Below are 57,671 nucleotides of genomic sequence, written 5' to 3' on the forward strand. Positions count from 1 at the left end.
GACTGGGTCGGCGAAATCTTCCGGGAAGAATGGAAGAAGGGGGCTTTCGACGATTTGGCGGGCAAAGGCAAACCGATCGAAGTGCCGTCGGGCGACGTGACGAACAGCCTGCTTCGTCAGGCGAACTTTCTGCCGGGATGGCTGACGCTGCAGCACGACATCAGGGATCGTTTACGGCATTGGCTCCAACGGACCGGCAGCGACGGCGATCAAACGATCGAGCGCGAACTGCGCGAGATTAACGCGATGATCGTCAAGTACAACGCCATGGTGCCTCATGCGGCCTTGCAGAAGCCGACGGTCACGAAAGAGAACGCGAGCCGCCGGCTCGGGTATTGGGAGTAGGCCGGGGCTGCGCGAACGCATGCAGAAAGAAGCCGCCACAATTCGCCGGCGTTCCGTTATAATTGAAGTGAACCGTTTACAAATCGCAGCACAGCTTGATTACAAAGGAGGCTGTATCGATGACCAACGGCTTAAACTGGATTTCGGCCGGTAAATTGGAAGCGCTTCAACAGGAAGGCGCGAAGGTGATACGGGGCGGCATTGCCGTCTTTTATCACGAAGGGCAGGTACGCGCGGTGGACAACCGCTGCCCGCACCTGGGATTCCCCCTTCACATGGGGAGCTTGTGCGACGGGATCTTGACCTGTCATTGGCATCATGCCCGCTTCGATATTTGCAGCGGCGGCACGCTCGATCCGTGGGCGGACGACGTGCCGTCGCATGCCGTGCGAATCGACGACGGCGAAGTCCGGGTCAATCCGGTGTCCGCAAGCGCGAAGGACGCGAACAACTACATGCAAAAGCTTCAGGAAGGCCTTGAGCAAAACATCGGCATCGTCATCGCGAAAGCCGTCGTCGGCCTGATCGAGGCAGGCGTGTCCGAGCAGCGCATCGCCCGGATCGGCATTGCGTTCGGGACGACGCAAGGTACGGGCTGGAACGCCGGGCTCACCATCCTGACCGCGATGACGCGCATCGTCGGCAAGCTGGACAAGACCGGCAAGATCCTCGCCTTGTACCAAGGGCTCGTCCATGTCGCGCGAGCCAGCGCGGGCCGCGGAACCCGCCACTTGCTCTCGGCGCTGCCGTCCGCGGACGTTCCGGCCGAACGGTTGACCGAGTGGTATCGGACCTGCATCGAGGTACGGGATACGCAGGGCGCCGAGAAGGTGCTGAGCACGGCCGTGTCGGCGGGCATCGACGCGAAGCGGCTGGCCGACATGATGCTGATCGCCGCGACCGATCACTTCTACTTGGACGGCGGGCATGCGTTCGACTTCCATAACAAAGCGTTCGAAGCGCTGGAATGGGCGGAAGCCTCGCAGCGGGAGCGGATCCTAAGCTCGCTCGTCCCCCTGATGGCCCGGCCGACGCGGAGCGAGGAGCTTCATCAGTGGCAGGCGCCGCTGAACCTCGTCGAGCCGATTCTTAACGCCGTTAAGGATATCGCGCGGCAAGCGGAGCAGACGAAGCTCGACGGCCGGCCGGCGCCGGCGAATGCCGCGTTCTCCGCCGAGGCGAAAACGCGGCTGCTGCAGCTGCTGCTCGGCGATGCGCCGGAGCAGACGATCGCGGCGCTGCGCGACCAGCTCCTGGCGGGCACGGCTCCGGCGCAGCTGGCGCAGCTCGTGGCCTTGGCCGCCGCGGAACGGATCGTGCGCTTCCACACGCAAAACGATTTCGGCGATTGGGTCGCGGTGCTTCATACGTTCACGTACGCGCACGCCGTTCACGAACGGCTGCGGCAATCCGACGAGCCGCTCCTGCGGCGGGCGATATTCCACGGCGCCGCCAGCGTCTATCTGGACCGGTTCCTGAACGTGCCGGCCGCCGCGCGGCCCAAGCCGTCCGGAGCCGCCGCGCCGGCCGACCATCAAGAGCTGCTCGATCTGCTCGACCGGCGCCAGCAGGTCGGACCGGCCGCGCAATGGGTCGCGGACTACCTGCACGGCGGCGGCGAACCGAATCCGCTGCTCAATACGCTCGGCCATGCGCTGCTGCGGGAGGACGCGGAGTTTCATACGTTTCAGCTGTACGAGGCCGCGGTAGCCGAGTACGACCATTGGCGTGCCGCGGACGAACCGTTCGCGGAGAAGGCCCGCGAAACGATGCTGCTCGCCTGCACGCGCTACTTGGCGGCGCACGCGCCGACGGCGCGCGAGCTCCCGCAAACCGCCAAGATCGCCTGGAGGCTGCATAAAGGCGAACGGTTGTTTGAAGAAGAATAGCGCCCCGCACGAAAACTCCGCGGAAGAGGCGCGGAGTTTTTTGCGTGCCCGTAATACCGGCCGCCGTCAGCGGCGGGCCAATCGTATAGCCGGCCCGAATTCGTCAAACAATTACGGTGGCCACCTTCGGCGTCGAAATCGCGAGCTCCGTTTATTTTCCTTATTTCAACATGGTGCGGTTTTTCCATTTTCTCGAATTCATGCAGAACATGAACGTGTGGATCGTGGTGATTTGGATAGTCAGCGTGTTCGTGAAAATGTCCGTCTATCTGTTCATCAACAGCTACGGATGGAACGCATTCACGGGAAAATCCGGCCGTCCGTTTGACGGCGATGGGGAAGGGGCGGCACCCGCACGGCGAACGAACCGCAAAAAGCCCGGCGCTTGGACGAGCGCCGGGCTTTCGATTGTCCTCGCATGGCCGGCGCTCACGCCAACGGCACGTAAATGTCCGGCTCCGCGTTCGGATCGCCTTCCTTGTAGCGGCCGTCGTAGCGCTCGAAGTCGAACCCGCCCCCTTCCGGCAAGCCGCGGAGCCGCTCGCCCGAAGCCGGAAGTCAGCCGCGGTAGATGAAATCGAACGTCTCGCCGAGCAGCTCCGTCGAGCCGATATGCGTGAAGATCGCGTAGCGTCCGCCCGGAATCGCGCGGAAGACGATCCCGTCGACGCCCGCCGCGGGCGCGGCGGCTACTTCCACGCCGGCGAGGTAAGCGAAGCCGCCTTCGCGCCGTACGGCCGCCGGTTCATATAGCTCCAATCCATAGCAGACATGCTCGTTCGTCTTGTCCGGAATGCGCGGCCAGCGCGCGCCGAACGCGGTCCAGGCTTGGGCGATGTTGCGGTCCTGCGACGTATCGGTCAAGCAGACGACGCCGGCCACGGTGCGCGCGGCAAGCTCGGCGAATCGGGGTTGGTGCACGGTGCAATCCCTCCTCCTGAATTGGCGGGGGGAGGTGCCGAACATGCGCGCGAACGAACGAATGAACGACGGCTGGCTTCCGTAGCCGGCCTCCAGCGCGATCCGGGTCCCGTCCCGATCCGTGCGGCGCAGCTCGCGTGCGGCGCCGGCAAGCCGCCGGACGCGCACGTAGCGGCCGAACGTTTCCCCGGTCCAGGCGTGGAACAACCGGTGAAAATGAAACGGCGAATAGCCGGCGAAGCGCGCCGCGGCCTCCAGCGATAACCCCTCGTCGCGCAAATGGGCCGCGACATCGTCCATGGCGCGGCGCATCGCCCGCCGTTGCTCCTCGACCATCTCCTGATCGTCCGCCATCTCCTCGCCCCCTAAGCCTAAGATACCTGGTTTGCGGCGAGCGCGATTGCCTTTTCTTGCGAATCGTCTTGCGCTGGCCGGCATGCGCATGTCGGGAAAACTGCACGCCGAACCCTGTATGCTACGCCCAGTCGCGGACCCATTTTTTCATCTCGAGCAAGATGCCGCTGAACGCTTCGCCCTTCGCCGTCAAGCGGTACTCGACGGTCGGCGGGACCGTGGCGTGGATTTCGCGGATGACGACCTGATTGTCCTCCAAGTGGCGCAGCGTTTCCGTCAGCGACTTGGAGCTGATGCCGGCAATGGCGCCCTTAAGCTCGGTGAACCGCTTCATGCCGTGAAAGAAGAGTTCGCGAATGACGAGAAACGACCATTTGCCGCCGATGATGCGCAGGGATTGCTCGATCTCGCACTCGCGCCTTTCCGTATGTCCCATGGTTGCATGCCTCCTATGCAGTGGTGAACGATTACGTCTACAAGATTCGCAGGTTCAGGCCGATTTTCCTGCCAATAGTCACCCCAAGGTAACAAACTATGATAAAAGTGCGTACTTCCGGCAGCGGGAAAGATCGATTAAGATGAGGCAGACCGCTATTATGAGGAGGTGCGCCATGTATACGAGGAAGCTGGGCAAGACGGGAATCGACGTATCGGAAATCGGATTCGGCGCATGGGCGATCGGCGGCGACGCCTGGGGGCCGGTCGACGACGCGCAGTCCTTGCGGGCGATGGAAGCCGCGGTGGAGCTGGGCGTCAACTTCATCGATACGGCGGACGTGTACGGCAACGGCCGGAGCGAGACGCTCGTGGCCAAGCTGATCGAGGGCAGACGGGACAAGCTGATCGTCTCGACGAAGGGCGGCCTGATGGGCCATCACCGCGATCCGCGGGGGGAACCGGTATACGGACAGCCCGGCAACGTGATCGAGGCGTTCGAGAACAGCCTGCGGCGGCTCGGGACCGACTATATCGACGTCTACTTCTGCCATCTCTGGTGGGATAAGCCGGAAGAGACCGAGGCGTTCCTGGAAGCGTTCGCGCAACTGAAGCGCGACGGCAAGGTACGGGCGGTCGGCGTCTCGACGGAGAACTTCGACTACATCAAGCATTTCAACCGCGACGGCGGGTTGGATGCCGTTCAGCTCGACTACAGCATCCTGAACCGGTCCGTCGAGCGGGAGGTGCTCCCGTACCTGCAGGAGCAGGGCATCGGCGCCGTGGTCCGCGGCCCGCTCCGGATGGGGATGCTGACCGGGAAGTTCCAAGCCGCCACGACGTTCCCCGAAGGCGATATTCGGCGCAACTGGCCGAACGAAGCTTGGTTTGCCGAGAGTCTGTCCAAGGTCGAGGCGTTGAAAGAGCTGTCAAGCGAGGAGCGTACGCTGTCGCAGGCCGCGCTTCGCTTCGTGCTGAACCATCCGGCCGTCTCCGTCGCGATTCCCGGCGCCAAGACCGCCGAGCAAGCCGCGCAAAACGTCTCCGCTTCCGCGCGGCCGTTATTGTCGGAGGACGACGTGCGCATCATCGATCAGATCCAAACGCAATAACGACGGAGGTGGGATAACGATGAAAGTACTGGTAACCGGCGCATCCGGCAACGGGGGACAAGCGGTATGCCGAGCCCTGCTGCGGGCGGGCCATCAGGTCAGAATGGCGGACGTCATGCCCGCGAAAGCGGCGGAGCTGGCCTCGGCCGAGTTTGTCCGCTGCGACACGCGGACGGTCACGGACGTCCGGGAGGCCGTCCGGGGCATGGACGGCGTCATCCATTTGGCGGCCTGGCACTGCGCCCATCAACCGCCGGTCAGCGACGACACGATCTTCGCGGTCAACGTCGACGGGACGTACAACGTGCTGGAGGCGTGCAGGAAAGAAGGCATCCGCTCGATCGTCTACGCCTCTTCGATGGCCTACGGCTGGTGGTCGGTCTACGGCGTCAGCAAAGTCATCGGCGAAGACCTGTGCCGCGCTTATCACGAGATGACGGGCGCCTCGATCGCGATGCTCCGCTATCACGAATTCATCCCGCGGCCGTACCTGGAGTTCGGCGCGCGGCTCCTCCGCAACGGCGTGGACCGCAGGGACGTCGCGTCGGCTACGGTCCTGTCGCTGGAGGCCGCCGCGAGCGAAGCGTTCGGCCTGTTTCGGACGATCGTCCATACCGACCATGGCATGCCCGAGGACGTAAGGGCCGATTTCGCGCGGTTAGGACCCGAATGGTGCGAACGGCAGCTGCCGGGAGGGGCGGCGCTGCTGGAACGGTACGGCATCGAGCTGCCGAAGGAAGTCGAGCAGCATGATCTGTCCGAAGCGAGCCGGGTACTCGGCTGGCAGCCGCGGATCGGCTTCCTCGACTTCCTGCGGGACTTGAAGCGCCGGGAGGAGCAAGGGCTTGAGATCCGCGGGCTGTTCGTGCCTTCCGAGCTTCCCGTGGAGAACGCATAACGCAGGAAAGCCGCATGCTTTAAGCGCCGACATCGGCGCTTTTTTATTTTCCGAGCCCGAAGCAGTCTGGGTAGCCCCCGATGCTTGACAGCCGCCGCGGCAAACCTGTTGTAAGCTCGCCCATTCCAGGTCATATTACAAACGAGCGCGCAAGGACGGTTTCATTAGAGCAAGGGAGGGATCCGCGCGTGAACAAGCTCTTATTCCTATCGTTGACCTCCGCGTTCCTTCTGCTCGGGCTATTCCTCGCCTTGGCGGCTACGATCGGCAGGCATCATATCGCCGCCTTCGACAGCCGGGTGACGGAGGCGGTATCGCGCTTGGCTTCGCCGGCCATGACGGCCGTCATGATGGCCTTCACGGCTGCCGGATCCGGTCCGTGCGTCACGCTGCTGTCGCTGCTGGGCGTGCTCGTCTTGTTCGCGCTCGGTTACCGCCGCGAGTTGATCTTCTTCGTCAGCGTCATCGTTTGCTCCGGCTTGCTGAACGTCCTGCTGAAAGCCCTGTTCAGGCGGGCCCGGCCGGATTTGCACCGCATCATCGACGCGGCGGGGTACAGCTTTCCGAGCGGGCATTCGATGTCGGCGTTCACGCTGTACGGCGTCACGATTTATTTTCTGTGGAAGCACGCGCGCCATGCCGGGCTTCGAACGGCGCTGCTGCTTGGCGGGATCGCGATGACCGCGTGCATCGGCATCAGCCGGATTTATCTCGGGGTTCATTATCCAAGCGACGTCGCGGGCGGGTATATCATCAGCGCGTCGTGGCTCGCGGCAAGCATCGGCTCCTACGAACGGTTTCTGAAAGAACGGTGGCGGTCGAAGAAGCTTTCACGGCCAAGGACCGATGGTTGACCAAGGACGCGGGAAACGCTTATAAAGAGCCAGCTATCAGGAGCTTGCGTCCCTCGGGGCGCGCGAGCTCCTTTTCGTTTGCCATTCCAAAAAAAAAATTTGGAGGCGAATGAACAATCCGATTCCATCCGCGGTCCTTTCATTCATGGCCCGCTTCGATGCGAAGAAAGAGGGACGCGCCATGCGAGGCATGCCCGATTGGTCATCCTTCCTTGATTCGACAAGGATTGCCAATGAACAAACGTCCTGCATTCGAAGTCTTTTCATTACGAGACGAACAAGAGGAGAGGTTAGCCATGAAGAAACTGATTGAAGCCGTGATGCGGCGAGCAGGGATATTGACGATCGTCGTCCTGCTGCTGCTGGCTTGGGGTGCCGTTGCGGCCGTCCAAATGCAGCGCGATTATCTGCCCGGCATTAACAACACGACGCTCATGGTGTCGCTGCGCGCTTCGTCCTACCAGGCGGACCAAGTGAAGCGCGATCTTACGGCGCCGATCGAACAAGTCATTCGAAGGACCGACGGCATCGTCGATTTCGAGACGACGTCCTACGACGGCGGTCTGCTTCTGAATTTGTCTTATCCGATGAGCTATGACATGGACAAGGCCGAACGCGACATTCGAATGGCGCTGAACGACGCCGAGCTGCCGGACGGGGTCAATCCGCCGGCCGTCACGCGGCTCACGACCAGCACGTTTCCGATTCTGAGCTACAGCTTGACGGCGCAGAACGGGAAAGTGGATGACGATACGCTGCGCTCGACGGTGCAGACCGATATCGCGAACCAGCTGAGGACCGTGCCCGGCGTGTCGGACGTGCAGACCGTCGGCGGCGCCAAGAGCGGCTACGTGGTGCTCATCCGCACGAAGGAGCTGGCCGCGGCCGGCATGACGCTCGACGATTTCAACAAGTCCGTCGCGGCCGCCGTTCCCGCGCTGCAGGGCAACGTCCAGAACGTGAAGTCGCCGTTCCCGGTACGCGTGGAAGGCTGGGACATGACGGAGCAAGACATCAATGATATCGCGATCAAGAATAAGGACGGGGCAAGCGTGCCGTTGTCGGCGGTGGCTTCGGTCTCGCGGGCGCTCAACGACGTGCAAACCGTGTCGCGCACGAACGGCAATGCCAGCGTATTGATCAACGTCATCAAGACGCCGGGCGCCAACATTACGAAGGTCGCCGACCAGGTGCAGGCGCGCGTGGCCGCGCTGCCCGACGTTCATAACGGGGCGGTCAAGATGACGCTGACCGGAGACCGCGCGCATGACTTGAACGCCTCGCTGATGGGCTTGGTGCGCGAAGGGATCTTGGGCTGCGCGTTCTCGATGCTCTGCGTGCTGTTCTTCTTCCGCAACGTCCGTTCGACGCTGCTCATCGCCGTATCGCTTCCGATTTCGCTGCTTGCGACCACGGCCGTCTTGAAGAGCATGGGCGTGACGCTGAACATTTTGACCGTCTCCGGCCTGATCGTGGCCATGGGCCGCATCGTGGACGACGCGATCGTCATCTTGGACAACATGCATCGCCGGATGCAGGAGAAGCGCGAGCAGGGGGCGCTTCACGTCCTGTCGTCGTCCGTCGTCGAGATGCTGCCGGCCATCTTCGGTTCCACGGCGACGACGGTCGCCGTCTACGCGCCGATCGCGCTCGTCGGCGGCATCATCGGCGCTTCGTACTCCGGCTTCGCGTGGTCGGTCGTCATAGCGCTTGCCGTATCGTTCCTGGTGGCCATGCTGGTCATTCCGGCGTTCGCGTACATGGGCTGGCATAAGCCGGGCGGCAAAGCGGTAACGCTCGAACCGCTCATGAAGCCGTTCCTGACGGCGGCGCTCCGGCATCGCAAAACCGTGCTGGGCGCGTCGTTGATCGTCTTCCTGGCCGCGGGATGGTTTGCCGCGCAGCTGCCGTTCAGCCTGCTCCCCAGCACGGCAAGCGGCCAAGTCGCCGTTCAGCTGGAGCTGCCGAAAGGCACGCCGTTGTCGGAAGCGGACCAAGCGGTCCAAAGCGTGGAAACGGTGCTGGGGCAGGACCCGCAAGTCGAGTCGTATTCGGCCACGTTCGGTTCGTCGTTCACGCCGCAGGCGGATGACGTCTTCGACCAGGGCGGCGGCTACATTCAACAACCGAATATCGCCAATCTGTCCGTCGCGCTGAAGGATCAGAAGCAAGCGGAGGCTTACATCGGCTCCCTGCGGCAGCGCCTAGGCAATCAACGAGGCGCCGCCGCCGTGACGGTCACGAACCAGAATATCGCCGGGGATGACGCCACGATCAATATCATGCTGAGCGGCGCGGACGCCGGCACGCTCGACAAGGCGGCTGCCGCCGTGCGCGCCAAGCTGGCGGCGCTCGACGGACTCAGCGTCGTCGGCAAAACCGATCTCGCCAACGGCGTTCCGAAGTTTACGATTGCGCTGGACCGGGGAAAAGTGATAAAAGCGGGCGTTTCCAGAGACGCGATCAACAAAGTCCTGGCCCGTTACATGACCAAGGGGAAAGACTTCGACATCTCGGTCTCCGGCGGAACGGGGATCATCCCCGTCGACGTGTACCTCGACCCCCTCATGACGGGACAGCCGAAAGGGGACGGCGCGCTGCCCGTCTACGCCGCCGATCAGGTGCTGGCTTCGCTGCGAGCCGAGACGGTGAAAGGAACGGACGGTTCGGTCTATCGGCTGGATCAGCTCGGAACGGTCGGGAAGAGCGACGCGGTCTCCTCGATCCAGGAGCGAAACGGCAAGCCCGAGACGGTGGTTCAGGCGCGCATCGTCTCCAGCGATATCAGCGGCGTCTCGAAAGCCGTGAATAAGACGCTTCAGGCCATCCGTCTTCCGGCCGGCGTCACGTATTCGCTCGGGGGCATTACGCAGCAGGTGACGCAGATGATCGTCGAAATGACGATTGCCGTCGCGGTCTCGATCCTGCTCGTGCTGCTGATCACCAGCTTGATCTTCCGCGGCTGGCGCGCGCCGATCGCCGTGCTGATCAGCATTCCGCTCGCGCTCTCCGGCGTGGTGCTCGCGCTCTACGCCGCGCACGGACAGTGGAATCTCGCCGCGCTGATCGGAGGGCTGATGCTGACCGGCATCGTGGTGACCAACGGCATCGTGCTGATCGACAAAATCGAACGCAACCGCCGGGAAGGCATGGACCTGCGCGAAGCGGTCCTGCAGGGCAGCCTCTCCCGGGTTCGTCCGATCGCGATGACGGCGGCCACGACGGTCTTGACGCTCATCCCGCTGGCGCTGTCCGGGGACGACGGCACGGTCATCTCGAAGGTGCTGGGGGTTGTCGTCATCGGCGGCATGATCACCTCGACGCTGAACAGCTTCGTCGTCATTCCGATTTTGTACGAAGCCATGAACCGCAAGAAGCACCGGGACGCGGTCGCGAACGTCTCGGCCTAATCCAAGCGGAGCAAGGCGGATTGCGCATTCGCAATCCGTCTCGTTCTGCAATCGGGAGGCAATCACCATGGACTACTTGACGAATTTGCTGGCGCATTACGGGTACGGACTCGTCTTTCTCTTTCTCTGCCTCGAAATGCTGGCCTTGCCGCTTCCCGGCGAGATGATGATGAGCCTGGTCGGCCTCTCCGTGTACGAACAGAAGCTGAGCTGGTTCTTCAGCATCGCGTCGGCGAGCGCGGGCGTCTTGACCGGCGTGACGCTGTCGTATTGGCTCGGTTACCGGCTTGGAAGACCGTTTATCGCGCGGTACGGGCACCGCGTTCATCTGACGGAAGCCCGCATGGACAAGATGACGCAATGGTTCGGGAAGTACGGAGACAAGCTGCTTTTCGTCGCGTATTTCATTCCCGGCATCCGGCATATGACCGGTTATTTTTGCGGGATGACCCGGATGCCGTTCCGGCGTTACGCGCTCTTCGCTTACACCGGGGCCGTCTTTTGGGCCGGCTTGTTCATCACGCTGGGCAAGCTGCTCGGGCCGAAGTGGGAACAGTACCACGCGGTCATCAACCACGACCTGATACTGATCGGCGCCGCATCCGCGATTTTGGCCGTCATGTACTATCTTTATCGCAAATACAATAGACGGGTCGGCGAGCTGCTCATGCGGCTGCTGGCGCCGGCCGTTCGCCGGGTGCAGGGCTGCTGCAGCGTCAGGCTGCTGCTGCTCCTGACGTCCTGTGCCGCGTTCGAATGGCTGAGCGCGACGCTGCGGACGGCGTTGCATCGGCTTGGACCCGTCGCGTTCGGCGTTCAACGGTTTAATACGCTGCCAAGCGGGGCAACCTTAATTTCCTTAACGGTTTGCGGATGCTCGGCGTTGCTGCTCTTGCGGTCCTGCCGGCATATCCGCGTATGGGTCGGTCTGCATGCCATGCTGCCGGAGCTGCTGCGCAAATTCCGGTCCGTACGGGCATAAGCCATCATGAAAGGAGGCGTCGGCGATGTCGATGCTCCATAACTTCCCGCTCCTGTCCGCCCTCTGCGCGATCGTGGCCGCTCAAATCGTCAAAGTGCCGGTTTACCTGATTACGCACCGCACCTGGAACGTCGGGCTCGGCTTCAGCACGGGCGGGATGCCGAGCTCGCATTCCGCGGCGGTCACTTCGCTGGCGACGGCGATCGGAATGAAGGACGGCTTCGACTCCAGCGGGTTTGCCATCGCGGCGATCGTCAGCGCGATCACCATGTTCGACGCGGCCGGAATCCGGCGCCATGCGGGCATGCATGCCTCGATCTTGAATCAGTGGGCCAAATCCGTGCCCGGCCTCCTGCAGGATGGCAACTTGTGGCGCGAATTGAAGGAGCTGCTCGGTCACCGGCCGAGCGAAGTATACGCGGGCGCGTGCTTCGGCATCTTGGTCAGCTTGCTGCTCTATTACTCCTTTGCGGTTTAATTCGCAGCTTTATTTGCTGCCTTACTTTGAAGCTTTAACTTTGAAGATTTACTTTGATGCTTTACTTTGAAGCCTTACTTAGAAGCCTTAGTTAGAATCGGAAAGGCGGGATCGTCCAATGCGCAAGCAGCCGAAGATTCTGATTCTCTACGCCAGATTCGGCAACGGCCATTACCAGGCCGCCAAGGCGCTGCAGGAGCAATTCGCGGCGCGGGAAGAGGCCGACGTCCGCTTAGTGGACGCGTTGGAAGAAGCCCATCCGCGCTGGAACGCATGCTCGAAATTCGTCTACGACCGAATCATGGCGCGGTGTCCGCGCTTGTACGGCTGGAGCTATGACGCGACGAGGGGCATCCCGTCGGACGCGCCGCTGGGCCGATGGCTGTACGCTTCCGGCCATCGCCGGGTTCAAGCCATCTTGGAGGAACAGGCCCCCGATGCCGTCATCCAGACGTTTCCTTTCGCCGCCATGCGCTACGTACGGCGGACGCCGGGCAGGACGGTTCCAAGCTTTACGGTCATCACGGATTACGTCCTGCACGGCAGGTGGATTCACCGCGATACGGACGGTTACTTCGTGGCGACGGAAGCGCTGAAGCAAGAACTGTCGGCATCGGGCGTCGACGCGGCGCGGATTCGGGTTACGGGCATTCCCGTGCGGCCGGCGTTCCGCGAAGCGTCGGACCATGCGGACCGTTACAGCGACTTCGGGTTGGACGCAAACCGGCGCTACGTCTTGGCGATGGCGCAATCCGAGGAGCTGGTGAACGACATCGCGCGCTTGCTCGCCGAAGGGACGACGCGGCGGCATGCGCTGTCGTTCCTGCTCGTCTGCGGCGGCAACGGGAAGCTGTTCCGCAAAGCCGTGGCGCGATTCAAGGGAGAGCCCGACATCCGCGTATTCGGTTATGTCGAGCACATGGAACGGCTGATGTCGGCGTCGTCCTGCATCATTACGAAAGCCGGCGGCATTACCCTTACCGAAGCGCTGGCGTTGCGTCTCCCCGTCATCGTAACGCGGCCGCTCCCCGGACAGGAAAAAGGAAACGCCGACTATTGGGCCGCCCGGAACGCGATTCGCGTCGCCGGCGATCTCCCGTCGCTTCGGTCGGCTTTGCGGGACATCGCGGAGGGTCGCGTCCTTTCCGCGCGGCAGGCGCCCGACTCGCCTCCTAGCTTGCACGCTTCCCGAACGATCGCGCAAACGGTGTTGAACCGGTTGTCGGAAGCCGGGCAGGAGGGCGGCCGCGATCGCGGGCCTGACCGCGGCCGGCTGATCCTGCCGTCGAACGCTCCGGGCCGCGCGTTTACGGAAGGATAGGATTATGGCATGATGGGGAAAGCTTCCTTATCGGCAGGAGTTGAACGCATGTGGTGGATGAGGAGCTAAGTCGAATCATCGCGCGGGCAAGAGGAGGCGACCAGGACGCGTTCTCGGCGCTTGTCGCGCGTTATAAAGGCCATGTCTATCGGCATGCCTTCGGGATGCTGGGCGACCGGGGGGAGGCGGAAGACGCGGTCCAGGAGATCTTCATGAAAGCCTATCTGGCCCTGGGCAAACTGGACGACGTGCATGCCTTCTACAGCTGGCTCATGCGCATCGTCTCGAATCTATGCAAGGATAAGCTGAAACAGCGGGCCAGGACCGTCGAGATCGGCGAGATGCCCGATGACGCCGTTCCGGATCCGTCGGCCGGCGACCCGAATTTGAAGGTCTCGATGCAGGAAGCGCTCGGGCGTCTATCCGTCGATCACCGGGAAATCCTGCTCTTGCACGATATCCAAGGCTTTCGGTACGAAGAGATCGCCGCGCTCGCGGCCATACCGGTCGGGACGGTCAAGTCCCGGTTGTTCGCCGCAAGAATGGCGCTGCGGAAAATATGGAACCGGGGGGAGGAGGACTGACATGCACCCCGAAGAACAGTTGTCGGCTTATCTGGACGGCGAGCTGGAGGAAGACGCTCGGCTCGAAATCGAAGCGCACCTGGAACAGTGCCCGTCCTGCCGCATGCTGCTGAAGGAACTAACGGAAATGACCCAGAGCTTTACGGCCGAAATGCTTGCGCTAGCCGAGCCGGCCGGCTTGGAGAACCGCGTCATGCAGGCCGTCGCGCGCGAAAATCGCATCCGAAGTCTCGGAAGGCTCTGGTTCTTGGTGCCGCTGCTTGCCGCATTGGCGTTCGTCCTGCTAGCGGTCGTCGCCGGACCGGTCGCCGTTCACGTGATGCGCGGCGCATTGGCGGTTGGCAAGGCGCTGCTCTATACGACGTCGCACGCCGTGTCGGATATGCCGGTCGTGGCGGCCGTGGCGGCCGTGCTGTCGCTCAGCGTGCTCGCCGCTTCGATCCTGTCGCTTCGCAGGCTGCTCCGGTCGGCGGCCGTATGAAGGTGAATCGCATGATGAAGAAGCTGGTCGCCATGCTCGGACTCCTGGTCGCGGCCTTACTCCTTATCGCGCCCTCGGACGTCTCCGCCCGCAGTTTTTTCGCGCATTCGTCCACCTCGGTTCCCGAGGGCCAGACCGTGAACGACCTGTACGTGGTCGGGGGAGATGCCGACATTCGCGGACACGTGACGGGGGCGGTCGTCGTCGTGAACGGCGATCTGCACTTCGCGTCCACCGCGAAGGCGGACGGCGCCATCGTGGTCATCGGCGGGCGAATCACGCAGGACGAAGGCGCGCAAACCGGCGACGACATTCATAATCTGACCCTGGATACCGGCACGCAAAACAGCCTGCTCATCGGCGGCGGCATGGTCGCGGGCGTATGGACGCTTCAACTGGCCTGCAGCCTGCTGCTGATCGTCATTCCGGTCTCCGTCTATTTCATCGGCGGGCGGAGGGCATCCGAATGGGTGAAGCGGCATCCCGGCCTGTCGTGGAAACGACAACTGTATCTCGGCGGCATAAGCGGCGTCATGCTGCTTGCGTTCAGCGCGCTGTGCGTCGTGACGATCATCGGGATTCCCTTCCTGCTTCTGGTCCTCCTGATCTTGCTGGCCGCCTGCGTCGTCGGGATGACTTCCCTCAGTTATCAGATCGGCGGCTTCTTGCAGGAGAAATGGCTGCCGAACGACTGGGTTCGGCTGATCGTCGGCGCGACGCTCATCGCGGCCATCGCGAATATTCCGGTCATCGGGTGGCTGGCGGTTCTGTTCTTCACCTTGTTCTCGCTCGGGGCGTTCACGCAGTGGCTCGCTTCGCTGCGCAGGAAGAAGCCTCGCGCGTAACGTGCGGCTTATTATGCATGAAAAACGGTGCCCGGCGTTAATAATAGGCAAGACAGGATCGACAGCGACTTACGGACGAGGAAGTGAAGCGGGCATGACGACGAAATCGGCAGCAGGCCAAAAAACGGAACGCGAAGGGAACGCGCTGTTCCAGGCGATGAAAATCGCCGCATGGGCGGCGCTCATCATCGGCGCTGTTTTGTGTCTCACCAACTACAGCGACTTCAGCGACAGCAACAGGCGGTTGATGGCCGGAATCGGCTTTCTGGTGGGCAGCGTGTTCATCTACATGATCGGCACGGCCATCAACCTCGTGCACAAGCGCAAGACGGAATCGGAATAATCGGTTCGCGACGAAGGGCTGTTTCCCGCGAGGGGAACGGTCCTTTTTCCTTGTCATAACCTGCCGCTCGGGACGCTGTAATATTGAACCGCTATCCGGGGAAAAATAATGCAATCCAAGGCGAGGATTAGGAGATGAGGAACTCATGAATACGTCAAAGCTGATGCGGCGGTTGGCTGCCGGCGGCGTCTTGACAAGCACCGTTATGCTTGCATCGGGCTGCAAGTCGATGATTGTCTTCGATCCGAAAGGACCGATCGGCCTCCAGGAACGTGATTTGATCTATATCACAACACTGCTTTGCCTCATTATCGTGGTACCGGTGTTAGCGATTACGGCCTGGATCATCTGGCGATTCCGTGACAAGAAGAACAACAATGCGCCGTACCAGCCGATATGGTCGCACAGCACCAAACTGGAAATCCTTTGGTGGGGCATCTCGATCGCCATCATCTTGGCCGTGGCCATTGTGACCGCACGATACACGTACGCGCTGGATCCGGCTAAACCGCTTGCGTCCGACAAGAAGCCCGTCACCATCCAGGTCACGTCGCTGGACTGGAAATGGCTGTTCCTGTATCCGGAGCAAGGCATCGCAACCGTCAACTATCTGGTCATTCCGGAGCGAACGCCGATTAAGTTCGAGCTGACCTCGGACGGCCCGATGAACTCGTTCTGGGTGCCGCAGCTTGGAGGGATGATTTACACGATGTCCGGCATGGCAACAACGTTATATCTTCAAGCCGATGAACCTGGTAATTATATGGGGACCGGAGCCAATTTTACGGGCCGCGATTTCGCGAAAATGGGTTTTACCGCCAAAGCCACTTCAAAGACGGATTTCGATCAATGGGTAGCAAAGTCGAAGGCTGAAGGGAAAGCCCTATCTGAAGAGGGGTATCACCAGCTTGCGGCGCCAGGGACTTCGGACCGGATGACCTTCGCATCCATGCCGTCCGGTTTGTTCGAGCGAATCGTCAGCGAATATTCGACGAGCCGCGGAGCGCCTCCGGGATATACCCTTAAGGCCAGAACGCTTAGTGAAGAAAAGAAAGCCGAGCAAACGGAACATCCGAAAAACGGCCAGCTGCCGCCGGGAAATAACGCGCAGAAGGATGCTCCTGACGTCAGAAGCTACGGGCAATCCGATCATAAATCTCACAACATGCGCATGAATCATGGCAAATGAGAGGAGAGGCTTCCGTGATTGATTCGATAATGGATTTCGTCTCATGGTTCTTTGTCACAGGCGACCCGTTGATTTACGGGGCGGATGTGGCGATCGTGCTGACGACGGTGGCGATTATCTTCGTGCTCACCTATTTCAAAAAATGGGGCTGGCTCTGGCGTGAGTGGCTGACGACTGTCGATCATAAACGCGTCGGAATAATGTACATCATCGCATCGCTGCTTATGCTGTTCCGCGGCGGCGTCGATGCGCTGCTGATGCGGACCCAGCTTGCCTTTCCCGATCTGAAGTTTTTATCGCCGGAGCACTATAACGAGGTGTTCACGACGCATGGCGTCGAAATGATCCTCTTCATGGCGATGCCGCTCATGTTCGGCTTATTCAATATTGCCGTGCCGCTGCAGCTGGGCGCGCGCGACGTTGCGTTCCCGTTCCTCAACTCGCTTAGCTTCTGGCTGTTTTTCATGGGCGCGATGCTGTTTAACATGTCCTTCGTTATCGGCGGTTCGGCGAATGCCGGCTGGCTGTCGTATCCGCCGCTTTCGGAGCTGACGGGCAGCCCGGGCGTGGGTGAAGATTTCTACATCTGGGGCGTTCAAATTTCCGGGATCGGGTCTCTAATGACGGGAATTAACTTTATTGTCACCATTGTCAAAATGCGCGCCCCCGGGATGACTTGGTCCAAGGTGCCGATATTTTCGTGGTCCGTGCTCTCAAGCTGCATTGCGATTATTGTCGCGTTCCCGGTCCTGACGGTCACGCTTGCACTGCTGTTCCTGGACCGCTTTCTGGGCGCGCACTTCTTTACGACGGACGGCGGCGGCAACGCCATGATGTACGTCAACCTGATCTGGATGTGGGGCCACCCGGAAGTGTACATCATCGTTCTGCCCGCCTTCGGAATTTTCTCGGAAGTCGTGGCGGCCTTCTCGAAGAAGCGCTTATTCGGTTACGGATCCATGGTGTTTGCGATGCTAAGCATCAGTCTCTTGGCGTATTTCACCTGGCTCCACCACTTTTTTACGATGGGTTCAGGAGCCGACGTCAATCTCTTCTTTGCGATTACAACCATGATTATTGCGATTCCGACAGGCGTGAAAATTTTCAACTGGCTGTTTACGATGTACCGTGGGCGGATATCGTTCGAAACGCCGATGCTTTGGACGCTCGGATTCATTCCGTGTTTCGTCGTCGGCGGCATGACCGGCGTGATGCTCTCGGCGGCGCCGGCGGATTTCCAGTTCCATAACAGCTACTTTCTCATTGCCCACTTCCATCAGGTTCTCATCGGCGGGGCCGTATTCGGCTACTTTGCGGGCTTGTACTACTGGTGGCCGAAAATATTCGGCTTCAAGTTGAATGAACCCATTGGCAAATGGGCGTTCTGGATATGGAATATCGGTTTCTATGTTTGCTTCATGCCTCAGTATTTTGTCGGTCTCGACGGCATGACCCGCCGGCTTAGCTCGTACGGCTGGGACAGAGGCTGGTGGGCGATGAATTTCACGTCAACCATCGGCGGCTTCCTCATGGGACTCGGCTTCCTGTTCCAAGTATGGCAGATCGCGCACAGCATTAAATTCATGGAAAAGGATACCACTGGCGATCCATGGGGCGCCCGCACGCTGGAATGGTCCATTCCGTCGCCGGCGCCGCTCTATAACTTCGCGACCACGCCGATCGTGACGGACCGGGACGATTGGTGGGAGGAGAAGGAACGCATCGCCGCGGGCAAGGCGCCCAAGCCAAGGCCGAAGCTCGAGCCGATCCATATGCCGAAGAATTCGCCGATCCCGTTCATTCAATCGGTCTGCTGGTTCACGGTCGGCTTCGGGCTCGTGTTCCACTGGCTCTGGATCGCGATTCCCGGATTCGTCGGCATCGCGTTGACGATGCTGGCCCATTCGTTTAATTACGACACCGACTACTACATTCCCGTAGACGAAATTCGGCGTACGGAAGCCAAGGCAGGGAGGATTGTCTGATGGCGCACGCACACCATCAATCGCTCGGGCATCAAGGCGGCCACGAAGGCCATCACGATTTGGAGGAGCTTCGCAAATTCGGCTTCTGGATCTTTCTGATCACCGACTGCATCTTGTTCGCGACGCTGTTCGCCACCTTCCTCGTGGTTCACGAGAATACGGCCGGCGGCCCCGGGGCGAAGGAGCTCTTCGAATTGCCCGGCGTCATCGTCGAAACGTTCATCCTGCTGACGAGCAGCTTCACCAGCGGGCTCGCCGTGCTGGCGATGAACGCGGGCAGCCGGAACGGGCTGCTGGGCTGGCTGATCGTGACGATTCTGCTCGGGGCTTGCTTTATCGGCATGGAAGTGGCGGAATTCCTGAAGCTCGTGCACGAGGGGCATACGATTCACTCCAGCGCGTTCCTCTCCGGCTTCTTCACGCTGGTCGGCACGCACGGGATGCACGTATCGCTCGGGGTCTGTTGGATCACCGCGCTGATCGTCCAGCTGAGCCGGCACGGCCTGACGCCGGTCACGCGGCGGAAGGTGCAGATTACGAGCCTGTATTGGCACTTCCTGGACGCCGTGTGGATCTTCGTCTTCACGTTCGTTTATCTGATGGGGGTGATGTGACGTGGCGCGGCATAACGCGATCGGACGCGGCGGCCATGAAGGGCGCGGCGGACACCATGGTTCGCTGAAGGAATATGTAATCGGATTCGGACTGTCCATCGTCCTGACCATCATTCCGATTCTGGCCGTCATCGACCACTGGTTCGGGAAGACGGCCACGATCGTCGTGCTGCTGATTACGGCGGTGCTGCAGTTCGCCGTTCAGCTGCTGTTTTTCATGCATCTACGGGAAGAAGAAGGGCCGCGCTACAACCTCATCACGCTCATACTCGGCCTGATCATCGTCGTCGTCGTCGTCTACGGGTCCATTTGGATCATGGACCATAATGCGATGTATTAGCTGCGATAAGACGAGAGGAAGCGGCAGCGAGGGAGCCGGGTTGAGTCCGCCCTCGCTATTCATGACGCAAAAAGTGTGCCTGTACCCTGGAATCGGAGCATAGATTTAACTTGAAAGGAGGTGAGGCGCGATGTTGTTCGATATCCAGGCCTTCATGCATTCCCTCTCCAAATGGCTCATAATCCTCGGCTACGGCGCGTAGGTTGACATGGATGAGCAACCGGCATAAGAAGCTTGCGATTGTAAAGATCAAGTTGAACGATTTCAAGTTAAATAAGTTTGACGCAAAGCCCCGTTGGCGAATGTGCTGACGGGGCTTTGCGTCACGGTTGGGCGAATGCGGCTGGATCTGCCGACGGGGAATCCAGCCCGCCGGCCGACGGCTTGCGCTCCGTCCGTTTGCATCGCCGAGCGCCCGATGCGCCACCCCCCGCCAATGGCGGTAAAATGTCCGATTTCCCCATATTGAAAGTCCCGTTCGCCCAAACATGGAGACTTGCATCCGGCTTATACTGAGTGCAAGAACGGAACAAAGCGACATGGAATGGAGCGTGGGATGGGATGAGTTTGATTGTGGAATCGCTTACATGCGAATATCGTACGCATGTGCTTGGCACGGACGTCAAAGTGCCGCGTTTCGGATGGAAGCTGCGGTCCGACCGCCGAGGCACGCTTCAAACCGCGTACCGGCTGCAGGTTGCGGGGGCGGACGGTGATTTCGCGGCACCGCTCTGGGATTCCGGCCGCATTGCTTCGGATGCGTCGATACAGGTCGCGTATGCCGGGCCAGAGCTGCGGTCGCGCACGCGCTACCGGGCGAGAGCGATGGCGTGGGACGGCTTCGGCCGCGAATCGGCGTGGAGCGAGCCCGTCTGGTGGGAGACGGCGTTCTTCTCGCCGGCGGATTGGCAGGCGAAGTGGATTACGCCGTCCGAGGCGGCGATCGATCCGAAGGCGGAGCCGGCCTTCCTGCTGGCGAAGCGTTTCGCCGTCAAGGCAGGCATCGTGTCCGCCCGCGTCTACGCGACGGCCGCGGGCGTGTACGAGCTGTACGTGAACGGCGAGAAGGTCGGCGACGAGCTGCTCGCGCCGGGCTGGACCAGCTATCGCAAACGCCAGCAGTATCAGACGTACGACGTAACAGACCGGCTCGCCGCAGGCGGCTTGAACGGCATCGGCGCCATGCTCGCCAACGGCTGGTACAAGGGCCGTCTCGGCTGGGCGACGACCTCCAGTTTGTACGGCGATCGCCGGGCGCTGCTGCTGCAGCTGCATATCGTCTATGCCGACGGCACGGAGGAGATCGTATGCAGCGACGAGTCGTGGAAAGCGGCCGAAGGCGCGATCCGCCTGGCCGAGCTGTACGACGGCGAAACGTACGACGCGAACCTGGAGCAGCCCGGCTGGAGCACCGCGGCCTTCGACGATTCGGCGTGGAGCGGCGCGGAGAGCCTCGCGCTTCCCGTCAAGCATCTGGTCGCGCAGGAGCATCACCCGCTTCGCGTCATCGAGACGATCAAGCCGCGGCAGCTGATCCGTACGCCGAGAGGCGAAGTCGTGCTCGACATGGGCCAGAACATGGTCGGCCGCGTTCGGATGACGCTCGACGTGCCGGCCGGCACGACGATTACGCTGAAGCACGCGGAAGTGCTCGACAAGGACGGCAATTTCTACATCGGCAACCTGCGTTCCGCCAAGCAGTTGATCGTCTACACCGCTGCGGGCGTGCCGGGCGAGACGTACGCGCCGACGTTCACGTTCATGGGCTTCCGCTACTTGTGCGTCGAAGGATGGCCGGAAGCGCTGGAAGCGGGGCTGGTGGACGCCTTCAAAGGCGAAGTCATCCATACCGACATGGCGCCGACGGGCGAATTCGACTGCTCGAGCGACATGGTGAACCAGCTGCAGCGGAATATCCAATGGGGCCAGCGGGGCAATTTCGTCGACGTGCCGACGGACTGCCCGCAGCGCGACGAGCGGCTCGGGTGGACGGGGGACGCGCAGGTATTCGTGCGAACGGCCGCGTTCAATTACGACGTGGCGGCGTTCTTCGCGAAGTGGCTGCGCGACCTGAAGGCCGATCAGAATCCGAACGGCGGCGTGCCGTTCGTCATTCCGAACGCGCTGAACGAGACGGACCCGCCGACGCCGCAGGAGAAGATCCCGTCTTCGGCCGCCTGGGGCGACGCCGCCGTTATCGTGCCATGGACGATGTACCTCTGCTACGGCGACGTAAGGCTGTTATCGGAGCAGTACGAAAGCATGCGCGCATGGGTGTCGTACATCCGCAGCCAAGGCGACAACGAGTATTTGTGGAACACCGGCTTCCATTTCGGGGACTGGCTCGGCTTGGACGCCAAGGAAAACAGCTATGTCGGCGCAACGCCGCGCGACCTGATCGCCACGGCTTTCTACGCGTATTCGGCCCGGCTCGTCCGCGAGACGGCGGTCGTGCTCGGCAAGGCGGCGGACGTGCGCGCGTACGGCGAGCTGTACGACCGGATCAAAGCGGCGTTCAACCGGGAATTCGTGACGCCGAACGGACGCTTGGCCGCGCCGACGCAAACTGCGCACGTGCTCGCGCTCGTGTTCGATCTCGTTGAAGGCGACGCGAAGCAGCGGATCGCGCGCGAACTGAACGACCTGGTCGCGCAAAACGAGCACCATCTCACGACCGGCTTCGTCGGCACGCCGTACTTGTGCTTCGCCTTATCGGACAACGGCTATCACGCGACGGCCGTGAAGCTGCTGATGCAGGAGACGTATCCGTCCTGGCTCTACTCCGTCTCCAAAGGCGCGACGACGATTTGGGAGCATTGGGACGGCATCAAGCCGGACGGCTCGTTCTGGAGCGACGACATGAACTCGTATAACCACTATGCGTACGGCGCGATCGGCGAGTGGATGTACCGCTACGTGGCGGGTCTCGACATGGACGACGCCGAAGCGGCGTACAAGAAGCTTCGCATCCGTCCCCGATTCGCGGACGGCGCGCTGACGCATGCGCGCGCGGCGCTGGAATCGCCGTACGGCCGGATCGAAGCGGGCTGGGCGCAGGAAGCGGAGGAGACGATCGTGCGCATCGCGGTGCCCGCGAACGCGACGGCCGAACTCATTCTGGACGGCATCACGCTGGCTGAGCTGAAGGAGGACGGGCTCGCGGCCGAGCTGGCCGATGGCGTGACGGCGGCCGAAGAAACGGACGGAGGCGCGAGACTGACGCTCGGCTCGGGGAGCTACGCGTTCCGCTATCCGGCGAAGCAAGCGGCGGAGCAGGAGACGGTTACGGCTTAACGAAAGATTAATGGCGTAAAATATAAATCCGAAGCGGTCTTGTTAATGGCCGCTTCGGTTTTTTGCCATGTAGCGCGAGATGGGGAGAGATTCATATTAATCCCGTTAACTATCCAAGGCGCGTCTAGCATATGCCGCCGCGATCTCTCCGAAAAAAAGCAGCCGAACGGGCTATCTTTGTTTCGTGTTTCGTGAACGAAGGATCGTTTTAGTAAAAGCGTTTTTTCTTTACCTGCGAGTCGTGCGGTATGGTACGATGAAGGCGAGATGATGGCAGCGTTTACCAAACGCGGTCGAATTCGCATCGCTTGACCTATCGGTCATGGTGATTCTTGACGCTAGCGCTCGGCGAACGATCGACTGAAAAGGAGGCCCGGACATGGCTGATCCACTCTTCGAAGAGCCGCGGCTCGCGGACGTATACGATCTCTTCGATTCGCCCGACCGGCCGGATCTTGATCCTTATGTCGCGATGGCGGACGAGTTCGGCGCCCGCACGATCGTTGATCTTGGGTGCGGGACCGGCAACCTTGCCTGTCGCCTGGCTTCCTTGGGCAAGGAAGTCATCGGCGTCGATCCGGCGCTCGCTTCGCTTGCCGTCGCCCGCCGCAAGACGTGCGCGGAGCGGGTGAACTGGATCCATGGAACGGCGGACGCGCTGGTCGGCCTGCAAGCCGATCTCATTACGATGACCGGCAACGTCGCCCAAGTCTTCCTCGCGGACGAAGAGTGGTCTTCCGTGCTTCATGCGTGCCGGGCGGCGCTTCGGCCCGGCGGAAGGCTGGTATTCGAGGTCCGCGATCCTGCCAAGCAAGCCTGGCGGAACTGGGATCGGGCGCAGACCTATCAGGAGATTGATTCGCCTTCCGGCGGGCGCGTGGCGTCTTGGACCGATCTGCTGGATGTGCGGCTGCCCTTGGTATCGTTTCGGCATACCTTCGTGTTTCGCGGCGACGGCAACGTGCTGACGTCGGACTCGACCTTGAGGTTCCGAAGCAAGGGCGACATTATGGACGCCCTATCGGCTGCCGGCCTGAGCGTCGAAGACATTCGGGACGCGCCTGACCGCCCCGGACTGGAATTCGTCTTCATCGCCCGACGCCGCGAGTCTCCGTGATCATGTTCCGCAGAGACTCAAGCGTGATTAGCCTCAAGCCAACTCATTCGAGAAGGAGCCGATGACATGCTGGAAAGAATCAGCGAGCAGCTATATCTTCACGAGGACACCTGCAAGGTGTACGTGATTCGAAATGATCGCGAGGCGGTTCTGATCGATTTCGGATCCGGAGCCGTGCTGGAGGAGCTCCGTTCGATCGGCGTAGAGCGGGTGACGGACGTTTTGGTGACCCACCATCACCGGGATCAGGTCCAAGGACTGGAGAAGGCGGTCGCCGCCGGAGCGCGCATCTGGGTACCGCATCATGAGCAGGATTTATTTACGCATGTCGATCTCCGCTGGCTCGGACGCGAAATCTATAATAATTACGATGTCCGCCAGGATAAATTCTCCCTCTTGGAGCCGGTCGCGATTACGGGCACGCTGAAAGATTACGCGCGCCATACGTTCGGCGGACGAACCTATTCCATATTCCCGACGCCGGGTCATACCATCGGCTCGATTTCGATCCTCACCGAAGTGGATGGCCAACAAGCGGCGTTTACGGGCGACTTGATCGCCGCGCCCGGCAAGGTATGGTCGATGTCGGCGACGCAGTGGTCCTATAACGGTTGCGAAGGCGTGTTGAGCACCGTTTTGTCCGCGATGGATTTGCTGGGCATGCAGCTTCACCTGCTTCTGCCTTCACATGGCGAAATCATGCGAGAGCCCGCGTCGGCCCTTGAACTTCTCGCGGGGCGCATGAAGCGTCTATTGGAGCTGCGCGGGCAACAATCGGGCTTGGAGGACGTGTTGAATCCCGCTTTCGTGGAAATCACGCCGCATCTGATCTGGAACACCCGTTCCTTCGCCAATTCCTATGCGCTGCTGTCCAAGAGCGGCAAAGCCCTGCTGATCGACTTCGGCTATCCGAACATTCATCAAACCTTTTACGCGGGCGCCGACCGCTCCTCGCGCCGTCCGGGCTTGCGGCAGATCGACCAGTTGAAGCGGCGTTATAAGCTGACGGGGATCGACGTCGTCATTCCGACGCATTACCATGACGATCATGTTGCCGGCCTGAATCTGTTACGGGACGCGGAGGGCGCCAAGACGTGGGTCGCCGACAATTTTGCCGATCTGCTCGAACATCCGTCGCGCTACGACGTGCCGTGCATCTGGTACGATCCCATCCCGGTAGACCGCCGTCTGCCGCTGGAGCAGCCGATTCGGTGGGAGGAATACGAGCTTCAGCTGTATGAGCAGCCCGGCCATACGCTGTACGCGGTGGCGGTCGCGTTCGAGGTCGACGGGAAGAAGGTCGTCGCCATCGGCGATCAGCAGGGCACGGACGGCAAGCTCAATAATTATGTGTATAAAAACAAGTTTCGTTCGCAGGATTACACGCTGAGCGCCGAGCTGTACCGCAGGCTGAGTCCCGACGTGATTCTATCCGGACATTGGGATCCGCTTTCGGTCACGGCCGATTACTTGGACCGGCTTGCCCGGGACGGCGAGCAGTTGAAGGCGCTTCACGAGCTTCTGCTGCCGATCGACGAGATCGATATGGGGGCGGAGGGGTTCTGTGCCTGGATCAAGCCGTATCAGCTGGAGCTTCAGGACGGGAAAGCGGCCGAGATCACGGTCGAGGTCTTGAATCCGCTGGCCTCCCGGGAGACGGTAACGGTTACGTTGGCGGCACCGCACGGCTGGGACATCGAAGAAAACGACCGGCGGCTGGACATCGATCCGCGGACCGTCGAACAGGTACGGTTTCGAATAACCGCGCCATCCGGACAACACGTGAAACGGGCGCGGATCGCCGCCGACATTACGGTAGGCTCCCGCAGGCTGGGACAGCAAGCCGAAGCGCTCGTCACGGTGACCGCTCACGCACCGCATTGACGCTCATCTTGCCGAAAGCCGGAATAGCCGGATTAGCGGCATAATGGAGAGCCGCTCGGCCATACAATGATTACCAGTACGCACCTTACTCATGGGAGGACAGGCGAATCGCATGAAGATGAGCGGCAATACGGTTCTCATTACGGGCGGCACGTCCGGCATCGGCCTTGAATTGGCGGTTCAGCTGCTCGAGCTCGGGAATACCGTGCTGATTACGGGCCGGGATCAAGCGAAGCTGGACGCGGCGAAGCAGCGGCTGCCCGCGGTACATACGTTTCGAAGCGACGCGGGGGATCCGCAAGCGATGGCGGCCTTATTCGATACGGCGGTCAAGCAATTCCCGAGCCTGAACGTGCTGATTAACAACGCGGGCTTTATGCGCAGGCTGAATCTCCATGATCCGGGCATGGATCTGGAGGACCTCAATCGCGAGATCGTAACGAATTTGAGCGGTCCGATCCGGATGGTGGCGCAATTTCTCCCGCAGTTGAAAATGCAAGCGTCGGCCGCGATCCTGAACGTCTCGTCCGGACTTGCTTTCGTCCCGCTGCCGATCTCGCCGATCTATTGCGCCGCGAAGGCGGGGCTGCATTCGTATACCCAGTCGCTGCGGGCGCAGCTCAAAACGACGAACGTGCGCGTGTTCGAGCTCGCGCCTCCGTTGACGGAGACGCCGCTGGTGCATTCGTTCGACTCGGCGGAGCTGGCCGGCTCGAAGCCGATGGACGTGTCCAAAATGGTCCGGTTCGCAATACGGGGCATGGAGCGGGATCAATTCGAAATCCGGCCGGGGCAAAGCAATGCCTTGAAGCTTATGAACCGCGTCGCGCCGAATTTCATCCTCGGCCAGCTCAGCAAGTCCGTGGACCATATGCTGACGGAGTCGAAGTAATCGGTCGTCTGCCACAAGGATGGATGTACTAAAAAGCGCCTATTTGGCGCTTTTTTTGTCGGTATGGCCGTTACGTCATCGCATAAGCCGCTCCGCTGAACGCCCACGCCTTCCAAATCATGCGTTCCGTCCCAGATTGCGTCGTCATCCCGAATAAATGCGATTCAAATCGTCAATTAATCGTTGGAGGGATGCGCCGGACCTCAAGGGACAAGCGCATACCGGGCGGCCTGTTCTTCCGCAACTTTCGCCTGCACATCGGCGTTTATGTAGTTGTGATGGTTTATCGACGCCGTAAATAACCGTTCCGTTGTAGACAACGCTGTAAAAATGACCTGCGCGTTTGAAAATCGAAAGCAGCTCTAAGGAGGAAGCACGATGCAAAAAGCAGGCTTTTCCGCTGCGCGGCTTCGCCGTCTAAGCAGCACTTTGCAGGATTATGTGGATCGCGGCGAGCTTGCCGGGGCGGTCGCGATGATTCATCGCAAAGGCGAGGAAGCCTATGCCGAGGCGATCGGCTGGCAGGACCAAGAGGCACGTCTTCCCGTTCGGCGGGATACGCTCTTCCGCATCATGTCGATGACCAAGCCGATCACGGCCGCAGCCGCTTTGCTGTTGGTCGAAGAAGGCAAGCTTCGGCTGCACGACCCGGTGGATGCCTGGCTTCCGGAGCTGGCTAACCGCGTGGTGCTGCGCAAACCGCACGGAGAGCCCGACGACGTCGTGCCGGCGGCTCGCCCGATTACGCTCCATGACCTGCTGACTTCGCGCATCGGGATCGGCTGGGAGGATCATCGGCTGCAAGCCGACGTGATGAAGCTGCTGCCCGCGCCGGTGGCCAAGCAGCTGGGGGTACTGGATGCCGACGAGCAGCTCGATCCGGATGCCTGGATGAAACGACTGGGCAAGCTTCCGCTTATCGTTCAACCGGGCACGCGATTCCTCTACCACATTGCGCACGAAGTGCTTGGCGTATTGATTGCGCGGGTATCCGGCCAACCGCTGGATGCGTTCTTCCGCGAACGAATCTTCGGGCCTCTTGGGATGAAGGATACGAGTTTCACGATTTCGCGGGAGAAACAAAGCCGGCTGTCCGTCGCCTATGCGCCGAAGGCGGGAGGAGGACTCGTCGAGCTGGACCGGCCGGAATCGACGGAATGGGCGAAAACGCCCGTCTTCCTGTCCGGGGGAGCCGGCCTGCTCTCCACGGCGGACGATTACCAGCGGTTCGGTCGCATGCTGCTGGGCCTCGGTGAGCTGGACGGAGTGCGCCTGCTGGCGCGCAAATCCGTGGAGGCGATGATCTCTGACCACTTTACGCCCGAACAGCGCGCGCTGCCCTTCTTCGACGAAACCGATTACGACGGATCGCCGATGTGGACGAACAAGGGATACGGATACGGCGTCTCGGTCAGGACGAAGCAGATCGGCATCGGACCAAGCGTGGGCTCGTTTTTCTGGCCGGGAGCGCTGGGGTCGACCTGGATCGCGGATCCGCGGGAAGCGCTCATGGCGACGCTGCTGATCCAGCGCAGCGGGGCGCAGCTGCCCAAGAACAGCCTGATCGCGTATGATTTCTGGACGATGATCTATCAGGCCATCAACGACTGACGTGCATGCGCACAGCAAGAGCCGCTAGGATACGATAGCGGGCGGCTTGCGAGCAGCTGCGCAAGTTGCCCGTGCATCGGGAGGCTGCTTGTCGCCGCCGGATTCGGTCCGAGCATGGTTTAATCGTACCGGCGGATGTGGTAAGTTGGAGGGGACACGAAGCCGACGAAGGAGCTGGGCCGCATGTATTTGAAAAGCATTTCGCTTGAGCGAAAGGAGGACATGAATCCGCGCGACTATCCGTTCTCCATTCCCGTCATTCGATCATTAACCACGTTAACCTTCAAGTCGAACGTCGCGTTCTTCGTCGGAGAGAACGGCTCCGGAAAGTCGACGCTCCTGGAATCGATCGCCTACCAATGCGGCTTCAACACGGCCGGAGGGGGGCGAAGCAACGCGTACGAGGTCGAAGCTTCCGCTTCCGCGCTCGGCAGCCATTTACGGCTATCTTGGATGCCGAAGATCACGAACGGTTTCTTTCTTCGGGCGGAGACGTTTTATAATTTCGCCAGCCATATCGATACCATGCCCGATTCGCTGCCCTATTACGGGGGCCGGTCGCTGCACGCGCAATCGCACGGCGAGGCGTTCCTGTCGTTGTTCAACCATCGGTTCGGGGGCCGGGCGATTTATCTGCTCGACGAGCCGGAGGCCGCGCTGTCGCCGGCCAGGCAGCTGGCGCTGTTGCGGATTATCCACGATCTCGAATCGGATGCGCAGTTCATCATCGCCACGCACTCGCCGATCTTGCTCGGCTACCCCGGCGCGCAAATTTTCGACTTCGACGCGGTTCCGGTGGGCGACATCAAGTACGAGGATACGCTGCATTATCTGCTAACGAGAAGGTTTCTGGACAACCGCGAGCGCGTGCTGAAAGAACTCTTCGAGGATAAGGAAGCCAACGAAGACGATTGACGTATGAACCCGACAAACCCCCATGTTCGGCGGTTACCCGCTGAACATGGGGGTTATTTGAGGCGTCGCATCGCAATGATTACCGGCCGGTCAAATTAGGCGTCCTTCGACATGCGGCCGACGAGCAGCAGCATGAGGAACGAGAGCGCGATCATCGCGCCGGCCCAAGCCCAGGCCATCGCCATGCTTCCGCCGTCCGACGCGACGTAGATCGCGGTCGGGATCGTCTGCGTCCGGCCGGGGATGTTGCCCGCGACCATTAGCGTCGCGCCGAATTCGCCGAGGCCCCGGCAGAAGCCGAGAAGGTACCCCGATACAAGCGAACGCGCGGCGAGCGGAACGGTGATATGGCGAAATACCTGCCATTCGTTCGCGCCCATCGCCCTGGCGGCATTTTCCAAATCGGCGTCGACGCCCTGCAGACCGGTCTTGATCGTCCGGTAAGCCAGCGGGAACGCGACGACCGCCGCCGCGATGACGGCGGCCCCCCACGTGAACAGGATCGGGCCGCCGAAGAGCGACTCGTACGCTTGGCCGATCCAGCCGCGCCGTCCGATGACCACGAGCAGAACGAAGCCGACGACGGTCGGCGGCAGCACGAGAGGGAGGAGCAGGATCGTTTCCAGCACGCTCTTGCCGAAAAAACGGGCTCTCGCCATCGGCCAGGCGATGAACAGCGAAGCCGCGAATACGAGGACGCTGGCAACGACGGAGATTTGAACGGATAACCCGATCGGGTCCCAGAAGGTAGACCAATCCATGGCTGAACTCCTTGATGGAAGTAGGATAGCGGCGATTACAGCTTAAAGCCGTATTTGACGAAGACGGCGTCCGCCTCGCTCGATTGCAGATACGTATAGAAGGCTTTGGCTTCGGCCGCGTGTTTCGTTTCCTTCACGATGCCGGCCGGATACAGGATCGGGCTGTGCACGCTCGGCAATATGTTCAAGGCGATGCGGACCTTGCTCGAGGTCAGCGCGTCGGTCTTGTACACGAAGCCGGCGTCGACGTTGCCGGTTTCGACGTACGTCAGCACTTGACGGACGTCTTTGGCGTAAACGAGCTTCGATTGCAGCGAATTCCACACGCCGCGCGCGTTCAGCGTTTCTTGCGCGTACTGCCCGGCAGGAACGGATTCCGGCTGCCCGACGGCGATTTTTTTGACGGATTTAGCGATGAGTTCTTTGACGGTCGTGTATTTCGTTTTCACGTTGGACGGTACGACCATGACGAGGTCGTTATTCAGAAGCGTGGCATGGTCGGAAATCAGATTCTCTTTGACCAGCGCGTCCATCTGCTTCTGGCCGGCCGAGAAGAACAGATCCGCCGGCGCGCCTTGCTCGATCTGCTTCTGCAGCGTGCCCGACGAGCCATAGTTGAAGACGAGGTCGATGTCCGGGTGCTTCTTCTCGTAACTCTTCTCGATGACGTCAAGGCTGTCCTTCAAGCTCGCGGCCGCGGAGACGAGGAGCTCCGTTTTTCGGGATGCCGCGATAGACGGTTGGGCGGAGAGCGTCAACGCAGCAGACAACAAAGTCGCACCGAGCGCAAAATGCTTCTTCATCGTATCGAATCCCTCCTGGATACCTTATGTATGGAAGTAATCGTAACATATCTCTTCAAAGATGAGTAGTATTTAGATTGATTTAGACCTATTTAGACATAATTAGTAGGTGGACATAAACATGAAAAACATCCGCCAAGCAGGACGGCGGGGAGGGGACCGTCGGCTTGCTTGGCGGATGTTCGGGCGGGCGAGGAAACAAATTTAGTTTACATAATAATAATTATGTTCGTTTCAGTAAAGCTACGTTTGAAGTCGTTTTCTCGACGCTTCACAAGGCTCGATATGAATATGCACATGCGAGATCTGATGCAGCTCGTACATCTGGCGCTCGACCTGTTCGGTGATTTCGTGGCTTTGCTCGACGTTGAGCCAGCGATCGACGCCGATCGTTACGTCGACGAGCTTGTTATTTCCATGAACCCGCGCTTTGATATCGATGATCTTCTCGACGCCGGGTACGCTTCGGATCGTCTGCTGCATGATTTGAAGCTCGCCATCGTCGAAGCCGTCCGTGAGCGCATGCGTCGCGTCGCGGAATATGCACCATGCGGTTCGGCATATGATTAGGCCGACGATTCCCGCCGTGAGCGGGTCCAGCCAAGGCACGCCCCAACCGGCGCCAATGATGCCGACGAACGCGCCGGCGCTCACGAACGCGTCCGAGCGATTATCCTGCGCCGCGGCCATGAGCGCCTGGCTGTTAATGCGCTTCGCGAGCCTGAGATTGTACAGATAGACGAGATAGATCGCGCCAGCCGAGAACAGCGCCGTCCACGCCGCGATCCCGCCTTCCGAAGCGATGTTCGGTTCGCGGAAGGAGCCGGCCGCCTGAACCAGAACCTGTATGCCGACCGCGAACATAATGAATGAGGCGACAAGCGCCGATACCGTTTCCGCCCGGAAATGCCCGTAGCGATGATCGGCGTCCGGCGGCTTGCGCGAGATGCGCAACCCGATCAAGACCGCCAGCGACGCGACGATATCCGTCGAGTTGTTGAGTCCGTCCGCCGACAGCGCTTCCGACCCCGTCCAGAGCCCGATCGTGAGCTTCAGCGCCGCAAGGCAGAGATAAGCGGCGATGCTGACCCATGCGCCTTTTTCGCCTTTCTTCATATCTTCGTAGATGCTTTCCATCCCCAACCTCCATCGATAAGTGCTTCGTTCGTAATGATAAAGGACGGTGACCGTGTGGGTCTAGAGAAACAGTGTTGTCGGCGACCTCAAAAATGAGCGGACATCAACAAAGTTGCGCCTGTCCAAAACAAAACTGGTTAACGTAATATTTATTATGTTATTTAATGAAATAAATTCTAATTCGGCTCACCATATCATTAGCAGTCTTCCCCGGAATGAAGCGATTTGCGCGGACGTTTTCTTAATATTTGCAAACTTAGGGCAATTGGGGGAAGAACGAGATCTTCCATGAGCATCATTAATGGTATTAAATAAATGAAAATCGGGCATGATTAACGATATTAATAAGATTGATCACTAGCTCCTGTTACGAACTCGCCCGATGCGGGTTATTAAGGGAAAAGGAGCTGATGGACCATGAACGCATCTCACCATACGCCGCAAGATAACGTAACGACGATACGAATCCCCGGCCTCGGACGCGAATTGACGATCTTGCACGTAACCGATTGCCATTTGACGGAATACGACGAGCGGGAACCGGAAGAGATTCGGGATACAGCGAGAAGCCGGGCAGAAGCGTTCAGGACTCAGCTAGCCGGCGAGGGGACGGCGCTCGGAAGCTTCCGCCGCTTGATCGAACGGGCAAGCGAGCAGGGCGAAGGTGAACGCGCAGGGAAGATCGATTTTACCGTGTTTACCGGCGATATTATCGATTTTCCGTCGCAAGCCAACCTGGAGACGCTGCGCGATGCTTTCAGCCGGCTGCCATCTCCATATCTATACACGCTCGGCAATCATGACTGGACCTTTGGCGCAGCCTGTACGGACGAGGATCGCCAAGCAGCCTATCCCTTGTTCCGCGAATGGTCGTCGGCCGTGCCAGGCTGCGAAGTCAGGGAACTGGACGGCGTGAAGCTGATCGCCATCGACAACGGCAATTATCAAGTGACGCAGGAACAGTTCGACGCCGTGAGCGAAGCGGCCGCGACCGGACAGCCGTATTTGCTGTTCATGCATATTCCGTTGTACGTTCAGGGTCTGGTAAAGGACGTTGTAAAAAAATGGGGCGCTCCGATCATGATGGGCGCCGCCGGTTGGGATCCGGATGTCCGCGAAGCGTGGCAGGTTCGGCATCAGGACGATAGCACCGGCGCGTTTTGCCGTTGGCTGGGAAGCCCGGACAGCGGCGACATCAGGGGTATATTTTGCGGTCATGTGCATCTGGATCATATCGATGCATTCCGCGAAGGCCGTTACCAATATGTTACGGCGCCTGGGTATACGAACCAAAGCCGGCTGATCCGACTGATCCCGGAGTGACTGATTTATATCGAGAGTTGGAAAAAATATCGGCTAAGAATGAAAAAAGAATCGATGCAACATCGATTCTTTTTTCATTGATTAAATTAACAGATGTTACGTAAACAACAAAAGTACCCATCATAACTAATTACTTTTTCACAAAACCCGTATTTTATACACATGTCACTATATTCATTTAATCCCTTGGTACAGGTGTCTCTTTCTTGTTTATGTACTTTGTAACACCGACCGTGCTATGTTGATAAAAAGAATCGCTTCCGGTTCGTTCAATAGGCTTTTGGCGCTGTTCTGCATAATATTCGTTGTCAACAGCGCAATAAATTAAAACACTGCGCAAAATTTTAGCTTGAGTTGGAGCATCCGCCGATGAAAGAATACTGATGAATCTCTGTCTCGTTGTTCCCTTATGTTGCTTAGGGTCAATATCAAGACCGCAGTACATTGGATAAAATTCTTCATGGCTATTATAAGAAAAGCCAATAAGGTATCCACCTTCTACCCCAATATATCCATTAACAACCTTCATTACATCAATATTGGATAACAAGTCCGTCGCCCCGTTCAACTTTAATCAACACTAATTTATATAATTGTCTCTTTATAGAATGTAATTCTGGATCTCCTTTTCACCTATGAAATACAACTTCCCCACTTCCTACCAGCATTATTTCCTTAATTTCATTAGGTATTTTACCATACCCATCAAATACCATACAGGACTATTTACGACAAATAGGACAGTGGATACCTGCCCTAGAATTCGATGTATAGGTTGTGTCACAATCCATGCAATCAATATAGATTACTGGTGATTCAAGCCTTTAATGTAAAGCTAGATTACATAGTATTTTATACATATGTAATATGGTCGGCTGCCGTTCTGCAGCCGTCGTCGGCTCCGCCCCTGCATCCCCTCACGTTAACATTACTTACTTCCGAAACCCTTAGATTGAACGGTAAACTAAAAAGAAACCCGCCGTTTTGAAAAACGTGGGTTTCACTACAATTTGAGGAGCTGAAGCGCAGCTCCTTTCAACGTCTTCGACAAAAAGGGGTAATGGATTTTGTGAAGGTTCAATCAGCCTTCAACAAAGACAGAGTAGCAAATTGGAAGATTAATTGCTACTGGTGCGAAATGACAAGAATTCCTCATTGGCCCGACCCAGCATCGACTCCCAGCTTTCAAAGTCGGTCTCCCGGTCGACATGACGATCGAACAGCTCTTCGGGGATGTTGTCGATGTCTTCCAAGGTATTAACGTCAAAGTTTCCCTTGCGGAGAAACTCGTTGAAACATTTGAAGGAAGAATACCGGCTCATGAAGGTCTCATGAAATAACATTTCCATTGTCGTGTGATTCTGGACGCCTTCATTGGATTTCGCGCCTTGAAGTTCTTTCAGCAATTCATCAAAGGAAATCGGCTTGTTTCTTTTCTTCAGACTTATCACTCCTTAATCATTTTATCCTTCATGATACCATAGTTATTGATTTGTGTATTGTGCTGTGGTACACGACCTCAAGCTGAGAACGTAGTTAAACTGTAATCAATTTCAAAAAAGCTGCACTTAACACCGAGTTAAGTGCAGCTTTTTAATTAAAAGGGGATTCATGTTGATTAAACGTGGCAAACCGTTAGAAAATCTTTCACATGAAGAAACTGTAATCATCTAGAGCTGTACGCCAGTACTCCGAAGAATCATTATCAAACCAGTGAAGGTATCTCCCGTATCCTTCCTTTTCTAGATCTTCCTTCGGAATTGATTCAAGAACGACTTTGCATGCCTATCCTCCATTGGATATCTCTTGAAGCAGGCGGACCTATGACTACTGACTAGTCGATAGGCTTGTGCACATCTGCTAGCTGGGCCGCATTCATGCCATAGATCATCTGGAACACCTCAGGAGTTGTCTTTCTAAGGATATCGGACCCGAATTCGATCTGCGTGGCATTATTGTCGAAAACAGCGACAAAATGGGTGTTATCCATCGTCGCGGTTTGCCAGTGCCACCAGCCCATCGGGATATAAACCGTCTGAGCGGGCTTGACGCGGGAAGCCATCGAACGTCAAACTCGTTCATTGGGCGAAGCGGATCATACAGTTGGCTACGCAAGCCCCGGATGCGGAAGTGGAAGTCGCCTACGCTTCCGCGGGCGGGCATATGAAGACCGCGATCGTCATGATTCGGGCGGCGGGAGTGGGCAAGCATGAAGCCCGATTCGTCGCGGCGCGATCGACCTTGCGGAGCGAGACGGAGGATCGACCTGCATGTGCGAATAGACGGGAGAGTTCTTCTTGGCAGGCGATCATTCGGATGAAAGTGGAGTCACAATGACGAGGTGCGAGGCGGTTATTCGTTTAATCCGTTGATCTACCGTCACTCCGAAGCGCGATGGTATGATAGGCCCCCGGCCCCTCCATCGACCTGCTGCACCTCTTTGTCCGCAGCAAACGCTATGTTGGATATAGACATCAGACTAACAAGCAAGCCAAGGATCACCATGGCCATCGATCGTTGAGATTGGTTTAACATAAGCATCTCCTCCATTTTTTTGAGACGAAAGGAAATCAACCTTTCGAACAGAATTTGACTACCACCTCCGCCACGTATTTTGAACCTATTCTTACATTTTAATAGACCCGTTTCAATGTGCTAATGAGATGATTTTGCCGAGGATTATGTCTTTCAATCGATAGGCAATCAAGCACTTTTACTTATCATCAGGCTGATTAAATTGCAAGACTCCCCAGAGATTTCGTTCAGTATCATAAAATTTGAGGATCCACGCGAATCCATCGTTTTGATACAGTGCGCATTCGTCGAATCGTCGTCCGTTTGCCATAGCATAAGGAGCGGACGTTCCGGCAAAGTAAGGAATGCGATACGGTCTCCATCGCGGCTGCTTAGTCGAAACCCCAACCGATCGGTATACCATGAGATCGCCCGATCCATTTGCCTTACGGGAATTTGAACGTGTTCCAGTGATTCGAGCATGCATGTTCACCTCGCAATAATTGATTTAAGACATCCATAAATTCGACAGAACCAACGATTTTCCTTCCATTTCATTCCACTCCGATGCCCGGTCAATTAGGTAAAGCAGGACGGCCGTCACGTCGGCCGCGATCAGCATCGGCAGCAGCGTGCCCACGGCCTCCTTGGCGGAAAAAGCCTGCGACATCAGCATCGCGTTGAAGATGCCCAGCGTGGCGATGCCGGTTTTGGCGAAGCCGCAGCACAACGCGGCCGCAAGCACGATCAGCATCTGCAGTACGGTCAGTTCGGTCATCGTCCTCAAGAACCGATCCGCTTGAATTTGCGGACCTGCTCGGTGATCGCAATCTCCGTCGGAAGCCGTTCCACGCTTGAAGCGCCGAAGAAACCCGCGACGTTCTTGGTGCGGCTCAGCACGTAAGCCGCATCCTCCGGCTCGGAGATCGGGCCGCCGTGGCAGATGACGATGATGTCGGGATTGACGGCTTTGCCCGCATCGCAGATCCGCTGGACGACGTCCACGGATTCGTCCAGCGTGAGCGCCGTGGAAGCGCCGATGCTGCCCTTGGTCGTCAGCCCGACGTGGGCGACCAGCACGTCCGCGCCCGCGGCTGCCATCTTCCGCGCCTCTTCCTCGTTGAATACATACGGCGTCGTCAGCAGGTCCAGCTCGTGCGCCGTGCGGATCATCTCCACCTCGAGATCGTAGCCCATGCCCGTCTCCTCGAGATTCTGCCGGAACACCCCGTCGCAGAGGCCGACGGTGGGGAAATTTTGCACGCCGGCGAAGCCCATTTCCTTGAGCTGCTTCAGATAGACGTCCATGACGCGGAACGGGTCCGTCCCGCATACGCCCGCGAGAACGGGCGTGTTCTTAACGATCGGCAGCACCTCCGCCGCCATCTCGACGACGATTTTGTTGGCGTCGCCGTACGGCATCAGGCCGGCAAGCGAACCTCGGCCCGCCATCCGGTAGCGGCCGGAATTATAAATAATGATCAGATCGACGCCGCCCGCTTCCGCGCACTTGGCGGAGAGGCCCGTGCCCGCGCCGGCCCCGACGAGCGTCGCGCCATCCGCCAGCTGAGCCCTCAGCCGGCGGAGCGCTTCTGTTCTGGATATCGCCATGGTCTGCTCTCCTTTGTTATTCGCCGATCGTCTGCCGGTCCGGCGAGGAATACGCGATGATCATCCGGCATGGCTCCCAGCTCGTCACTCTGGCATTGTGCGGAACGCCGCGGGGAATCCGCAGCATCATGCCGGGCTTCAGGCGGAACGACTCGTCTCCGAGCGTATGATCGCATTCGCCGGAGAGGACGAAGATGACTTCCTCGCAGTTCGGATGATAGTGCCGGGTGTTCTCCTTGCCCGCATCGATGTACACCATGCCGAAGGTCATCTCCGCTTCGGGATCGATATCCTTGCCGCACAGCCACTGGATCTTGCCCCAGCCCATATCGAGCACCCTATGTGCCTCGTTCTCGTGAAGGTTCGTAATGGTCGCCATCTTGGTTCTCCTTTGCATGTTGGATTGTCTGCCCGAATTCGATTGGGTGCTTACTTGTTCTGCGCTGATACGCTTCGTTGATTTCCTTGGTGATCTGCACGTAGGTCGGGTCCTTCTGAATCGCGCCGATCAAGTTATCCCAGTCCTCGATCGTAGCCTTGCCCATGATGACCTGGGTCTTCATGTCGCTCATCTTCTTGGTGTAGTCCGCGCCCATCTTGATGTCCGTCTGCGAGACCAGTCGCGCCGGATATCGAGCCATAGCCGCCTGCTTCTCGCCCGGCTGCCCGGAAGCGCGGTCTGGTTCATCTTGACGGTCTGAGCGTTCATGCCTCCTACCTCCCGATCGCACGGTCATGACGCGCTTCCAAGCCGTCTCTCATAAAGGCCAGACATGCCTGCATCCCTTCCGCGATGCCGCCCCCGCTCTCTTCGTCGGCGGACACCCATCCGCTGTAGCGAATGTCGCCGATCGCCTTGAAGATGGGGGCGAAATCGATGGCGCCCTGGCCGAGCACCCGCCACTCGCCGCCGTCGAAGTCCTTCAGGTGGAAGTTGTCGATGAATGGCCCGAACGACGTAATGACCTCGGCTGCATCCGTGATGCCCGACTTCACCAGATGAGCGGTATCGACCGTCAGGCCGACCTCGCGCTCTTTGATGCGCTCGAAGAATACGTCGAAATCCTCGCGGTACATGACCGGCTGATCGTAATGATGATGCAGCGACAGGGCAATCCCCCGCTGCCTCGCCGACTTGCCGAGCTCCGAGAGAATGTCCGCGTAGCGCCGGATATCGGGGATCGTCACGTTTTTGCGGGAGACGCCGTGGCAGTATACGATCGTCCGGGTGCCGATCCGCTCGGCGAAAGCAAACAACTTCTCGAGTTGGCCCCGGCCGTCCTCGTCCAGCGTCCCGCCGGTGATCAGCGCCGAGCCGGCGCCGGGCAGCGAGCCCCACTTCTCTAAGAAGCGCTCCGGCTCGGCCATGTAGGACGCGTACTGCCCGTGCTTCAGCTGCAAACCGTCATAGCCGACGGACCGGTATGAGTTGAACAGCAGGTCGCGATCGTCATCGGTTGCGGTCGGCCGAGAGAAAGCGTACTTGATGCTCATACGGGCACACCGCGATCCAGCGTGATCGTCCGCCGCTGCTGTGCCGAACGGTAAGCGGCATCCAGAATCGCCACCGTCTTCAGATTGTCCCGCGCGCTGTTCGGCGCTTCGATCCCCGTCTCAAGCGAGGTCAACAGATGATTCAAGCCTTCGTACGTTGCGGTTTCGCGGGAGACGTCGTTGCTCCATGCCTTCTCCGGCGCCTTCTGCCCCGTGCGATACAGCTCGACGGAACGGTGGCCGCAGGCCAGCGTACCGGTCTCGCCGATGACAATCATCTCCGTGCGGTTATACGGGGACGAGAAGCTCTGCACATAGGTGGCGAACGCGCCGTTCCCGAATGCGACCTGCACGGTGGCATCCGTCTCGCCTGCGCATTCGATGGCCGAGGACGAGCTCATCAGGCTGGTCACCGATACCGCTTCCGAGCCGAGAATCTGACGGAACCCGTCGAACCAGTGGATGCCCATGACCGATAGCGCATGCCGCTCGCACTGCTGCCGCCAGCCGGCGTCCTGACGGAAGAACAGATTATTGAATATGATCTGCGTCACCCCGCCGATCCGTCCTTCGGCAACAATGCCTTTCACGACGTCGAAGGTGAAATGCCGACGAAAGTTCTGATTGACCGAGACCGGCACGTTCAATGCGGCCGCCTTCTCGGTAATGTCGACCGCGTCCTGCAGCGTATCGGAGAACGGCTTCTCGACGAAGAGCGGCAGACCGGCTTCCAACAGTGGGAACACCACTTGGGTGCGGATGGAAGTGGGCGTGGCCACGATGGCGGCATCGACGCCGCTCTCCCGGATGAAATCGTTCAGATTGGAAAAGCGCAGCGGGATGTTATACTGGTCCGCTTTGCGCGTCATCGCCTCCGCATTCGGATCGCAGATCGCCGCCACTTGGATTCGTTCGGGGTGTTCCTTATAACCTTCCAGATGAAGCTCGGTTACGCCGCCCGCGCCGATAAGACCTACTTTGTACTTCTTCATTATTCATGCCGCCTCCCGGATAAATGATCATAAGTACATGCCGTCTGCTCGTTCTTGGGTGATGTCTGCGGTGCATCCGATCCGTTCCCGCCTCGCCTTGCGTATGGGCCTACCGCGGCTGCCCGGACATCATGTCTAACAGCAGCTGCGCCACCCGGTCCGAGAATTCCGGATCGTTAATGTTGCAGGCCATCTCGTGGACCGGAATGCCGCTGCGGACATGCTGACGGATGGCATCGAAGCATGCGCGGTCGGCCTCCGAATCCCAGAACGGCCTACCCGGACTATCAAGCTGCGATACCCCGCCGATCGGAAGGACAAAGGCGACCGGTCCTGCGCTCGCATTCGCTTTCTCCGCCAATATGGCGCCGATCCGGGCGTTCTCCTCCGCGGTTGTCCGCATCAACGTAATGTTCGGATTCCACTCGTACAAATTCCGTCCCGCATAGCGGTCCGGCACGGTATCGCGGGCATGGAAGTTGACCATGTCGACGCAGCCCGGCACGATGACCTGAGGAATGCCCCTTCTGCCCGCGGCGTCCCCTCTGTCCGGTCCAGCCGCGAATACGCCGCCGGCGATCTCGTCGGCCCATTCGGTCGTCGTAATGTCGAGGACGGCGCCGATATAACCGCCGTCAATCAGACTTTCCATCGTCCGCCCGCCGACGCCGGTGCAGTGGAAGACGAGCACCTCGGTATCCTCCCGCTCCAGCCGCTCCCTCGCCCGTTCGACGCAGCTCGTCGTATTGCCGAACATGCTGGCCGCGATCAGCTTCCGGTCCTCCGCCGGCTCGATGTCCGCCAAGGCCATGCCGCAGATCGCCCCGGCTGCCCGGGTAAAGATCTGGCGGCTGATCCGGTTAATGCCCGCAACATCGACAACGGCCGGCATCATGACGATGTCCTTCATGCCGACGTAGCCGCGAGTGTCGCCGGCGGCGACGGTCGAGACGATCAGCTTGGGGAAGCCGACGGGAAGCGCGCGCATCGCGCTGCTCGCCACGGCCGTCCCGGCTGTTCCTCCCATCCCGATCAGCCCCTGGATGTCGCCCCGCAGCACCGACTCGCGCACGAGCTTGGTTACTCCCTCCGCCATCGCCGCCATCGCCTTGCCCCTGTCGGCCTGGGCGACGAGCTCGGCCAGAACGGCGCCGCCGGCCTCCGCGATCGCCTTGCGGCTCACGTCGGGCCGAAGCATCGGCTCGCCCATCACGCCGGTGTCAAAGACCAGGACGCCGAACCCTTTACGCTCGATCTCCCGCTTCAGAAAAGCAAACTCCGTCCCCTTCGTGTCCATGGCGCCGATCATTCCGATTGTCCGCTGCAAAAGAACCCTCCTTCCGGTTGGGAATGCCAGATGAAGCTTTATCAACTAAGTATAAATAGAGTTATTATCGCTAAATTATATTCAACTTAGTTGAATTATAATTATCCTACAATATCCATTTCGTTCCTGCAACCGCTTTCTAATCTGAATAAAAATCCTTCAGGTTCGATTTCAGCCGGATAACCGCTTGATTTGTTCGCTTTATATATGAATTCGTCCTTTTTTTGCAAATTCAACTTAGTTGAGTTATATTATACTTATTAACTTTTCTCGGTTAATAGAAAGAGGGGAATTATGGATCTGGACCTAGGCAAACGAATTCGGCTGATACGCAAAGAACAGAAGAGAACTCAGGAAGAGATTGCGAAGATATGTGGATTCACCAAGAGCATGCTCTCCAAAATCGAGAGCGGCGGGGCGATGCCGGCAGTCTCGACGTTGATGAAAATCGCGGACGCCCTCGGCGTCAAAGTATCGGATCTGCTCGAGGAGCAGTCCAGCAACGACACCGTCATGGTCTCGGCGAGTCAGTACGAGGATATATCCAAGTGGATCAAGACGAACAAAGGCTATTCGTTCTTCGCTTTCGCGTCCACGCGGCACAGCAAGATGATGCAGCCGTATATTTTCGTCGCGCGCCGCGGCGAGATAAACGAGCATACCTTCTCCCACAGCGGCGAGGAATTTATCTACGTCATCTCCGGAAAGATGCGATATAAGGTCGGAAACACGGACTACGAGATGAGCGCAGGCGATAGCCTCTACTTTAATTCCCTCCAGGAACATACCGTCGTCCCGCTCTCGGACGAGGTCAAATATTTGGCGGTATTTACCGAGCACCAATCCAAGCCGGGCGACGATCCATCCTGATCGTCCGCTCGCCGCCCGCCCGGCAGTTGAGCCGGCATACGGCATGGTTAGTCAAAGTACCTGCCCGATACGTGATACGGAATGGATTGAAGCGGGATTGTCGCGGCATTTAATGAGATAATGTTCTTGTCACCCGACAGTCGGATGACCAATAACATTATCCCATTTCAGATAAACGAAAACCCAACGCAATTGCATTGGGTTTCAAGCAATGTATTGCCGCGGTTTTCTTATTGGATAATAATATCCCCCTCAGCCATTACAGTTCTTTGCGCAACCTGCCCGTTAGCGCAACGACGGCAGCCGATAGTACTATGGCCGGCTGCCGTCGTGCATCATTGAGCTATTGTGTCCCAGAATCTCCATCAACAACACCCCGTCTAAAAGCACGCGCTCATCTATCCAGGCCCTGTACCAGCGCGAGCTTCTGACCTTCACCCCATTCATGATGAGGTCGTGGTTGTGCATGTCGAGGCAATAGGCGCTTGTCTATCTGAGAGACTCGCAGATAGACAAGCTCCACCAGTTCGCCAGGCAGACGACTCTGCATGACATAGCCATACACGCTACCGAGTGCCTTGGCCCCGTTGGGAGCGATCTTTGGTTCTAGTTGAGCCTTGGGCTCATCGTTCTGTTCCTTTCAATCTCATTCGACGGGAATGGTGAGTGGCTTGTCGTCGGAGTCGACAACGAAAACCGCTAGCAACTTTGCCGGCTTGGTCTTGCTCGCGTTGCGGCTGATTGGGTGGTTCGCGTTCGGCGGTTCGGTCCAAAACTCGCCGGTCTTGTAGACGCGGGTCTCGCCGTCGTTCACCTTCGACTCGATCTCACCCGAAAGCACGTAGGCGTAAATGAAGGCGGACTTAGCATGTCTGTGCGGATGGGCAGCCGCGCCTGGTGCATAGTCGACTTCGAGAACGTTGAGAGACTTGCCGGGGATGTTCGGAATCGCTTGATCGAATATAGGCGTGACTATAGACGGAACGTGTCCGCCCTGATCGGGAACCGATGTAGCAACTGCTTTAGTCTCATCCGCCATTGGAATCCTCGATTTTTCCATTTTTATTCCTCCATCTGTTTTTGTATTATTTTGTTACTATGAAATAGTCTATCCCAAAAAAAACTGGTAATCTAAAGCATGCCAAGCCTATCAACTCCCTTCCTCGTCTTTTCTTCCACCCCCAGTATAGTAGAGAAGCTTTATTTATTCGCTACAAAATATTAGCTCCTTGTAATAAAATATTGATTTGTTGAACTCGAAGATCAGCCAATAACGTCAGGAGGACGCAGTCTAAATTCACCTCTTTGGTTCGTGTAATCCGAATTCAATCGAGATTCGTACGTTACCGCCTATCGCGGCCATCAATCTCGGACATTACCAAGCTGTGTGATTGTCGCCGAGGTCACGGTCGTTAGCCGGCGCGCGCCTTCAAGCGCGAATTGCCGCGTCATGGCGATGACGTCTGTGTTCGCCGCGCCGTGCGCGACCATGGGCGGGGTCTCCCCCGCGATCATGCAATCTGCTCTAAGATGTCATGTTGCAGTTGGTTAACATGAGGCGCACCAAGAATTGAAATGCAGATCACCATAGACTACGAAAGCGACATTCGTTCTTGTTAACCGACACAGATTTAATCAGTCATACAGCCAAAAATAAAAAGCTGCATATCGAAGGTAAATGTCACATTGTTGCCATTCGGCTTTGTCATCCTCGTCAAACAATTCCGCTTACCGTATTTGTCGGGAATGTTATAAAGTTATTGTCATAGCACTTTGACAAGAACTTTATAACATAAAAACAAAAAGCCGCAATTTATGCGACTATGAATGTTACTATGTTCTTGTCACGTTGTCCAATTGCACCACTTGCACCAAAAATAGTGATATTCACATTTTTACCTCGATTAATTATATTTTGTCTTCTGTTATAAACTCTTCAACGCGATCTCTCTTGGAATACATGTCGTACCAAATATCAGCGATTTTATCCTGAACTCCTGAATTAGGTTGCATCCAAATTCCAATCGATAGATGACCAGCATAAATACCTTTGTCGGATAATTCGCTGTTCAAATTAAGATATAATTACGAAGTCCTGAAATTGCAATTCCGACATTACCCATCGTCGGTACTTGGTGGATTGCAGCGCCTCCAGTCGTAAATAATAGAGCACCGTTTGGCTTATCCAACATTTCCGCGGCTGAGGTTACCGATCAGTGTCGATTTGCCGGCCCGGGTAGGCCCGATGAGTACCGTCGTCAGGTTACGGAATTCCCGATCGTCAGAAAGATAAGCCAATTGTCCTTGGACTGTGAGGGATACCATGAGCGAAGAAAATAAGAAAGCCGTAGCGGCCGACGAGAGGGTTTATACCCTGCGTCGGCCTTTTACTTTTGATGGCGAGAAGGTCAAGACGCTTTTTCTCGATTTCGATAAACTGACCGGCGGAGACTTTCTATCGGCGGAACGACGCTTTTATCAAGATGGAGGCGTCGGGCCTGCCGATTCGGCCCGAAATTAAAATGACCGGAAACGAGTTCGCCTCCGGTCGTTTTTATATATGAAAGGTTATCTGAAACTGTGGGCACATTACTTCAGATTTGTAATCGCCTATGCTTCGAGTTGCCCTTAATCATGGTTATGAAGAGACAATGAAATAGCTCAATCGAGACTTCCCGCTGTTCAAAATGATGTGTACAAAATTGAGGAGCCAATTCATCAGGTTTCATTAAAGGATCAAGTACCCTTTTCCTTATAAAAAATAAGTTCAATCTTTCTTTGGATTCAAGAATAGTTGCCTTCAAGTGCCCAGCTGTTGCAAAACGGAATTGAAGATGGTTACAGATATTAAATTGTTTCCTCTAGACCAAGCTGTTGACCGACGGGAGCGCTATTCTGTGATACCTGTTTCCGTTTTAATGCAATTAATAACATACCTGCAATCGTCAAGACTCCCCCGAGTATCTGCGACATCTCCAAAGCATGCCCCAAGATAACCGAAATAATTGCTGTAAAGACAGGAATCAAATTCATCGTTATGCCGGCCTTGCTCGCACCTAGTATCTTAACTCCTTGATTCCAAAAAATAAACGAACCGACAGACGGAAACACCCCCATGTATAGTACCGCTACGATCCCCAAAGAAGTGATCTTGCCGGAGTGAATCGGATGTAAAAATAATAAAGGAATCATCAGAATAGCACCGACCAACGCAATCATCGCAACCAGTGTCACAGGCGGAATGCCTCTTGCTTTTTTTAGAAGCAATGAATAAGCAGCCCAACATAAGACAGCGAATAACATGATCGCATCGCCCTCGTTATACTGAGTGTGAAACAACTGTTGCAGGTTAGCTTTCGTTAACACAATCATAACCCCAATAAACGAGGAGATTAATCCAATGAACTGCAAGGTACTTACTTTTTCTCTCAGGAAAATCAACGAAAAGAGGACAATCAAGCCAGGTGCAAGGGTAGTAAATAGAGCGCTGTTGGTCGCAGATGTGAACTGCAATGAGGCATATGAGAGATAGGTGTAGAGCACAATGGATAAAATAGCTAGCAAAATGATCAACACCCAGTTATTCCTCCATATTTGACCCCATGAAGGCTTTTCAATAAATTGGGCAATGGGAATAAGAAAAATCAGTCCGACGACCCATCTTAGAAAGACTGTCCATTCAGCAGGGAATTCAGCAACAATCAATTTTCCAAAAATGATATTACCAGCCCAAAACAAATTAGCTCCGATCAAAAATGTCCAAGCCTTATATTTCACCATATTTCCACCTTCTCTTTTTTTTTAGGTTAATTTGTCGTTAGCTACACTATCTCTAAAATCGATCAATCAGAACGAGTGGTGCTGTCCGGTCACCCCCGCTCCAGATAGATATAAAATTCACGAAGAAAAGGTCGTAAACAAATCCCTTAATTCATGAAGAATAACATGCTGATAATCATTGCTAACTTGATAGAGCTCTCCGATCTCCCCATAGGTTTGGTTCAATTTCTCCTTGTAATCGGCTTCCTCCTTGTCAGGATTGTTCGTTTTAAAGCGATCCATCACAGCCTGGATATAAGCTGGGCGTGCTCCCCATCTGCCTAAAACATCTCCGGACGCATGCAAGAAAACCGCGATCGGCTGATTTCGCCCGCCATTTGTGAGAAAGAGATCCATGGTTTCCAGATGGACGAAATGCGTCGCTTTACCGCAGCTTTAACTTGATAGCATGATAATAATTCTAAAAAAATCGGAGTTCAGTAATATAGATGACAGATGCCGATTCTGTTGGATGTTAACCTTTAAACAAAGTATCAATAGTTGACTGGTATTCGAAGAAAAATACTGTACCGTATCCGTTTCGAAATCCGTTCATTTTTTCCTGAGTCGAAGAAAATTGTTCGGCAGGAACGAGTGCTTTTAGAATTTCGGTTGTAATATCCCATAACTTGTTATGTTCCTCACCTAAGAGCAGAAAATAACGCGAGTAGTTTGATTGTTAAACGCCGGTGGTCTATCTTTAACGGTTTCCTCGTTTCCGGGACAATTTCTGTCGAAGGATCTTGTACTGCTGGCCGTTTCGGTATTCACCCTCGGTGAATCGCTGAAGACGGCTCGCAGCACAACAATTCAATGAATCCGGACCCTACGGCAGCAAACAGGAGAAAAATAACGGATTCAATCGGTCTTCCGCGGCACTGAAAGCTGTCAAAGAGAGGATTGCAAGTATCGTTTGAACTATTGTTCCCCGTTAGCTCCACGTTTGAGCTCAAATCATTTTTCGAATAGGTTTATACTCTGAACATCATACTCCGTTTACGTATTTTGCTGGATTTCCGTAGAAAAACATCAAGCAAAAGGAAGGAACAACGAACCATGAGCTGCTGGCTGCTCCTTCCCTTACATTTTATTGAATATAAATATTACCACTCTCAATGCCAGCCCTATCTCGAATCGAAACGTACAATGCTCCTTGGCCATCGACTCCTGCATAGAACACTTCCTCGATGCTCTGTATTCCTTGCTCACGGAGCTTCTTTTGAAGCCAGCTATCGTTATATCCGGCATGGCGGAGGTTTTCAGTAATAATGTTACCGTCCTTGATCACATCGTTCATCATCCCCTTCTCCGGAGGCTTATGATTCAAATCGCCCAGAGTGAGTGGCATCTTGTCGGATTTAGGCAGGACGGATAGCTGTCCATCGGTCTCAAGTATGGCACAGTAGACATCGTCTGGATGAAATACATTTTTTTGGCGAAGAATTGTTAGCAGCTCATCAAGGGTCAACCTTGCTTTGCGCAACTGCTGGGAATCGATTTGCCCCTTGTATATGACCATTTTGGGCTTGGCATTTACGAAACCACGGAAACCTGGGGACTTCTGGATGAAGTAATCCAGCGTTAAGGTAAGTACGGTGAAAATGCCGAGTGCGACGACAGCCTTTTTCCACTCATTCGTTGGAATCGCTACTAGGGCTGTCAATGCGCCAATCGTAATAGCCGAAGCGAAATCAAAGAAATTGAACTGCGATAATACCTTGCGACCAAGGATTCGGCAAATCAGATGCAGATAAAGATAAGCCCCAACCGCCGATACGGCCGTCCACCACCATTCGATGTTCCTCACCTCTTTGATATGCTTGTTATGTCCAGCAATTATTGTAATCCGAATGTTCCAGATTATTCGTGTAGGTCAATGATCAGCGGAAGTCTATTTAGTTTTCATTTGTTGGATATTTAGCTTGCAAATGTGTTTCTTCATTCGTACATGACGAAGACCCACATAACGGAGGGCAACCACCATTTACGGAAGGCTAAACCGATAATTGCCGATCAAGGCGATGGTTTATTTCAAAACCCTCCTCAATTACATCGAGGAGGGTTTTTCAAAAGTGACTGGAGCTTTGATAAGCTTTCGAGATGAGATTTTGGTAGCCCATCTTTCTGTGTCAAACGGTGTTTACGCCGCTTCGAAATTAAAGGGTGATGATTTGGTAATCGTCCATTATCAATTTCGAAATGCTGAGGTGCCCTTCCACATCCGCGAATGTCGGGAGGCCGGCAGATTTGACATCCTCGGTGACACCGAATACGTTCGCGCAGAAATTGCAAACTCCGGCGATGAGTCCCAGCCCTTTCGCGGCTTTGTAAAGGGGATTGAACATGTGGGATGGATCCTCCAGCGTTTTGACCCAGGTCGTACCTTGGCCGTCGAAATAAATTTTCACATCGACATTGGCCTCGTGCAGCTCTTGTCCGTATAGCAGGGCATGAGACACTCTTCCCCCTTCATTCTCCGTGGCATGTACGATAATCGCTACTTTTTTCATGCTTGAACACTCCTTATTGTTTGTGATGGCAGCGAGATCGGCGCCGTCGTGCAAATCGGGGCATTTACCATTTCTCGTTCGAAAAATCCCTTCTGGCCGACGACGATCAGTGCCTCCGCACTCAGAAACAGCGTCACGAGCTTTGAATGCGGCCGGAGTATTTTGTTCTGACTCTCAGGCCTGCTTGATAGCCGCTTTCAATCGATCTTTCGGTTGCACCCCGACTAGTTGGTTCACGACTTGCCCGTTTTTGAATAGTAACAAGGTGGGGATACTCATGACGTTATACTTGGCTGCGGATTCCGGATTTTCGTCCACGTTGATTTTTATGATTTTGGCTTTATCGCCGATTTCGGTGGACAGTTCGTCCAGTACCGGAGCCATTATTTTACAAGGTCCGCACCAAGGCGCCCAGAAATCGACGAGCACAGTGCCCGTTTCGGTCTCATTTTGGAAAATAGCATCTGTTATCGGTTGAACTGACATGGCATTTGCCTCCTTTAGGAATGATTGATTGACTCGTTATTCGAAAATATTAAGCGTGCTGCTCGGACAAGAACCGTTCCGCATCCAGCGCGGCCATACAGCCGCTGCCTGCCGACGTAATGGCTTGGCGGTAAATCCGGTCCTGCACATCACCGCAGGCGAAAACGCCATGTATGGCGGTTTGGGATGTGCCCGCCATGACTTTCAGGTAACCGAGTTCATCGGTTGGAAGCTGCCCGCCCAAGAAGCCCGTATTCGGTGTGTGGCCGATCGCCAGGAATATCCCATCAGCTTCCAGCAGCTCTTCTTCGCCCGTTTCGTTATTACGCGCTTTCAGTCCGCTTACACCCATCGGACCCGCCGTTACTTCGAGCGGTGTCCGGTTCAGGCTCCAAGCGATCTTCTCGTTGCCGCGCGCGTGATCTTGCATGATTTTCGAAGCCTTCAGATCATTGCGGCGATGCACGATGCGAACTTCGGATGCGAAGCGGGTCAGGAATTGGGCCTCCTCCATCGCGGTATCTCCTCCGCCAATCACGATGATTCTCTTGTTGCGGAAGAAGAAGCCGTCGCAGGTCGCACAGGTACTGACACCTCTGCCGATATGCTCGGATTCGCCAGGAATGCCTAGCTTCTTGGCCGATGCGCCTGTCGAAATAATCAGCGAATCTGCCGTCAATTGACCTCCGTCCTCCAAGAACAGCGTGAACGGCCGCTTTGACATGTCCACTTCTGTCACTCGTCCCGGCTGAATCGTAGCGCCGAAGCGCAGCGCTTGCTTGCGCATGTTATCCATCAGCTCGGGACCCATTATCCCGTCTGGGAACCCAGGGAAGTTATCGACCTCGGTTGTTGTCGTCAATTGGCCACCGGGTTGAATTCCTTCAATGACAAGTGGAGCAACATTCGCTCTTGCCAGATAGATGGCCGCCGTTAGACCAGCCGGACCTGTACCGATAATAATCGCTTTGTAATTCATAGGAAGGCCTCCTCTTCTGTTACATCCATATCACGGAGCATTTAACTTGTTTGCAAAATTTGATGCAAACCTTATGAGGGTTTCCTCCAATGACCGATACGGTTATTCTAGATAAGGCTAATAAACTCATTTCCAAGCATCTCTGTTAATTTTCTCATTCCTATTTTATTTTACCAACCAACTCTTTTATTATCTGTAAACTAGATTACAATTGGGGAGCATGCCGGGAAGGTCGTCTGAATCCACATTGTCTCTGCGGCTCTTCCGGATCGCACATCTCAGCAGATCCATAAATACTCGCTTCATAATTTTGTCGGTTATATCAACACAAAGAGCTGTCTTCACGCATGTTGGTAAAATCCTCACCTAAGCGGTCCGCCGAGATCGGGGCAGAACACGTTCAGATAGGGAATCACTTGTTTTTGCAGCTCGTCCAATACCCTCCCTTTCGATCAACCTCTATTGTGCGGGCTACACCACGGCTAAAATCCCAGCGATTAGGGAATAATGAAGTTTGCGATTGCGACATGCAGAGTTGCGTCCACAACATCCGTTTATGACCGAGGTATGCCATGACTACAACACAAAATATAAGTTCTAGCGGCATCCTACTTGATGATGCCCTCCATGCTCCGATAAGTAAATCTTTGGATAAGAATGAACTCATGCTCAGAAATTTATTTCAAGGTTGTTATGATATTGTCTTTCGACGTATACAAATTTTCGGTCAAATCAATACTTTATTGGTTTATTTGGACGGTTTGGTGGATACCAAGGCATTGGATAACATTTTACTAAAACCTTGGATGTTAGAAACTCCCCGTCCTGGATGGGGGGAGTTATACTCTGTAGATTTGATTTTGGAACAACAGCTGGTCTCCATCGCAAAAACAAAAACAGCGGTGACAATTGATGATATTGTACAAAGTATTTTATCCGCTAATGTCGTTATCCTAACGGATGGATTAAACCATGCCGTTAGTGCCGAATTGAAAGGCTTCGAACAGCGAGCCGTTGAAGAGCCCGCCAATGAGATGACGATTCGGGGACCAAGAGAAGGTTTTACGGAAAACATAAATGTGAATACAAGTCTGGTTCGCAGGAAAATTCAGAGCACGAAACTTAAAATGGAGTCCATGACCGTCGGCAATCTTTCCAAGACGACTATTGTCATCGCCTACATTGAAGGTCTCGCAAAAGATTCGATCGTTAAAGAAGTTCGAAAACGAGTCCGTCAAATTCAAATCGATACCGTCCTTGGCGGTAATTTTATTGAGGAGTTCATAGAAGATCACCCGTTCACGTTATTCCCGCAAGTGCAGAACACCGAACGTCCGGATATTGTCGCCTCATGCCTTGCGGAAAGAAAAGTCGCGATTTTCATCGACGGCTCCCCTTTTACGCTAATCGTCCCCTGTTCCTTATGGAGCGTATTTCAGTCGGCTGATGATTATTACGAGCGGTTTTTATACGCTACCCTCATCCGTTGGTTGCGAATGCTATTGATTGTCACTTCGCTATTTTTGCCTTCTATCTATGTTGCAATTACGACGTTTCATCCGCAATTGTTGCCCACTAATTTTTTGCTCAGCATCACATCTGCTCGTGAAGGAATTCCCTTTCCGGCGGTCATTGAAGCCTTTATGATGGAATTTTTATTCGAGGGCTTGCGCGAGGCCGGCATACGATTGCCGAGGCCAACCGGATCGGCAGTAAGTATTGTAGGGGCTCTCGTTATTGGCCAAGCCGCCGTTCAGGCAGGGATCGTATCGGCTCCTACGGTCATCGTAGTTTCCCTTACAGGAATTGCGTCTCTCATGTCCCCCAGATACAGCATGGGAGTGCCATTTCGAATGCTCCGTTTTCCGATGCTCCTTTTTTCAGGGATGTTCGGGTTATATGGAGTAACGATGGCATCTATATTCATTCTCATTCACCTTACGAATCTGGAGTCATTCGGAGTCCCCTATTTAAGTCCGATAGCTCCATTATCAAGAACGGAATTAAAGGATGTATTGATTCGCGCGCCCAGATGGTATATGCATACCCTCCCGTTATCCGGTTCTGCCCAAAATCATTTGCGATTCCCCAAAGGTCAAAAACCAGGTGGGAACCAAGGAGACGAAGCATAATGAAACATCGCCCGGTAGCTTTCCTATTTCTGATACTCTGTTTCGCTTTAACCACAGGTTGTTGGGATAGTGAAGAGCTAACGGACAGAGTCTTTGATCTTGCCGCATCGGCTGATCTTAACAAGGATGGGACGTATTTAACTGCCGCTCAATTCATTATTCCCTCCAGAATTGAGCAAAGCTCAAAAGGAGGAATCGGCGGTGAAAAACCTTATTTTATCGGGACGGGCAGCGGTAAAAGTATTCTGGAAGCCATTCAGAAGTCACGACAAAAACTTTCTCGCATTATCAACCGAGGTCATCGACACAACTATTACATAGGAGAGGACCTGGCTAAACATGGAATCAAAGATTTGTTGGATGTGTTATCTCGAGATCCGGGCAATCGAATCCGAATGGATATTTTGGTGGTCAAGGGAAATACAGGCTTTGAAGCTTTGCAAGTTCCCTACCCTCTGGAGAAAATTCCTGCCATCGCACCAATCAAAATACATAAAGCGGTTGGAGGTATTACGGGCACATCCTATCTCGATTTTATGATAGCCTCCAGTAACGAAGGAAGCAGCCCGACTTTGCCTGTAATAGACCTTGTACAAGGCGACTCTTCGCAAAGAACGATCCGACTTTATGGTCGCGCTGTTTTTAACCACGATTATAAATTAGCCGGCTATATAAATTTTGTGGAAAGCGCTTATCGATCGTGGATTCTCAGATCAATATCTTACTTGGACGTAGAGGAAAATATTCCTGAAGCAGGCGGGAGCGTCGGCGTCGTCATTACGAATTTTGGAAGCAAGCTAAAAAGCAGCATATCCCCGGAAAATAAAGTGAAAATGGAGATTGAACTAAGCGGAGTGGGACATGTTTCAGAAAACAATACGAATTTGGATCTCAGACAGCAGAAAAATTTGAAACTTGTGCAGAACACGATCAATCAGAAAACGAGCGAGCATGTTCTTGAAATGGTCACTAAAGTTCAAAAACAATATGGCGTCGATGTACTTGGTTTCAATGAAACTCTGAATCGTCAGCATCCAAGAGAATGGAACAAAATAAAAGGACAGTGGGATACGATATTTCGGGACATAAAAGTCACGGTCCATGTAAAGGTGAATTTAAAAAGTGTCGGCCTGGTCGGGCCGCCGCTCCAATTTAAGGAAGGTGATATAAAAAAATGAAAATTTCCGGATATCAGCTGTTTTGGCTGATTTTCACGATGGAATTTGGGATGACGGCCATTTACAGCCTCTCGTCCGATGCTTTTGTTGCCAAACAAGACGCATGGCTTTCAATCATCGTGGCAGCCCTGATCTGCTTATTCACTACATTTGTCGCAGTTAGATTAAGCCTCCTTTACCCGGAGAAAACCTTTATTCAATACACTCAGTCAATTCTCGGAAAATGGCTGGGAAAAATCATATTGGTTCCTTACTTATTGATGTGGGTCTCCGTGACCGGAATCATTTTAAGGGAATATGCGGATTTTGTTTTCGCTGCTTTTTTTAGTTCGACGCCGCTTTGGATTGTCATTCTCATTATGTTAGTCGCTATCGTATATGTTACCTATTCCGGAGGTCTAAGAAGTATCAGCCGTTGCAGCGAAATCATCGGTCCTATTAGCGTTTTAAGCAGTATTCTCGTCATTTTATTAAGCGTGAAGGATTGGAACTGGCTTAGAATACTGCCGGTTTACTCCAACTCGGGATTGTTGACCATTGTTAAAGGAGGTTTATCTCCTGCCTCCTTCCTAGCCGAATCCTTTATGGTGGTCATGTTAATCGCTTTTATGACTAAACCCGAGCGAGCTCTAGTCTCTTCTTTAGTCGGGGTTGCAGTCGCTTCATTCGCCGTTTTGGCCATGACATTGATCATCATTATGGTCTTAGGGCCGAATTTGCCGGCAAAATTTATTTATCCGATGTACTCTGCTGCAACGTATATTTCTGTATTGGAATTTATCCAAAACGTTGATGTGTTGACTGTCTTGATTTGGATCATCGGCATATTTATTAAAGCATCCCTTTATTTCTTTATTACCAGTTACGGTACTGCGCAATTTTTTCACATAAAAAAATGGAAACACACCATTTGGTTGATAGCGCCTATTGTTTTTGTCATTTCACTGCTGCCGCGAAACACGAGCGATGTCATGAATTTCGCGAAGTTTTGGCTTGATGTGATATTTCCTATAAATCTCGTCGGCATTCCTTTACTATTGTGGATTATCGGTTCCATTCGGAAAAAATACATGTAACAGTACCTTTCCGAGGCGCAAAATCTCTTGCGATTCAATGGGCGGCATTTCCTTGAAGATATCGCTAACGGCGAAAGACACGCAAGGCAGGAAGACCGGCTTAATTCTGTAAATAAAACAGACAGTTTACCTTCGATCATTGAACGGGAATTGCTTGCCAACTGCGACATTTACATCGTACCGCTCAACTATCCGCCTAATAGTCGCAACTCGGGAATCACTAAACTGTCCTCCTCCGTACATCTTCGCCTTAATCATACCAAAGCAGAACCCACCACTTAATCCTGCCCGTTAGCACAACGACGGCAGCCGATCGTTATCAGGTCGGCTGCCGTCGCTCGTCAAACAATCCCGCTTACCGTATTTGTCGGGAATGTTATAAGGTTCTTGTCGCTCATCGGGAATGTTATAAAGTTTTTGTCATTGCACTTTGACAAGAACTTTATAACATAAAAACAAGAAGCCGCAATTTATGCGACTATGAATGTTACTATGTTCTTGTCACCCGACACCCATTGGGTCAAATTCATTAACTATTTGTCTGATAGCTAAGAAATATTAATAACTACCAGCCTCCTAAACAAAAACTATCCTGCCCGTTAGTTCAATTAATAGATCCTCGATTGAGAATGAATCAGGTAGCGCTCCATCCTCGGAATATTCAGTTCTCCATCAACCACCGCTAACTCGTACCGGTTCTGTTCCCCATTCTTATAATTCAGACTGATCCAATCATCCTCGATCAGGTAGGTCTTGCGAGGCTCTCTGCCATATATGCGGATTTCAAGATCAAATATGGTATCCTTCGTAATGCTTTGGTTGCTCGCTAACGGTAAAATCGTTCCCTCCCTGACAAAGAGAGGGATCCGGGTTGTCTCTACAACGATGTGCTGCTTGCCTATATACCGCGTACCACTCCAGAAATCATACCAATCGCCATCCGGCAAGTAGACCGATCTCCCGGTACCTTCATTCAAAATAGGAGCCACGAGCAGGTTGTCACCCATCATATACGCGTCATCGATGGTATGCACCTGCGAATCGTCGGGATAATCCAGCACTAGTGCCCGAAAAGGCGGGGTTCCATATCTCTCATAACGGGCATACGCCTCATACAAGTAAGGAACGAACGCATTTCGCAGTTGCAGCAGCTCACGGCATTGATCCTGCAGCGCATTGTTCTCAAGCAGAATTCCCTGTGCATTATGGTCAATGTCATACTGCTTCCAAGGCGGATTTGGCACCATCCAAGCATTAATGATGGAAAGCGGGGAAAACACGACGGTCTGCAACCTTCGGATAAATTCTTCCCCGCTGCCGCTTTGTCGAACCTCGGGAGACCACAGTAGCCCGGAGAATCCGGCGTTCAGAATACCGCGTACAAACTGCCCATGATCGTATAAATCACTATATAATACAAAACTCATTGGCGCCCCATAGCTCCACCCGGCTCGAACCTGGGAATATGTACGCAGATTCCGCTGTTCAAATTGTTGCTGGATCGTGCGTTGAACCATTGCGCCGAACAAGTTTTTAGCTTGTTCACCGTCCATTCCCGACGGAAACTGGGAGAAGTCGGGAAAGAACCAGCCCCCAGTAAAGTCCGACCCATCGCATTCATCCAATTTGACGGCACCGATTCCAGTATCAATCAGCTCGCCTTGCCGCTTCCCATATAGTTTCCTTGCCTCCGGTAGCGCAAAATCTGGGACAAGTCCTTCCCATACCTCATAGTCAGCAGAATACGAACGCAGTTCCTCATAGAAGTCGGCAGTCTTATGAACGTACGCCTGCTCCCAGAGGTTCAGCTCCAGACCTGCACGTTTAACCTTCCGTACTAGGCGCTCCGGGTCTGGGAAGCGATTCGAATCCCACTTAAATGAACACGAATATGCGTGGCTATGCCAGCCTGGTTCCAATCCTAACATAGAAAAAGGCATCTCTTCTTTCTGAATATCTTCCAGCAGACGTTCCACTTGACCTTGATCTGCCGGGCCATAGCTACGATATAAATTTCCTAGCCCCCATATCGGTGGCAGGACTCCACCGCCTGAAAATAAATTATAGCTTTCGACGACTTGCTTAATCGACTCGCCCGCAAAGATATAAATTTCCGCGCCTTCCACGCCTCGAATAAAAATGGATACTTGGCTTCCGCGTTTCTCTTCGTTGTATAACGACTCTGTCCGGATTGCAATCTCTTTCTCTTTACTTTCGTTGCTTTCCGAATAAACTCGTCTAGTGGCGCCACAATCGAATTCTACGCATCGACTCGTATCCACCAGAATCCCATAACCCTTTGTCGACACATAAAACGGCACAGGTGCGTGCGCATCGCCGGTATCATTTGTGGCATCTGCATTCGTACGCAGTCTCTTTCTTTTGCCATTCTGCACAAACGACTGCAATTGTAAGCCAAGTCCATAAAGCTTCTCATCTTCACCAAGCGGAAGGGTTATCAAAAACCCTTGCAAAGTCGATTTCGCCGAAAGCGCGTCTTCAGCAAACGGAAATGTCTGCTGCGCCATATTTTTCAGTCGTTCGTTTTCCTGTCCTCCAAAAAAATGATGAGGAGTTAGTCGCTCTGCCGTCCCAAGCTTCACTTTCCAGATTGTTGGAAAACATTGTATCTTCTCCATATTAAAAAGTCGCCGCCTTTAAAAATCATAGTTTGATCTGATTACTGCTGGCAATTGTCCGCAGCATGTCTATTACGTTCAAGTACGTTCTGGAATGTCCTAGCCAAAGCCGAGACCCAAAGGAAGTGTCCTGATTGGACTAACGTTTCCCGTTAGTTCAATAACAATAGTTCACGATAAATTCGTGATTCTGTATCATATCAATGTTATCCTCGAAGCTCTTGACCGTTTTCCCGCCCTCTAAGATCCATAGGAATGGTATTATACAAATAAAACACTTCTATAAGTAGAACTACAATCCAAGAAGAAAACATGACAAAACGAGCCATAGACATATCCCCTTGCAACTCACGTTAATATTACCCAATTTTGCAGACCATAGGAAGGGGAAATACTACTATCCTCCCGTTAGCTTAATGAAAACGGCTTTGTATCCGCGGTCAAATATCTTCAACGCAAAAAGCCAAACAACTTGTTACAGAAGTTGTTTGGCTCCGTCCAATTACCTTTATGCATTGTAAATTTAAAACTTTATTTGGTTAATTGTTCGATAAGTAAGGATGACCCCTCCTGAACTCAATGTTTTTGTATCAACGAGGCTCATATTAATTTTCTCGCTCCCTAGTCTAAACAATCGTTCTCCAGAACCCAACACAATGGGAAACATCCAAATTCGGAACTCATCTATAAGGCGATGCTTTATTAATGTTTGAATTAGGTTGCCGCTTCCTAATACTAATAAATCACGATCATGTTGCTGTTTGAGTTTTATAACCTCTTCCACTGCATCACCCGAGATAACTTTTGCATTCCACTCAGCCTGTTTCAATGTATTTGAAATTACATATTTTGGCATGATGTTCATTCGATCGGCTAATCCCATCATCCCCGTTGCAGAAGGCCATGCAGCAGCAAAACCTTCATAGG

General features: G+C 55.4%; 53 protein-coding genes and 2 pseudogenes (2 of these 55 running past the window's edge). 30 read left to right on the top strand and 25 right to left on the bottom strand.

Annotated elements, in window-relative coordinates; all coding sequences use genetic code 11:
• The 3 genes and pseudogenes from BMZ79_RS04495 to BMZ79_RS35565 form a co-directional block, all read left to right on the top strand.
• Nucleotides 1–345, top strand: partial view of a DnaJ family domain-containing protein gene (locus BMZ79_RS04495; protein ID WP_177222007.1) — the 3' portion only. Its footprint begins 117 nt before the window's first position; 345 of the gene's 462 nt are visible here — the last part of the coding sequence; its start codon lies beyond the left edge, outside the window; its stop codon occupies nt 343–345.
• Nucleotides 346–464: 119 nt separating this feature from the next.
• Nucleotides 465–2,234: a Rieske (2Fe-2S) protein gene (locus BMZ79_RS04500; RefSeq protein WP_090636905.1), complete on the top strand. Its 1,770-nt coding sequence runs from the start codon at nt 465–467 to the stop codon at nt 2,232–2,234.
• Between the two features lie 116 nt (nt 2,235–2,350).
• Nucleotides 2,351–2,518, top strand: a pseudogene (locus BMZ79_RS35565) (GerAB/ArcD/ProY family transporter); the annotation flags it as partial.
• 274 nt (nt 2,519–2,792) lie between these two features.
• Here the strand turns inward: BMZ79_RS35565 and BMZ79_RS04505 are convergent.
• Nucleotides 2,793–3,509 (bottom strand): helix-turn-helix domain-containing protein, encoded by a 717-nt coding sequence (locus BMZ79_RS04505; RefSeq protein ID WP_177222009.1) that lies wholly within the window; start codon nt 3,507–3,509, stop codon nt 2,793–2,795.
• Between the two features lie 121 nt (nt 3,510–3,630).
• Nucleotides 3,631–3,945, bottom strand: a complete 315-nt coding sequence (locus BMZ79_RS04510; protein WP_090636909.1) for a winged helix-turn-helix transcriptional regulator — start codon at nt 3,943–3,945, stop codon at nt 3,631–3,633.
• A gap of 175 nt (nt 3,946–4,120) precedes the next feature.
• Between BMZ79_RS04510 and BMZ79_RS04515 the strand changes: the two genes are divergently transcribed.
• The 21 genes from BMZ79_RS04515 to BMZ79_RS04620 all read left to right on the top strand — a co-directional run bounded on the left by BMZ79_RS04515 (nt 4,121) and on the right by BMZ79_RS04620 (nt 29,093).
• Nucleotides 4,121–5,056, top strand: coding sequence for an aldo/keto reductase (locus tag BMZ79_RS04515; protein ID WP_090636911.1), 936 nt, complete (start codon nt 4,121–4,123; stop codon nt 5,054–5,056).
• A gap of 19 nt (nt 5,057–5,075) precedes the next feature.
• Nucleotides 5,076–5,954: an NAD-dependent epimerase/dehydratase family protein gene (locus tag BMZ79_RS04520; protein ID WP_090636913.1), complete on the top strand. Its 879-nt coding sequence runs from the start codon at nt 5,076–5,078 to the stop codon at nt 5,952–5,954.
• Nucleotides 5,955–6,142: 188 nt separating this feature from the next.
• The gene (locus tag BMZ79_RS04525) at nt 6,143–6,808 is read left to right on the top strand and encodes a phosphatase PAP2 family protein (protein WP_177222010.1); all 666 of its coding nucleotides are present in this window, start codon (nt 6,143–6,145) and stop codon (nt 6,806–6,808) included.
• A gap of 296 nt (nt 6,809–7,104) precedes the next feature.
• Nucleotides 7,105–10,218, top strand: a complete 3,114-nt coding sequence (locus BMZ79_RS04535) for an efflux RND transporter permease subunit (RefSeq protein ID WP_090636919.1) — start codon at nt 7,105–7,107, stop codon at nt 10,216–10,218.
• Nucleotides 10,219–10,285: 67 nt separating this feature from the next.
• Nucleotides 10,286–11,200, top strand: a complete 915-nt coding sequence (locus BMZ79_RS04540) for a DedA family protein (RefSeq protein ID WP_090636921.1) — start codon at nt 10,286–10,288, stop codon at nt 11,198–11,200.
• A 25-nt stretch (nt 11,201–11,225) separates the two neighbouring features.
• Complete coding sequence (locus tag BMZ79_RS04545; RefSeq protein ID WP_090636923.1) at nt 11,226–11,678, top strand: divergent PAP2 family protein; 453 nt, start codon at nt 11,226–11,228, stop codon at nt 11,676–11,678.
• A gap of 118 nt (nt 11,679–11,796) precedes the next feature.
• The gene (locus BMZ79_RS04550; protein ID WP_090636925.1) at nt 11,797–12,999 is read left to right on the top strand and encodes an MGDG synthase family glycosyltransferase; all 1,203 of its coding nucleotides are present in this window, start codon (nt 11,797–11,799) and stop codon (nt 12,997–12,999) included.
• A gap of 50 nt (nt 13,000–13,049) precedes the next feature.
• The gene (locus BMZ79_RS04555) at nt 13,050–13,583 is read left to right on the top strand and encodes an RNA polymerase sigma factor (protein WP_090636927.1); all 534 of its coding nucleotides are present in this window, start codon (nt 13,050–13,052) and stop codon (nt 13,581–13,583) included.
• Between the two features lies 1 nt (nt 13,584).
• Complete coding sequence (locus BMZ79_RS04560) at nt 13,585–14,064, top strand: anti-sigma factor family protein (RefSeq protein ID WP_090636928.1); 480 nt, start codon at nt 13,585–13,587, stop codon at nt 14,062–14,064.
• Nucleotides 14,061–14,909, top strand: coding sequence for a hypothetical protein (locus tag BMZ79_RS04565; protein ID WP_218154649.1), 849 nt, complete (start codon nt 14,061–14,063; stop codon nt 14,907–14,909). Before BMZ79_RS04560 ends, BMZ79_RS04565 begins: the two co-directional genes overlap by 4 nt.
• A gap of 94 nt (nt 14,910–15,003) precedes the next feature.
• Entirely contained in the window at nt 15,004–15,252 is a 249-nt protein-coding gene (locus BMZ79_RS04570) for a hypothetical protein (RefSeq protein ID WP_090636932.1), read from the top strand.
• 145 nt (nt 15,253–15,397) lie between these two features.
• Nucleotides 15,398–16,441 (top strand): ubiquinol oxidase subunit II, encoded by a 1,044-nt coding sequence (gene cyoA / locus BMZ79_RS04575; protein ID WP_090636933.1) that lies wholly within the window; start codon nt 15,398–15,400, stop codon nt 16,439–16,441.
• Nucleotides 16,438–18,426 (top strand): cbb3-type cytochrome c oxidase subunit I, encoded by a 1,989-nt coding sequence (locus tag BMZ79_RS04580; RefSeq protein ID WP_371263625.1) that lies wholly within the window; start codon nt 16,438–16,440, stop codon nt 18,424–18,426. The genes cyoA and BMZ79_RS04580 overlap by 4 nt, the downstream gene beginning before the upstream one ends.
• Nucleotides 18,426–19,040, top strand: a complete 615-nt coding sequence (gene cyoC / locus BMZ79_RS04585) for a cytochrome o ubiquinol oxidase subunit III (protein ID WP_090636937.1) — start codon at nt 18,426–18,428, stop codon at nt 19,038–19,040. The genes BMZ79_RS04580 and cyoC overlap by 1 nt, the downstream gene beginning before the upstream one ends.
• Before the next feature lies 1 nt (nt 19,041).
• Nucleotides 19,042–19,380 (top strand): cytochrome o ubiquinol oxidase subunit IV, encoded by a 339-nt coding sequence (cyoD, locus tag BMZ79_RS04590; RefSeq protein WP_090636939.1) that lies wholly within the window; start codon nt 19,042–19,044, stop codon nt 19,378–19,380.
• Between the two features lie 561 nt (nt 19,381–19,941).
• Entirely contained in the window at nt 19,942–22,674 is a 2,733-nt protein-coding gene (locus BMZ79_RS04595) for an alpha-L-rhamnosidase (RefSeq protein ID WP_090636940.1), read from the top strand.
• Between the two features lie 379 nt (nt 22,675–23,053).
• Nucleotides 23,054–23,791: a class I SAM-dependent methyltransferase gene (locus tag BMZ79_RS04600; RefSeq protein ID WP_090636942.1), complete on the top strand. Its 738-nt coding sequence runs from the start codon at nt 23,054–23,056 to the stop codon at nt 23,789–23,791.
• Nucleotides 23,792–23,857: 66 nt separating this feature from the next.
• A complete protein-coding gene (locus BMZ79_RS04605; RefSeq protein ID WP_090636944.1) occupies nt 23,858–25,675 on the top strand; it encodes an MBL fold metallo-hydrolase in 1,818 nt (605 codons plus the stop codon).
• A gap of 112 nt (nt 25,676–25,787) precedes the next feature.
• Entirely contained in the window at nt 25,788–26,567 is a 780-nt protein-coding gene (locus BMZ79_RS04610) for an SDR family oxidoreductase (RefSeq protein ID WP_090636946.1), read from the top strand.
• 378 nt (nt 26,568–26,945) lie between these two features.
• The gene (locus BMZ79_RS04615) at nt 26,946–28,178 is read left to right on the top strand and encodes a serine hydrolase domain-containing protein (RefSeq protein ID WP_090636948.1); all 1,233 of its coding nucleotides are present in this window, start codon (nt 26,946–26,948) and stop codon (nt 28,176–28,178) included.
• Nucleotides 28,179–28,361: 183 nt separating this feature from the next.
• A complete protein-coding gene (locus BMZ79_RS04620; protein ID WP_090636950.1) occupies nt 28,362–29,093 on the top strand; it encodes an AAA family ATPase in 732 nt (243 codons plus the stop codon).
• A gap of 95 nt (nt 29,094–29,188) precedes the next feature.
• On the opposite strand, the gene modB is transcribed toward BMZ79_RS04620, so the two are convergent.
• From modB to BMZ79_RS04635, 3 genes are all read right to left on the bottom strand, one after another.
• The gene (gene modB / locus BMZ79_RS04625; protein WP_090636951.1) at nt 29,189–29,854 is read right to left on the bottom strand and encodes a molybdate ABC transporter permease subunit; all 666 of its coding nucleotides are present in this window, start codon (nt 29,852–29,854) and stop codon (nt 29,189–29,191) included.
• Nucleotides 29,855–29,889: 35 nt separating this feature from the next.
• Nucleotides 29,890–30,657 carry a molybdate ABC transporter substrate-binding protein gene (gene modA, locus BMZ79_RS04630; protein ID WP_090636952.1) on the bottom strand — a complete coding sequence of 256 codons (768 nt, stop codon included), beginning with the start codon at nt 30,655–30,657 and terminating at the stop codon, nt 29,890–29,892.
• 243 nt (nt 30,658–30,900) lie between these two features.
• Nucleotides 30,901–31,794, bottom strand: a complete 894-nt coding sequence (locus tag BMZ79_RS04635; protein WP_090636954.1) for a cation diffusion facilitator family transporter — start codon at nt 31,792–31,794, stop codon at nt 30,901–30,903.
• Between the two features lie 417 nt (nt 31,795–32,211).
• Between BMZ79_RS04635 and BMZ79_RS04640 the strand changes: the two genes are divergently transcribed.
• On the top strand, nt 32,212–33,117 hold the full coding sequence (locus tag BMZ79_RS04640; protein ID WP_090636956.1) for a metallophosphoesterase family protein: 906 nt from the start codon (nt 32,212–32,214) through the stop codon (nt 33,115–33,117).
• 178 nt (nt 33,118–33,295) lie between these two features.
• Here BMZ79_RS04640 and BMZ79_RS33530 read toward each other — a convergent pair whose 3' ends face one another.
• The 11 genes from BMZ79_RS33530 to BMZ79_RS04690 all read right to left on the bottom strand — a co-directional run bounded on the left by BMZ79_RS33530 (nt 33,296) and on the right by BMZ79_RS04690 (nt 41,055).
• Entirely contained in the window at nt 33,296–33,685 is a 390-nt protein-coding gene (locus BMZ79_RS33530) for a hypothetical protein (protein WP_218154650.1), read from the bottom strand.
• A gap of 550 nt (nt 33,686–34,235) precedes the next feature.
• Complete coding sequence (locus tag BMZ79_RS04645; protein ID WP_371263626.1) at nt 34,236–34,523, bottom strand: hypothetical protein; 288 nt, start codon at nt 34,521–34,523, stop codon at nt 34,236–34,238.
• Nucleotides 34,524–34,951: 428 nt separating this feature from the next.
• A complete protein-coding gene (locus BMZ79_RS04650; protein WP_090636958.1) occupies nt 34,952–35,179 on the bottom strand; it encodes a cupin domain-containing protein in 228 nt (75 codons plus the stop codon).
• A gap of 641 nt (nt 35,180–35,820) precedes the next feature.
• Entirely contained in the window at nt 35,821–36,114 is a 294-nt protein-coding gene (locus BMZ79_RS04655; protein WP_371263627.1) for a VOC family protein, read from the bottom strand.
• A gap of 25 nt (nt 36,115–36,139) precedes the next feature.
• A complete protein-coding gene (locus BMZ79_RS04660) occupies nt 36,140–36,409 on the bottom strand; it encodes a hypothetical protein (protein WP_090636960.1) in 270 nt (89 codons plus the stop codon).
• Between the two features lie 5 nt (nt 36,410–36,414).
• Complete coding sequence (locus BMZ79_RS04665; RefSeq protein ID WP_090636961.1) at nt 36,415–37,242, bottom strand: phosphoenolpyruvate hydrolase family protein; 828 nt, start codon at nt 37,240–37,242, stop codon at nt 36,415–36,417.
• 16 nt (nt 37,243–37,258) lie between these two features.
• A complete protein-coding gene (locus BMZ79_RS04670; protein ID WP_090636963.1) occupies nt 37,259–37,621 on the bottom strand; it encodes a cupin domain-containing protein in 363 nt (120 codons plus the stop codon).
• The gene (locus BMZ79_RS04675; RefSeq protein WP_090636965.1) at nt 37,581–37,883 is read right to left on the bottom strand and encodes a hypothetical protein; all 303 of its coding nucleotides are present in this window, start codon (nt 37,881–37,883) and stop codon (nt 37,581–37,583) included. Before BMZ79_RS04675 ends, BMZ79_RS04670 begins: the two co-directional genes overlap by 41 nt.
• A 73-nt stretch (nt 37,884–37,956) precedes the next feature.
• Nucleotides 37,957–38,736, bottom strand: coding sequence for a sugar phosphate isomerase/epimerase family protein (locus tag BMZ79_RS04680; RefSeq protein ID WP_090636967.1), 780 nt, complete (start codon nt 38,734–38,736; stop codon nt 37,957–37,959).
• Nucleotides 38,733–39,728 carry a Gfo/Idh/MocA family protein gene (locus tag BMZ79_RS04685; RefSeq protein WP_090636969.1) on the bottom strand — a complete coding sequence of 332 codons (996 nt, stop codon included), beginning with the start codon at nt 39,726–39,728 and terminating at the stop codon, nt 38,733–38,735. Before BMZ79_RS04685 ends, BMZ79_RS04680 begins: the two co-directional genes overlap by 4 nt.
• Before the next feature lie 109 nt (nt 39,729–39,837).
• On the bottom strand, nt 39,838–41,055 hold the full coding sequence (locus BMZ79_RS04690) for a Tm-1-like ATP-binding domain-containing protein (RefSeq protein WP_090636970.1): 1,218 nt from the start codon (nt 41,053–41,055) through the stop codon (nt 39,838–39,840).
• Nucleotides 41,056–41,349: 294 nt separating this feature from the next.
• Here BMZ79_RS04690 and BMZ79_RS04695 point away from each other — a divergent pair, with 294 nt between their 5' ends.
• Nucleotides 41,350–41,925, top strand: a complete 576-nt coding sequence (locus BMZ79_RS04695) for a helix-turn-helix domain-containing protein (RefSeq protein ID WP_256252548.1) — start codon at nt 41,350–41,352, stop codon at nt 41,923–41,925.
• A 646-nt stretch (nt 41,926–42,571) separates the two neighbouring features.
• Here BMZ79_RS04695 and BMZ79_RS04705 read toward each other — a convergent pair.
• Nucleotides 42,572–42,985, bottom strand: a complete 414-nt coding sequence (locus BMZ79_RS04705) for a cupin domain-containing protein (protein ID WP_090636972.1) — start codon at nt 42,983–42,985, stop codon at nt 42,572–42,574.
• Nucleotides 42,986–44,248: 1,263 nt separating this feature from the next.
• Here BMZ79_RS04705 and BMZ79_RS04715 point away from each other — a divergent pair.
• Nucleotides 44,249–44,446: a hypothetical protein gene (locus tag BMZ79_RS04715; protein ID WP_090636974.1), complete on the top strand. Its 198-nt coding sequence runs from the start codon at nt 44,249–44,251 to the stop codon at nt 44,444–44,446.
• 326 nt (nt 44,447–44,772) lie between these two features.
• Here BMZ79_RS04715 and BMZ79_RS04720 read toward each other — a convergent pair whose 3' ends face one another.
• The 6 genes and pseudogenes from BMZ79_RS04720 to trxB form a co-directional block, all read right to left on the bottom strand.
• Nucleotides 44,773–45,705: a DMT family transporter gene (locus BMZ79_RS04720; protein ID WP_256252549.1), complete on the bottom strand. Its 933-nt coding sequence runs from the start codon at nt 45,703–45,705 to the stop codon at nt 44,773–44,775.
• 117 nt (nt 45,706–45,822) lie between these two features.
• Nucleotides 45,823–46,101, bottom strand: a complete 279-nt coding sequence (locus BMZ79_RS04725; RefSeq protein WP_090636976.1) for a thioredoxin domain-containing protein — start codon at nt 46,099–46,101, stop codon at nt 45,823–45,825.
• A gap of 730 nt (nt 46,102–46,831) precedes the next feature.
• Nucleotides 46,832–47,551 carry a YetF domain-containing protein gene (locus BMZ79_RS04730; RefSeq protein ID WP_090636978.1) on the bottom strand — a complete coding sequence of 240 codons (720 nt, stop codon included), beginning with the start codon at nt 47,549–47,551 and terminating at the stop codon, nt 46,832–46,834.
• 349 nt (nt 47,552–47,900) lie between these two features.
• Entirely contained in the window at nt 47,901–48,254 is a 354-nt protein-coding gene (locus BMZ79_RS04735; protein ID WP_090636980.1) for a DsrE family protein, read from the bottom strand.
• Nucleotides 48,255–48,428: 174 nt separating this feature from the next.
• Nucleotides 48,429–48,743 (bottom strand): annotated as a pseudogene (gene trxA, locus BMZ79_RS04740) (thioredoxin); the annotation flags it as partial.
• Between the two features lie 46 nt (nt 48,744–48,789).
• Nucleotides 48,790–49,719, bottom strand: a complete 930-nt coding sequence (gene trxB / locus BMZ79_RS04745) for a thioredoxin-disulfide reductase (protein WP_090636984.1) — start codon at nt 49,717–49,719, stop codon at nt 48,790–48,792.
• A 572-nt stretch (nt 49,720–50,291) separates the two neighbouring features.
• Here trxB and BMZ79_RS04750 point away from each other — a divergent pair.
• The 3 genes from BMZ79_RS04750 to BMZ79_RS04760 are packed head-to-tail and all read left to right on the top strand — an operon-like array spanning nt 50,292 to nt 54,105.
• Complete coding sequence (locus BMZ79_RS04750; RefSeq protein WP_090636986.1) at nt 50,292–51,851, top strand: spore germination protein; 1,560 nt, start codon at nt 50,292–50,294, stop codon at nt 51,849–51,851.
• Nucleotides 51,851–53,029, top strand: coding sequence for a Ger(x)C family spore germination protein (locus tag BMZ79_RS04755; protein ID WP_177222011.1), 1,179 nt, complete (start codon nt 51,851–51,853; stop codon nt 53,027–53,029). Before BMZ79_RS04750 ends, BMZ79_RS04755 begins: the two co-directional genes overlap by 1 nt.
• The gene (locus BMZ79_RS04760; RefSeq protein ID WP_090636990.1) at nt 53,026–54,105 is read left to right on the top strand and encodes a GerAB/ArcD/ProY family transporter; all 1,080 of its coding nucleotides are present in this window, start codon (nt 53,026–53,028) and stop codon (nt 54,103–54,105) included. Before BMZ79_RS04755 ends, BMZ79_RS04760 begins: the two co-directional genes overlap by 4 nt.
• Before the next feature lie 608 nt (nt 54,106–54,713).
• On the opposite strand, the gene BMZ79_RS04765 is transcribed toward BMZ79_RS04760, so the two are convergent.
• On the bottom strand, nt 54,714–56,744 hold the full coding sequence (locus BMZ79_RS04765; protein ID WP_090636992.1) for a TIM-barrel domain-containing protein: 2,031 nt from the start codon (nt 56,742–56,744) through the stop codon (nt 54,714–54,716).
• A 523-nt stretch (nt 56,745–57,267) separates the two neighbouring features.
• Nucleotides 57,268–57,671: the 3' portion of a dihydrofolate reductase family protein gene (locus tag BMZ79_RS04770; RefSeq protein WP_090636994.1), read on the bottom strand. 175 nt of this gene lie beyond the right edge of the window; the window shows 404 of its 579 coding nt (coding positions 176–579); the start codon falls outside the window, past its right edge — the gene reads right to left on this strand; it ends in the stop codon at nt 57,268–57,270.

Source organism: Paenibacillus sp. UNC496MF, from assembly GCF_900113915.1.
Classification (GTDB): Bacteria; Bacillota; Bacilli; order Paenibacillales; family Paenibacillaceae; genus Paenibacillus_Z; species Paenibacillus_Z artemisiicola.

Coding starts and splice junctions, on each gene's coding strand:
- BMZ79_RS04570 (WP_090636932.1), top strand. CDS start 15,004: ATGACGACGAAATCGGCAGCAGGCCAAAAAACGGAACGCGAAGGGAAC.
- BMZ79_RS04545 (WP_090636923.1), top strand. CDS start 11,226: ATGTCGATGCTCCATAACTTCCCGCTCCTGTCCGCCCTCTGCGCGATC.
- BMZ79_RS04715 (WP_090636974.1), top strand. CDS start 44,249: ATGAGCGAAGAAAATAAGAAAGCCGTAGCGGCCGACGAGAGGGTTTAT.
- BMZ79_RS04640 (WP_090636956.1), top strand. CDS start 32,212: ATGAACGCATCTCACCATACGCCGCAAGATAACGTAACGACGATACGA.
- modB (WP_090636951.1), bottom strand. CDS start 29,854: ATGGATTGGTCTACCTTCTGGGACCCGATCGGGTTATCCGTTCAAATC.
- BMZ79_RS04610 (WP_090636946.1), top strand. CDS start 25,788: ATGAAGATGAGCGGCAATACGGTTCTCATTACGGGCGGCACGTCCGGC.
- BMZ79_RS04655 (WP_371263627.1), bottom strand. CDS start 36,114: ATGCTCGAATCACTGGAACACGTTCAAATTCCCGTAAGGCAAATGGAT.
- BMZ79_RS04660 (WP_090636960.1), bottom strand. CDS start 36,409: ATGACCGAACTGACCGTACTGCAGATGCTGATCGTGCTTGCGGCCGCG.
- BMZ79_RS04670 (WP_090636963.1), bottom strand. CDS start 37,621: ATGGCGACCATTACGAACCTTCACGAGAACGAGGCACATAGGGTGCTC.
- BMZ79_RS04535 (WP_090636919.1), top strand. CDS start 7,105: ATGAAGAAACTGATTGAAGCCGTGATGCGGCGAGCAGGGATATTGACG.
- BMZ79_RS04540 (WP_090636921.1), top strand. CDS start 10,286: ATGGACTACTTGACGAATTTGCTGGCGCATTACGGGTACGGACTCGTC.
- BMZ79_RS04560 (WP_090636928.1), top strand. CDS start 13,585: ATGCACCCCGAAGAACAGTTGTCGGCTTATCTGGACGGCGAGCTGGAG.
- BMZ79_RS04635 (WP_090636954.1), bottom strand. CDS start 31,794: ATGGAAAGCATCTACGAAGATATGAAGAAAGGCGAAAAAGGCGCATGG.
- BMZ79_RS04665 (WP_090636961.1), bottom strand. CDS start 37,242: ATGGCGATATCCAGAACAGAAGCGCTCCGCCGGCTGAGGGCTCAGCTG.
- BMZ79_RS04605 (WP_090636944.1), top strand. CDS start 23,858: ATGCTGGAAAGAATCAGCGAGCAGCTATATCTTCACGAGGACACCTGC.
- BMZ79_RS04725 (WP_090636976.1), bottom strand. CDS start 46,101: ATGGATCTCTTTCTCACAAATGGCGGGCGAAATCAGCCGATCGCGGTT.
- BMZ79_RS04550 (WP_090636925.1), top strand. CDS start 11,797: ATGCGCAAGCAGCCGAAGATTCTGATTCTCTACGCCAGATTCGGCAAC.
- trxB (WP_090636984.1), bottom strand. CDS start 49,719: ATGAATTACAAAGCGATTATTATCGGTACAGGTCCGGCTGGTCTAACG.
- BMZ79_RS04595 (WP_090636940.1), top strand. CDS start 19,942: ATGAGTTTGATTGTGGAATCGCTTACATGCGAATATCGTACGCATGTG.
- BMZ79_RS04600 (WP_090636942.1), top strand. CDS start 23,054: ATGGCTGATCCACTCTTCGAAGAGCCGCGGCTCGCGGACGTATACGAT.
- modA (WP_090636952.1), bottom strand. CDS start 30,657: ATGAAGAAGCATTTTGCGCTCGGTGCGACTTTGTTGTCTGCTGCGTTG.
- BMZ79_RS04680 (WP_090636967.1), bottom strand. CDS start 38,736: ATGAGCATCAAGTACGCTTTCTCTCGGCCGACCGCAACCGATGACGAT.
- BMZ79_RS04735 (WP_090636980.1), bottom strand. CDS start 48,254: ATGAAAAAAGTAGCGATTATCGTACATGCCACGGAGAATGAAGGGGGA.
- BMZ79_RS04760 (WP_090636990.1), top strand. CDS start 53,026: ATGAAAATTTCCGGATATCAGCTGTTTTGGCTGATTTTCACGATGGAA.
- BMZ79_RS04755 (WP_177222011.1), top strand. CDS start 51,851: ATGAAACATCGCCCGGTAGCTTTCCTATTTCTGATACTCTGTTTCGCT.
- BMZ79_RS04580 (WP_371263625.1), top strand. CDS start 16,438: ATGAGAGGAGAGGCTTCCGTGATTGATTCGATAATGGATTTCGTCTCA.
- BMZ79_RS04520 (WP_090636913.1), top strand. CDS start 5,076: ATGAAAGTACTGGTAACCGGCGCATCCGGCAACGGGGGACAAGCGGTA.
- BMZ79_RS04515 (WP_090636911.1), top strand. CDS start 4,121: ATGTATACGAGGAAGCTGGGCAAGACGGGAATCGACGTATCGGAAATC.
- BMZ79_RS04615 (WP_090636948.1), top strand. CDS start 26,946: ATGCAAAAAGCAGGCTTTTCCGCTGCGCGGCTTCGCCGTCTAAGCAGC.
- BMZ79_RS04765 (WP_090636992.1), bottom strand. CDS start 56,744: ATGGAGAAGATACAATGTTTTCCAACAATCTGGAAAGTGAAGCTTGGG.
- BMZ79_RS04505 (WP_177222009.1), bottom strand. CDS start 3,509: ATGGCGGACGATCAGGAGATGGTCGAGGAGCAACGGCGGGCGATGCGC.
- BMZ79_RS04685 (WP_090636969.1), bottom strand. CDS start 39,728: ATGAAGAAGTACAAAGTAGGTCTTATCGGCGCGGGCGGCGTAACCGAG.
- BMZ79_RS04695 (WP_256252548.1), top strand. CDS start 41,350: ATGGATCTGGACCTAGGCAAACGAATTCGGCTGATACGCAAAGAACAG.
- BMZ79_RS04675 (WP_090636965.1), bottom strand. CDS start 37,883: ATGGCTCGATATCCGGCGCGACTGGTCTCGCAGACGGACATCAAGATG.
- BMZ79_RS04565 (WP_218154649.1), top strand. CDS start 14,061: ATGAAGGTGAATCGCATGATGAAGAAGCTGGTCGCCATGCTCGGACTC.
- BMZ79_RS04705 (WP_090636972.1), bottom strand. CDS start 42,985: ATGGAAAAATCGAGGATTCCAATGGCGGATGAGACTAAAGCAGTTGCT.
- cyoA (WP_090636933.1), top strand. CDS start 15,398: ATGAATACGTCAAAGCTGATGCGGCGGTTGGCTGCCGGCGGCGTCTTG.
- BMZ79_RS04510 (WP_090636909.1), bottom strand. CDS start 3,945: ATGGGACATACGGAAAGGCGCGAGTGCGAGATCGAGCAATCCCTGCGC.
- BMZ79_RS04720 (WP_256252549.1), bottom strand. CDS start 45,705: ATGGTGAAATATAAGGCTTGGACATTTTTGATCGGAGCTAATTTGTTT.
- BMZ79_RS04620 (WP_090636950.1), top strand. CDS start 28,362: ATGTATTTGAAAAGCATTTCGCTTGAGCGAAAGGAGGACATGAATCCG.
- BMZ79_RS04650 (WP_090636958.1), bottom strand. CDS start 35,179: ATGGCTTCCCGCGTCAAGCCCGCTCAGACGGTTTATATCCCGATGGGC.
- BMZ79_RS04750 (WP_090636986.1), top strand. CDS start 50,292: ATGACTACAACACAAAATATAAGTTCTAGCGGCATCCTACTTGATGAT.
- cyoC (WP_090636937.1), top strand. CDS start 18,426: ATGGCGCACGCACACCATCAATCGCTCGGGCATCAAGGCGGCCACGAA.
- BMZ79_RS04500 (WP_090636905.1), top strand. CDS start 465: ATGACCAACGGCTTAAACTGGATTTCGGCCGGTAAATTGGAAGCGCTT.